General features: G+C 65.8%; 50 protein-coding genes, 4 tRNA genes, 1 pseudogene and 1 riboswitch (1 of these 56 only partly in view). Of the genes and pseudogenes, 18 read left to right on the forward strand and 37 right to left on the reverse strand.

The genetic code is table 11. From position 1 onward, the window contains the following. Positions 1-111: 111 nt before the first annotated feature. Both dnaQ and D7S89_RS06165 read left to right on the forward strand, forming a co-directional pair. Positions 112-867 (forward strand): DNA polymerase III subunit epsilon, encoded by a 756-nt coding sequence (gene dnaQ, locus D7S89_RS06160; protein WP_121276659.1) that lies wholly within the window; start codon positions 112-114, stop codon positions 865-867. A 48-nt stretch (positions 868-915) separates the two neighbouring features. After that, positions 916-990, forward strand: a tRNA-Val gene (locus tag D7S89_RS06165). Positions 991-1202: 212 nt separating this feature from the next. Here the strand turns inward: D7S89_RS06165 and D7S89_RS06170 are convergent. From D7S89_RS06170 to D7S89_RS06185, 4 genes and pseudogenes are all read right to left on the reverse strand, one after another. Next, positions 1203-1319, reverse strand: a pseudogene (locus D7S89_RS06170) (type II toxin-antitoxin system RelE/ParE family toxin); the annotation flags it as partial. 128 nt (positions 1320-1447) lie between these two features. Beyond that, positions 1448-2404, reverse strand: coding sequence for a hypothetical protein (locus D7S89_RS06175; RefSeq protein WP_147426600.1), 957 nt, complete (start codon positions 2402-2404; stop codon positions 1448-1450). A 204-nt stretch (positions 2405-2608) separates the two neighbouring features. Beyond that, positions 2609-2899: an addiction module antidote protein gene (locus D7S89_RS06180; protein WP_121276663.1), complete on the reverse strand. Its 291-nt coding sequence runs from the start codon at positions 2897-2899 to the stop codon at positions 2609-2611. Position 2900: 1 nt separating this feature from the next. Then, on the reverse strand, positions 2901-3200 hold the full coding sequence (locus D7S89_RS06185; protein ID WP_121276665.1) for a type II toxin-antitoxin system RelE/ParE family toxin: 300 nt from the start codon (positions 3198-3200) through the stop codon (positions 2901-2903). Between the two features lie 466 nt (positions 3201-3666). Between D7S89_RS06185 and D7S89_RS06190 the strand changes: the two genes are divergently transcribed. Continuing rightward, a complete protein-coding gene (locus tag D7S89_RS06190) occupies positions 3667-4518 on the forward strand; it encodes a PadR family transcriptional regulator (protein WP_121276666.1) in 852 nt (283 codons plus the stop codon). Positions 4519-4631: 113 nt separating this feature from the next. Next, a complete protein-coding gene (locus tag D7S89_RS06195; protein ID WP_121276668.1) occupies positions 4632-5945 on the forward strand; it encodes an MFS transporter in 1314 nt (437 codons plus the stop codon). Positions 5946-6020: 75 nt separating this feature from the next. On the opposite strand, the gene uvrA is transcribed toward D7S89_RS06195, so the two are convergent. The 5 genes from uvrA to D7S89_RS06220 form a co-directional block, all read right to left on the reverse strand. Continuing rightward, positions 6021-11903 carry an excinuclease ABC subunit UvrA gene (gene uvrA, locus D7S89_RS06200; protein WP_121276670.1) on the reverse strand — a complete coding sequence of 1961 codons (5883 nt, stop codon included), beginning with the start codon at positions 11901-11903 and terminating at the stop codon, positions 6021-6023. 238 nt (positions 11904-12141) lie between these two features. Next, on the reverse strand, positions 12142-12753 hold the full coding sequence (locus D7S89_RS06205; protein ID WP_425470742.1) for a uracil-DNA glycosylase family protein: 612 nt from the start codon (positions 12751-12753) through the stop codon (positions 12142-12144). Positions 12754-12819: 66 nt separating this feature from the next. Continuing rightward, on the reverse strand, positions 12820-13188 hold the full coding sequence (locus D7S89_RS06210; RefSeq protein ID WP_121276673.1) for a DUF488 domain-containing protein: 369 nt from the start codon (positions 13186-13188) through the stop codon (positions 12820-12822). Between the two features lie 57 nt (positions 13189-13245). Further along, positions 13246-14106 carry a hypothetical protein gene (locus tag D7S89_RS06215; protein ID WP_121276675.1) on the reverse strand — a complete coding sequence of 287 codons (861 nt, stop codon included), beginning with the start codon at positions 14104-14106 and terminating at the stop codon, positions 13246-13248. 206 nt (positions 14107-14312) lie between these two features. Beyond that, complete coding sequence (locus D7S89_RS06220; protein WP_121276677.1) at positions 14313-15377, reverse strand: glycosyltransferase family 4 protein; 1065 nt, start codon at positions 15375-15377, stop codon at positions 14313-14315. A gap of 722 nt (positions 15378-16099) precedes the next feature. Here D7S89_RS06220 and D7S89_RS06225 point away from each other — a divergent pair. Then, positions 16100-17971, forward strand: coding sequence for an ABC transporter ATP-binding protein (locus D7S89_RS06225; protein ID WP_245982725.1), 1872 nt, complete (start codon positions 16100-16102; stop codon positions 17969-17971). A 134-nt stretch (positions 17972-18105) separates the two neighbouring features. Here D7S89_RS06225 and otsA read toward each other — a convergent pair whose 3' ends face one another. Further along, positions 18106-19551: an alpha,alpha-trehalose-phosphate synthase (UDP-forming) gene (otsA, locus tag D7S89_RS06230; protein ID WP_121276680.1), complete on the reverse strand. Its 1446-nt coding sequence runs from the start codon at positions 19549-19551 to the stop codon at positions 18106-18108. 82 nt (positions 19552-19633) lie between these two features. After that, positions 19634-20383, reverse strand: coding sequence for a trehalose-phosphatase (gene otsB / locus D7S89_RS06235; protein ID WP_121277323.1), 750 nt, complete (start codon positions 20381-20383; stop codon positions 19634-19636). 320 nt (positions 20384-20703) lie between these two features. Between otsB and D7S89_RS06240 the strand changes: the two genes are divergently transcribed. Genes D7S89_RS06240 through D7S89_RS06250 form a run of 3 tightly spaced genes read left to right on the forward strand, consistent with a single transcriptional unit; the run spans position 20704 to position 22814 of the window. Next, positions 20704-21396 carry an SCO family protein gene (locus tag D7S89_RS06240; protein ID WP_121276682.1) on the forward strand — a complete coding sequence of 231 codons (693 nt, stop codon included), beginning with the start codon at positions 20704-20706 and terminating at the stop codon, positions 21394-21396. A gap of 55 nt (positions 21397-21451) precedes the next feature. Beyond that, positions 21452-21934, forward strand: a complete 483-nt coding sequence (locus D7S89_RS06245) for a copper chaperone PCu(A)C (protein ID WP_121276684.1) — start codon at positions 21452-21454, stop codon at positions 21932-21934. A gap of 13 nt (positions 21935-21947) precedes the next feature. Continuing rightward, positions 21948-22814: a cytochrome c oxidase assembly protein gene (locus D7S89_RS06250; protein WP_121276686.1), complete on the forward strand. Its 867-nt coding sequence runs from the start codon at positions 21948-21950 to the stop codon at positions 22812-22814. A 50-nt stretch (positions 22815-22864) separates the two neighbouring features. Here D7S89_RS06250 and D7S89_RS06255 read toward each other — a convergent pair whose 3' ends face one another. From D7S89_RS06255 to D7S89_RS06275, 5 genes are all read right to left on the reverse strand, one after another. Further along, complete coding sequence (locus D7S89_RS06255) at positions 22865-23365, reverse strand: GNAT family N-acetyltransferase (protein WP_121276687.1); 501 nt, start codon at positions 23363-23365, stop codon at positions 22865-22867. Between the two features lie 401 nt (positions 23366-23766). Beyond that, positions 23767-23840 (reverse strand) — tRNA-Cys (locus D7S89_RS06260). Positions 23841-23965: 125 nt separating this feature from the next. Beyond that, positions 23966-24041: transfer RNA gene (locus D7S89_RS06265), tRNA-Gly, on the reverse strand. Between the two features lie 62 nt (positions 24042-24103). Beyond that, positions 24104-24179 (reverse strand) — tRNA-Gly (locus D7S89_RS06270). A 138-nt stretch (positions 24180-24317) separates the two neighbouring features. Continuing rightward, on the reverse strand, positions 24318-25577 hold the full coding sequence (locus D7S89_RS06275) for a gamma-glutamyl-gamma-aminobutyrate hydrolase family protein (protein WP_121276689.1): 1260 nt from the start codon (positions 25575-25577) through the stop codon (positions 24318-24320). Between the two features lie 271 nt (positions 25578-25848). Between D7S89_RS06275 and D7S89_RS06280 the strand changes: the two genes are divergently transcribed. The 7 genes from D7S89_RS06280 (at position 25849) to guaD (ending at position 35783) form a co-directional block, all read left to right on the forward strand. Then, positions 25849-27228, forward strand: a complete 1380-nt coding sequence (locus tag D7S89_RS06280; protein WP_121276690.1) for an amidase — start codon at positions 25849-25851, stop codon at positions 27226-27228. Positions 27229-27322: 94 nt separating this feature from the next. After that, positions 27323-27841 (forward strand): disulfide bond formation protein B, encoded by a 519-nt coding sequence (locus D7S89_RS06285; RefSeq protein WP_121276692.1) that lies wholly within the window; start codon positions 27323-27325, stop codon positions 27839-27841. A gap of 386 nt (positions 27842-28227) precedes the next feature. Next, the gene (gene xdhA, locus D7S89_RS06290) at positions 28228-29796 is read left to right on the forward strand and encodes a xanthine dehydrogenase small subunit (RefSeq protein WP_121276694.1); all 1569 of its coding nucleotides are present in this window, start codon (positions 28228-28230) and stop codon (positions 29794-29796) included. Then, entirely contained in the window at positions 29793-32225 is a 2433-nt protein-coding gene (xdhB, locus tag D7S89_RS06295; RefSeq protein WP_121276695.1) for a xanthine dehydrogenase molybdopterin binding subunit, read from the forward strand. Before xdhA ends, xdhB begins: the two co-directional genes overlap by 4 nt. Before the next feature lie 38 nt (positions 32226-32263). After that, positions 32264-33376, forward strand: a complete 1113-nt coding sequence (gene xdhC / locus D7S89_RS06300) for a xanthine dehydrogenase accessory protein XdhC (protein WP_121276697.1) — start codon at positions 32264-32266, stop codon at positions 33374-33376. Continuing rightward, entirely contained in the window at positions 33357-34382 is a 1026-nt protein-coding gene (locus D7S89_RS06305) for an adenosine deaminase (RefSeq protein ID WP_121276699.1), read from the forward strand. Before xdhC ends, D7S89_RS06305 begins: the two co-directional genes overlap by 20 nt. A gap of 84 nt (positions 34383-34466) precedes the next feature. After that, a complete protein-coding gene (gene guaD / locus D7S89_RS06310) occupies positions 34467-35783 on the forward strand; it encodes a guanine deaminase (protein WP_121276701.1) in 1317 nt (438 codons plus the stop codon). Positions 35784-35908: 125 nt separating this feature from the next. Here the strand turns inward: guaD and D7S89_RS06315 are convergent, their stop codons facing one another. Next, positions 35909-37156 carry an NAD(P)/FAD-dependent oxidoreductase gene (locus D7S89_RS06315; RefSeq protein ID WP_121276703.1) on the reverse strand — a complete coding sequence of 416 codons (1248 nt, stop codon included), beginning with the start codon at positions 37154-37156 and terminating at the stop codon, positions 35909-35911. Between the two features lie 156 nt (positions 37157-37312). Between D7S89_RS06315 and D7S89_RS06320 the strand changes: the two genes are divergently transcribed. Continuing rightward, a complete protein-coding gene (locus D7S89_RS06320; RefSeq protein WP_425470743.1) occupies positions 37313-38047 on the forward strand; it encodes a class I SAM-dependent methyltransferase in 735 nt (244 codons plus the stop codon). On the opposite strand, the gene D7S89_RS06325 is transcribed toward D7S89_RS06320, so the two are convergent. The 19 genes from D7S89_RS06325 to D7S89_RS06415 all read right to left on the reverse strand — a co-directional run bounded on the left by D7S89_RS06325 (position 38044) and on the right by D7S89_RS06415 (position 55757). Continuing rightward, positions 38044-38562 (reverse strand): DUF2846 domain-containing protein, encoded by a 519-nt coding sequence (locus D7S89_RS06325; RefSeq protein ID WP_121276705.1) that lies wholly within the window; start codon positions 38560-38562, stop codon positions 38044-38046. The genes D7S89_RS06320 and D7S89_RS06325 overlap by 4 nt on opposite strands. Positions 38563-38652: 90 nt before the next feature. Continuing rightward, the gene (locus D7S89_RS06330) at positions 38653-39102 is read right to left on the reverse strand and encodes an excinuclease ABC subunit A (protein ID WP_121276707.1); all 450 of its coding nucleotides are present in this window, start codon (positions 39100-39102) and stop codon (positions 38653-38655) included. 72 nt (positions 39103-39174) lie between these two features. Beyond that, positions 39175-39606 carry a heavy metal-binding domain-containing protein gene (locus tag D7S89_RS06335; RefSeq protein ID WP_121276709.1) on the reverse strand — a complete coding sequence of 144 codons (432 nt, stop codon included), beginning with the start codon at positions 39604-39606 and terminating at the stop codon, positions 39175-39177. 64 nt (positions 39607-39670) lie between these two features. Beyond that, positions 39671-40918 (reverse strand): beta-ketoacyl-[acyl-carrier-protein] synthase family protein, encoded by a 1248-nt coding sequence (locus D7S89_RS06340; RefSeq protein ID WP_121276711.1) that lies wholly within the window; start codon positions 40916-40918, stop codon positions 39671-39673. Next, a complete protein-coding gene (locus D7S89_RS06345; RefSeq protein WP_121276713.1) occupies positions 40915-42141 on the reverse strand; it encodes a beta-ketoacyl-ACP synthase in 1227 nt (408 codons plus the stop codon). The genes D7S89_RS06340 and D7S89_RS06345 overlap by 4 nt, the downstream gene beginning before the upstream one ends. Beyond that, complete coding sequence (locus D7S89_RS06350; protein WP_121276715.1) at positions 42141-42869, reverse strand: 3-ketoacyl-ACP reductase FabG2; 729 nt, start codon at positions 42867-42869, stop codon at positions 42141-42143. The genes D7S89_RS06345 and D7S89_RS06350 overlap by 1 nt, the downstream gene beginning before the upstream one ends. Further along, positions 42866-43363 (reverse strand): hotdog family protein, encoded by a 498-nt coding sequence (locus D7S89_RS06355; protein WP_121277325.1) that lies wholly within the window; start codon positions 43361-43363, stop codon positions 42866-42868. The genes D7S89_RS06350 and D7S89_RS06355 overlap by 4 nt, the downstream gene beginning before the upstream one ends. A gap of 38 nt (positions 43364-43401) precedes the next feature. After that, positions 43402-44586, reverse strand: coding sequence for a beta-ketoacyl-[acyl-carrier-protein] synthase family protein (locus tag D7S89_RS06360; protein WP_121276717.1), 1185 nt, complete (start codon positions 44584-44586; stop codon positions 43402-43404). Beyond that, positions 44583-46985 carry an MMPL family transporter gene (locus D7S89_RS06365; RefSeq protein WP_121276719.1) on the reverse strand — a complete coding sequence of 801 codons (2403 nt, stop codon included), beginning with the start codon at positions 46983-46985 and terminating at the stop codon, positions 44583-44585. Before D7S89_RS06365 ends, D7S89_RS06360 begins: the two co-directional genes overlap by 4 nt. Beyond that, positions 46985-47671, reverse strand: coding sequence for an outer membrane lipoprotein carrier protein LolA (locus tag D7S89_RS06370; protein ID WP_121276721.1), 687 nt, complete (start codon positions 47669-47671; stop codon positions 46985-46987). The genes D7S89_RS06365 and D7S89_RS06370 overlap by 1 nt, the downstream gene beginning before the upstream one ends. Then, positions 47659-48090 (reverse strand): acyl-CoA thioesterase, encoded by a 432-nt coding sequence (locus D7S89_RS06375; protein WP_121276723.1) that lies wholly within the window; start codon positions 48088-48090, stop codon positions 47659-47661. The genes D7S89_RS06370 and D7S89_RS06375 overlap by 13 nt, the downstream gene beginning before the upstream one ends. A gap of 2 nt (positions 48091-48092) precedes the next feature. Further along, entirely contained in the window at positions 48093-49676 is a 1584-nt protein-coding gene (locus D7S89_RS06380; RefSeq protein WP_121276725.1) for an HAL/PAL/TAL family ammonia-lyase, read from the reverse strand. Next, positions 49663-51387: a glycosyltransferase family 2 protein gene (locus tag D7S89_RS06385; RefSeq protein WP_121276727.1), complete on the reverse strand. Its 1725-nt coding sequence runs from the start codon at positions 51385-51387 to the stop codon at positions 49663-49665. Before D7S89_RS06385 ends, D7S89_RS06380 begins: the two co-directional genes overlap by 14 nt. Next, positions 51384-53072: an ApeI family dehydratase gene (locus tag D7S89_RS06390; protein ID WP_121276729.1), complete on the reverse strand. Its 1689-nt coding sequence runs from the start codon at positions 53070-53072 to the stop codon at positions 51384-51386. The genes D7S89_RS06385 and D7S89_RS06390 overlap by 4 nt, the downstream gene beginning before the upstream one ends. Continuing rightward, entirely contained in the window at positions 53069-53719 is a 651-nt protein-coding gene (locus D7S89_RS06395) for a COG4648 family protein (protein WP_121276731.1), read from the reverse strand. Before D7S89_RS06395 ends, D7S89_RS06390 begins: the two co-directional genes overlap by 4 nt. A gap of 4 nt (positions 53720-53723) precedes the next feature. Continuing rightward, the gene (locus tag D7S89_RS06400) at positions 53724-53969 is read right to left on the reverse strand and encodes an acyl carrier protein (protein WP_121276732.1); all 246 of its coding nucleotides are present in this window, start codon (positions 53967-53969) and stop codon (positions 53724-53726) included. Between the two features lie 3 nt (positions 53970-53972). Continuing rightward, positions 53973-54272, reverse strand: a complete 300-nt coding sequence (locus tag D7S89_RS06405) for a phosphopantetheine-binding protein (RefSeq protein ID WP_121276734.1) — start codon at positions 54270-54272, stop codon at positions 53973-53975. Then, on the reverse strand, positions 54247-55053 hold the full coding sequence (locus tag D7S89_RS06410; RefSeq protein WP_121276736.1) for a lysophospholipid acyltransferase family protein: 807 nt from the start codon (positions 55051-55053) through the stop codon (positions 54247-54249). The genes D7S89_RS06405 and D7S89_RS06410 overlap by 26 nt, the downstream gene beginning before the upstream one ends. After that, positions 55050-55757 (reverse strand): beta-ketoacyl synthase chain length factor, encoded by a 708-nt coding sequence (locus D7S89_RS06415; RefSeq protein ID WP_121276738.1) that lies wholly within the window; start codon positions 55755-55757, stop codon positions 55050-55052. Before D7S89_RS06415 ends, D7S89_RS06410 begins: the two co-directional genes overlap by 4 nt. Before the next feature lie 3 nt (positions 55758-55760). On the opposite strand from D7S89_RS06415, the gene D7S89_RS28260 reads away from it, so the two are divergent. Both D7S89_RS28260 and D7S89_RS06420 read left to right on the forward strand, forming a co-directional pair. Then, a complete protein-coding gene (locus D7S89_RS28260) occupies positions 55761-55988 on the forward strand; it encodes a DUF5374 domain-containing protein (protein WP_220702123.1) in 228 nt (75 codons plus the stop codon). A gap of 203 nt (positions 55989-56191) precedes the next feature. Continuing rightward, positions 56192-56330: riboswitch (yybP-ykoY riboswitch) on the forward strand. A gap of 81 nt (positions 56331-56411) precedes the next feature. After that, complete coding sequence (locus tag D7S89_RS06420) at positions 56412-56984, forward strand: TMEM165/GDT1 family protein (RefSeq protein ID WP_121276740.1); 573 nt, start codon at positions 56412-56414, stop codon at positions 56982-56984. 74 nt (positions 56985-57058) lie between these two features. Here the strand turns inward: D7S89_RS06420 and D7S89_RS06425 are convergent, their stop codons facing one another. Next, positions 57059-57069, reverse strand: the 3' portion of a protein-coding gene (locus tag D7S89_RS06425; protein ID WP_121276742.1) for a DUF4136 domain-containing protein. Its footprint extends 685 nt past the window's final position; only the last 11 of its 696 coding nucleotides appear in the window; the start codon falls outside the window, past its right edge — the gene reads right to left on this strand; it ends in the stop codon at positions 57059-57061.

Genomic DNA, 57069 nt, shown 5'->3' on the forward strand with positions numbered 1-57069 from the left:
TGCGCTGCGCTTGGCGTGCTTGGGGAGCGCGGCCTCCTTTAGGTGCCTGGCGCCCCTCCTGTCGTTCATAACATTGCTACTGTTTCTCCGTCCGTCGCGAGATATTCGAATATGCGTCAAATCGTCATCGATACCGAAACCACCGGCCTTAACGCGCGCACAGGCGATCGCATCCTCGAAGTCGGCGCAGTCGAGCTCGTCAATCGGCGGCTGACCGGCAACAACCTGCACATCTACATCAACCCCGAACGCGATAGCGACCCGGGCGCACTGGCGGTGCACGGCCTCACGACCGAGTTCCTCAGCGACAAGCCCAAGTTCGCGGAGATCGCCGACCAGTTGCGCGACTATGTGCGGGACGCGGAGCTCATCATCCACAACTCGGCGTTCGACATCGGCTTCTTCGAGGCGGAATTCGCGCTGCTCGGTTTGCCAAAGTTCATGGGCCACGTGAGCGGCGTCATCGACACCCTCTCGCAGGCCAAGCAGATGTTCCCGGGCAAGCGCAACTCGCTCGACGCGCTGTGCGACCGCTTCGGCATCAACAACTCGCACCGTAAGCTGCACGGCGCCCTGCTCGACTCGGAGCTGCTGGCCGAGGTGTATCTGGCGATGACGCGCGGTCAGGAGAGTCTCGTCATCGACATGCTCGGCGACACGCAAGCCAAAGCCGATGCGGCTGCGCCTGGGGCCGCGCTGGTGATCGACGGGCTCGAGCTGCCTGTGCTGGCGGCCGATGATGAGGAGCTTGCCGCGCATCAGGCGGTGCTCGATCAGCTCGACAAATCGGTCAAGGGGACGTGTGTTTGGCGGACTCAGCCGGTCGCTGAGACGGGTGCCGATGCGGCAGCTGCACAAGTCGTGTAAAAAGTACTTTACGACCTCGGAAAAGCCTGACATAATTCGAAGCTCTTCGGGTGGTTAGCTCAGCGGTAGAGCACTGCCTTCACACGGCAGGGGTCACTGGTTCGATCCCAGTACTACCCACCAGAATTCGTGGGTTGTAGAACCCGAAGAACAAAGGCCCTCTGGCGTAAGCCGAGGGCCTTTTTCTTTGCCGCCAAATCTCCGTGAATTTGCTTTTGGCGGAGCTTTGGCGGAACCGCAAATAAGCGGCAGGTCGTTGCTAGGCGGCGACCAATTCGCGCGGTGTGACTTCCCTCTCAATTTCCTTGCCATGCGCAGCAGATGAGGTTTTAAGGTCAAATGCCTGTTGCAGGTTGGAAACAAACTCGCCACTGGTCGTTTATGCGGATGCTGTGCTGACCTACGCGATCGCCTCGTAGCGCTTCAAGCCTGTTCCCACCAGGTCGATTTAACGCCAGGCTCCAGTCGCTGTTCCTTTTTTTCGCAGCGTCCTTGGCGATCTCGGAATATCACCCCTCACCCTTTCCCCGTGCAATGTTGCATTCGAAAATACTAACGGCGACAGCATCAGGCGGCACGATTACCGCCTATATTCTGGCTGCAACCAAATATCTTCAAGGCGTCGCTTCATTCGATTAAAGAGTGCGAGAAAACGCCCCCTATTATCGGGGATCTGCGCGATCGCAAAAAACTCCATAAAATAGTCGCCGAGATACGTCCGCTTGTTCCTGCGAATGGCCATTCGTTTTAGATAACCAATACTTTGCCGTTTTCCCGCGGCCAACGCTTCGCGGTAAATCTTCCTGATTCGCTTCTTGAGGGCTTTATGGGTGCAGTGCACTCGGACGTAATCTATGACCACGCGCTCGAACCATGACTCTGCCGTTTCTGCGAACCAGCGTCCGTTGACAAGCCGCCGCCTTTGTAGTCGGCGCACGCTGATGCCGGCATCCCAAGTTTGGAAAAGATCGGCGTAGAACTGTTTGAATCCTGTTTCGATCTCGTCAGGATACACGGGACCGGTGGGGGCCAACATGGCATAGCACGGGCTCGTACTGTATGCAGCAATCGCGCCAAGAAAGTAGGCCCCGAAGCACGCAGCAAACGACGCAAAGAGATTGTATTCGCACGCGATGTTCAACTGCCTCAGCAGTTCGGCGGCATCACGCCATGCGAGTTCGCTACCGTTTTCGAACTGGAGTCCGTCGTTTTCATCGCCATGACATTCGACGTGCAGCAATGGTATTTCGCCAGATTTGCATTCATCGACTAGCCTCAGGATGATCTCGCGAAAGTGGACCACGCTTTCGCACAATACAAACTCAATAGGTACGGGTTGATCTCGCTGGCTGTTGAGGCCCGCCAGGTAATCTCTCAGGATTGCACCGGTTTGGCGTTCATCAGGCTCGAGAGACTGGATGATGACAATCTTGGTAAAAGTGAACGGCGCATGCATAGGGCACGGAATCAGTAATTGATCCCCTATTTTACGTTCAAGCCCGCAGGAGAGGGGCATAGCTGGTATGCCGGAGTTCATTGGGCCAAATCTGCATCAAGTCGGGCGACCTTTACGTCGCGTTGTTCGGAAGAACTGAGCGGGCAAATAGCACAGCCTCCGGTCGACCAAAATCGGTGCGATCGCGTAGTCCCATGGCGATCGCGAGTCGTGCAGCACCACGCAGACGCTAGAGGCCACCAAGCTCGCATTGCTTCACATACAGGGTCTCGTGCTCGCCCCCATTCACGCGTGTGCAACCTTGGTCGTCAGTTCGAGGCCCAACGCTTTCATCACCGCCAGTATCGTCTTCAACGTCGGATTGCCTTGCTCGCTGAAGGAACGATAGAGCTGCTCGCGCGAGAGCCCCGTTTGCCCTGCGATCTGCGCCATGCCCTTAGCACGTGCCACTACACCAAGCGCATGCGCAATATAAGCCGCATCGTTCGTCTCGAACGCCTCAGCCATGAACACCGCAATCGCCTCGTCACTGCCTAAATCCTCGGCAGGATCATAGGTCGTCAACTTTTCGACCATTTCACTCTCCCAACTCATTCGCCAGACGCTTGGCCAACTCGATGTCCCTCGCTTGCCCGCTCTTCGTACCGCCGCACAGCAGTATGACGATCGTATCGCCCCGTTTCTGGAAGTAAATGCGGTAGCCCGGGCCATAGTGGATGCGCAACTCGCTGATCCCTTGCCCTACTGGCTCCACATCCCCCGCGTACCCAAAGGCCAGACGGTCCAGCCGCGACGCGATCAGCGCGCGAGCTCGCCCATCCTTGAGCCGCGCGCGCCATTTTCGGAAGGTTTCCGTTTGCTTGAGCTCGATCGTCATGGAATGAAATGCATTGTATTTTATAAACTACTCGATAAACAAGGGACTTCATCACACCCTCTGTCATCACGCCTGGTCGCCCCCCCCCCTTGCGCAGCCGGTTCGGCTGCGTCTGCTTGACCGACTTGGCCCACTCGCGCCGCTCCAGCCCCACCGGGGTACGTCGCTGTATGAATCCCCTTGAGCGCCCTGATAGCCGTCTGCGCACCCCAGCCGAAATCAACACTGCGGACGGGTTTGATGGCTGGTTTCTCGCGCTCAAATTTATCTTACCAATTGAAATATTTTGTATTGAACTTGAAAGAAATTGAGTTGCCGCAATGCGACCGCGAAATCGGACCAACCTGATTGCCCTCCGGGTCGGGATTCGCTCTCGGGTGCGACACCCCACTAAACAATCTGTTTGACAGACTATCTTAAGATATATATCTTAAGATACACATTCACCCACACGAGGAGTCTCACGATGCGTCACCGCCATCATCACGACTTTCACCAGTACTCAGATTTCGAACACGACCTTCACGCTCACCGTGGCTGGGGCCGCGACCACGAGCACCGCCACGACCACGGCCACGATCACAGCCATCACCCCGACGAACCGCACAGCCGTGGCGGTCGAAGCCGCCGCCAGCACCACGGCCACCCATTCGCCGACGCCTCATTCCTGCACGGCCTGTGGCACGCGATCGGCCGCCATCGTCACCGTCACGGTAACGGCGGCCCCTCCTGGGGCGGTCGCGGCGACCACGGCTTTGGCGACGACGAGCGCCTCACGCGTGGCCGCAAGTTCTCGGGCGAAGATTTGCAACTGATGCTGCTAGCGCTGATCGAAGAAGCGCCGCGCCACGGCTACGAGCTCATCAAGGCGCTCGAAACGCGTTCGAACGGCTTCTACGCGCCGAGCCCCGGCATGGTCTATCCCGCGCTGACCTATCTCGAAGAACTCGGCTACGTGACGGTCCAGCAAGAAGGCAATCGCAAGCGCTATGAAATCGCGCAGGCAGGCCGCGACTATCTGGCAGCCCATCGCGACCAAGTCGATCTGATTCTCGCGAAGCTCAGCTATATCGCGCACAAGATGGATTCAGTGCGCCGTGCCTATGCGGCTAGCGACGACGAAGGCGTTGGCCACGACATGAGCAACTGGCATCCGAAACTTGTCGAAGCACGTTATGCTCTCAAGCTAGCGCTGCTGCGCCGCGCCGACGCGGGAGAACAGGAGCAACGCCGCATCGCCGAGATCCTGCTGCGCGCAGCAGCAGAAATCGAAGGCAATTCAAGCGGCGCATCGCCTGCACCCACTGCTTCCGCTTGAAGCTTGAAGCCTGAGGCTCGACACCCGCACGCGCTCGCTCGCACACCGCCGGCTCGCGACCGGCACCGCATTGCTACGCCCCACAATCACAATAACAAGGACCTGAATAACTTATGTACGCATTGCCTCCTCGACGCGAGCGCCGTCTGATCTGGCTGCTCGCGCTGGTCCAGTTCACGCTCATCATCGACTTCATGGTGATGCTGCCGCTGGGTCCGCAGATCATGGGCGCATTCCACATCGCGCCCGCCGCTTTTGCGGCCGCCGTATCCGCTTATTCGTGGTGCTCCGGCCTCTCGGGACTCTTCGCGGCGACGATCATGGATCGCTTCGACCGACGCCGTCTGCTATTCGTGACCTACGCGCTATTTGCACTGTCGAACCTCGCCTGCGCGAGTGCGACAACCTACCCGCTGCTCATCGCGGCGCGCGCATTCGCGGGTATCACCGGCGGCCTGGTGGCCACGACCGTGATGGCGATCGTCGCCGATGTGATTCCGGCAGAACGTCGCGGCGCCGCAACCGGGGTCATCATGACCGCCTTCTCGCTGGCCTCGATCGCCGGCGTACCGGTCGGCATCCTGATCGGTGCGCATTTCGGCTGGACCTCGACGTTCTGGCTGCTCGTCGTGCTGTGCGTGACGGTCGCTTGCGCAGGCGCATCGGCCGTGCCACCGCTGCGCCAGCATCTGCGCATGCGCACCCCCGTGCCGGTTGCCGAGGCACTGCCCGCGCTCATCCGCATCCTGACGTATCGGCCGCACATGAAAGCGTTCACGCTGACGTTCATCATGATGTTCGCGCAGATGCTCGTGATCCCGTTCATCTCGCCAGTGCTCGTCGCGAACCACGGCGTCTCGCCCAAGCATCTGTCGTGGCTGTATATGGCGGGGGGCGCAGCGACGTTCTTCACGTCGCGCGCAGTCGGGCGGCTGTCCGACCGCATCGGCCACCGCGTCGTGTTCCGAACCTTCGGTGCCCTCGCGATCGTGCCCATGCTGATCATGACGCACCTGCCGCAGATCTCTTATCTGCTGATCCTGCCGTTCTTCGCAGCCTTCATGGTCATTTCCTCGAGCCGCATGGTGCCGATGCAGGCCATCATCACGCTCGTACCCGCGCCCGCCGAACGCGGCGCATTCCTCAGTGCGAACGGCGCCATGCAATCGCTGGCCGGGGGCTGTGGCACATGGCTCGGCGGCCTGATGCTGTCGACCGACTCGGCCGGGCACATCCTCGGTTACGGCATGAACGGCTGGGTATCGGTGTCGCTGGCTGCGCTGGCGCTGATCTGGATCGGCTTCGTCACGAGTTCACCCGCGCAGCAGCAGGCCGCATCGGCCACCCCGCAGCCGGTCTCGCCCGAAGGCGACGAAAACGAACGGCCGCCGCTACCGGCAGAAGCGGCGACGGAACTGGCTTCTTAACCCTGCAAACAACAACGGTGCGACATCAACAGATGCCGCACCGTTTGCGCTCCCCTTCACCAGCAGCCGCCCCCGTCACGCCCGGCGCAAGCCCTCATCGGACGCGAACGTCTGCCCTACCCGCGCAAGCACCGGTGCGAGCGCTTCGCCCGTGTGGCTCTCACGCACCGTCACCAGCGTTTCGGGATCGGCAGCCGCCACGACGGTCCCGCCCCCCGCCCCACCCTCGGGACCCAGGTCGACGATCCAGTCGGCTTCGGCGATCACGTCGAGATCGTGCTCGATCACGACGACGCTATGCCCCGCATCGACAAGCCGGTGCAGCACGCGGATCAACCGCGCGACGTCGGCCATGTGCAGCCCGACCGTCGGCTCGTCGAGCACATATAGCGTATGCGGTGCCTTCTGTCCGCGTCGCGTCACGTCGTCGCGCACCTTGGCCAGTTCGGTCACGAGCTTGATGCGCTGCGCCTCGCCACCTGAGAGCGTCGGCGATGGCTGACCGAGCGTCAGATAGCCCAAGCCCACATCCTTCATCAACTGCAACGGATGCGCGATGCTCTGCATCGCCGCAAAGAACTCGACGGCTTCGTCGATCTCCATCGTCAGCACGTCGCCGATGTTCTTGCCGCGCCACGTCACCGCCAGCGTCTCAGGATTGAAGCGCTGGCCGTGGCACACGTCGCACGGCACCTTCACGTCGGGCAGGAAGCTCATGCCGATCGTGCGCACGCCCTGGCCTTCGCAGGCCGGGCACCGCCCATCGCCCGTGTTGAACGAGAAGCGCGAAGCCGTGTAGCCGCGTGCGCGCGCTTCGAGCGTGTCGGCGAACAGCTTGCGGATCGTGTCCCACACACCGATGTAGGTCGCCGGACACGAGCGCGGCGTCTTGCCGATCGGCGTCTGATCAACTTCGAGCACGCGATCGATCGCCTCCCAACCGGAAATCGAATCGCAGCCGACCCAACGGTGCGTCACGTTCAGCGGCGTGCTCGCGCGCGTCTGGCTGCCCGTACGGCGGCTCGGCTGTGCGCGCTCGGTCTCCTGCGCAGTGCGGCGCGCGCGACGCGTCGCCGGCGACGACAACACCGAGCGCCCCACTGCATCGAGCAAGTTGGTCATCAGCACGTCGCGCGCGAGCGTCGACTTACCGGAGCCCGATACACCCGTGACCACGACGAGTCGCGCAAGCGGCACGCCGACCGTCACATCGCGCAAGTTGTGCTGCCGCGCGCCGTGCACGGTGAGCCAGCGCTCGGGCACGCCCGCGGCGCCGTCGGCCCGCACTTCGCGGCGCGGCTGGAGCGGATGCACGATCGGGCGTGCGAGAAACTGGCCCGTCAGCGAATCGCCACGCGCAGCCAGATCGCCGACGCCGCCCTCGGCCACCAGTTGCCCGCCGCGCTTGCCGGCGCCAGGTCCGATGTCGATGATGTGGTCGGCGCGCCGGATCGTGTCTTCGTCGTGCTCGACCACGACGAGCGTGTTGCCCTTGTCGCCGAGCTGCCGCAAAGCGTCGAGCAGGATGCGGTTGTCGCGCGGATGCAGGCCGATCGTCGGCTCGTCGAGCACGTAGCAAACGCCCTGCAGGTTGCTGCCGAGCTGCGCAGCGAGACGAATACGCTGCGCTTCGCCGCCCGACAAGCTCGGCGCGGCGCGATCGAGGCTCAGATAGCCGAGGCCCACTTCTTCGAGAAAGCGCAGGCGGCTCGCGATCTCGGCCACCACGTCGCGCGCGATCTGCGCGTCGCGTCCATCGAGTTCGAGCGCATCGATCCAGCGACGCGTATCGGAGACGGTCCACTGCCCCACGTCGACAATCGAGTGAGCGCCGAAGTAGACGGCACGCGCCGCTGCATTGAGCCGCGTGCCGCCGCAATCGGGGCACGGCGTCTCGCCGACGCCTTCGGGCTCGAGCTCCTCGGAAGGCAGCGTCTGTTCGCGGCCGCGGCCGTCGTCGGCAAAACCCGTATCGTCGAACGCGGCGCGCTGCTCGCGCGTGAGCGCGAGGCCGGTGCCGACGCAGCTCCCGCACCAACCGTGCTTGCTGTTGTACGAGAACATGCGCGGATCGAGCTCGGGATAGCTCGTGCCGCACACGGGGCAGGCACGCTTGACCGACAGCACCTGCAGCGTGCCGATGCCCGCGGTCGAGTGGCCGTTCGCGAGCGCGTCGGCGAGACCGTCGAGCGGCGCGATCAAATGCATGATGCCCTTGCCGAGCTCGAGCGTCGCATCGAGCGCGCGGCGCAGTTCGTCTTCGCGATCGGCCGAGATCACCAGATCGGCGACGGGCAACTCGATCGTGTGCTCGCGGAAGCGCTCGAGCTTGGGCCACGGCTCGACGGGCACGAACTCGCCGTCCACGCGCAGATGCGTATGGCCGCGCGCCTTGGCCCATTTGGCCAGATCGGTGTAGACGCCTTTGCGGTTGACGACGAGCGGCGCAAAAAACCCGACGTGCCGCCCCGCATGCTCGCGCAGCAGCTGCGCGGCGATCGACTCGACGCTTTGCGGGGTGACCGGCGCGTCGTCGTGCACGCAATGCTGCACACCGAGCTTCACGTACAGCAGCCGCAGGAAGTGCCACACCTCCGAGGTCGTGGCCACGGTACTCTTGCGTCCGCCGCGCGAAAGGCGCTGCTCGATCGCGACCGTCGGCGGAATGCCGTAGACCGCATCGACTTCGGGCCGCCCCGCCGGCTGCACGATGGAGCGCGCGTAAGCGTTCAGCGATTCGAGGTAGCGTCGCTGCCCCTCGTGGAACAGGATGTCGAAGGCGAGCGTGGATTTGCCCGAGCCCGACACGCCCGTGATGACATTGAACTTGCCGTGTGGAATATCGACGTGCAGCGCCTTCAGGTTGTGCTCACGCGCGTTGACGATGCGCACGACGTCCTCGCCCTCCACCACGCGGCGCGCACGCACGGCGGCCAGCGCCGATTGCAGCGGCCGGCCCGTGTCGGCGGCGGCGAACGCCTGCTCGGCACCCTGCCCGAGCGCGCGTTCGTACTGGATCAGCGCAACACCGGTGTGCGATTCGGCACAGGCCTTGACGTCGTCGGGCGTACCCGCGACGAGCACGAGACCGCCCCCATCGCCGCCTTCGGGACCGAGGTCGATCAGCCAGTCGGCTGCACGGATCACATCGAGATTGTGCTCGATGACGATCAGCGAATGCCCACGCGCAAGCAGCTTGCCGAACGCGCGCATGAGCTTGGCGATGTCGTCGAAGTGCAAGCCGGTGGTCGGCTCGTCGAACATGAAGAGCCGGCCGCCCGGCGTCTTCTCCGCGCCGACCTTCGCGCTCGTCTCGGCGAGAAAGCCGGCGAGCTTGAGCCGCTGCGCTTCGCCGCCCGACAACGTCGGCACGGGCTGACCCAGCTTCACGTATTCGAGGCCGACATCGACGATCGGCTGCAACACGCGCAGCACTTCGGCGTCGCCGGCAAACAGCGCGACGGCTTCGCTGACGGTGAGTTCGAGCACGTCGGCGATCGACAGCTGGCGTGCCGGTGTGCCGCGCTCGATCTGGACGTCGAGCACTTCGGCGCGATAGCGGCGGCCGTCGCAATCGGGGCAGCGCAGATAGACATCCGAGAGGAACTGCATCTCGATGTGCTCGAAGCCGGAGCCACCGCAGGTCGGGCAACGCCCGTCGCCCGAGTTGAAGCTGAACGTGCCGGCGGCGTAGCCGCGTTGCAGCGCGAGCGGCGCTTTGGCGAACAGCTTGCGGATCTCGTCGAACGCGCCGACGTAGCTGGCCGGGTTCGAGCGTGCGGTCTTGCCGATCGGCGACTGGTCGACGAAGACGGCGTCAAGGATCAGTTCGGCGCCTTGCAGGCCGCGGTGCACACCCGGTGCTTCAGTCGCTCGACCCAAATGCCGCGCGAGCGCCGGATACAACACGTCCTGCACGAGCGTCGATTTGCCCGAGCCCGAGACGCCCGTCACGCACACGAGGCGCGCGAGCGGAATCTCCACCGTCACGTCGCGCAGGTTGTGCTCGCTCGCCCCTTCGAGCACGAGACGCGGCGTAGCCGCATCGACTTCGCGACGCGCCCAGTGCGTCGCATCGGCGACGTGGCGGCGCCCGCCCAGATAGTCGCCCGTCAGCGTCGGCGCACGGCGGATGTCGGCCGGCGTGCCGTCGTAGACGATCGTGCCGCCACGCTCGCCGGGTCCGGGGCCCATGTCGACGAGTCGATCGGCCGCCAGCATGACCGACGGATCGTGCTCGACGACGACGAGCGTATTGCCCGCATCCCGCAGACGCTGCATGGCCTCGACGATCCGGTTCAGATCACGCGGATGCAACCCGATGCTGGGCTCGTCGAGCACGAACAGCGTTTTGGTCAGCGAGGTGCCGAGCGCCGTCGTCAAGTTGATGCGCTGCACCTCGCCGCCCGACAACGTGCGACTTTGACGATCGAGCGTGAGGTAGCCGAGCCCGACATCGCACAGATACTTGAGCCGCGTGCGCACTTCGGCAATCAGCAGCTTCAGCGCATCGTCGAGCAACGCGTTCGGCAGCGTGAGCTCGTCGAAGAAGCGGCGGATGCGCTCGATCGGCAACAGCATGACGTCGTGCACGGTGAGGCCCGGCAGCGCTTCGAGCTGCGCGCGCGCCCATTGCGTGCCGCGCGGCATGAAGCGCGCGTCGCGTGCGAGTACCGCGTCGGCGCCAGCCTGCGTGCCGAGGCGCCACAGCAGCGACTCCGTCTTCAGGCGCGCACCGCCGCAGGTTTCGCACGGCGTGTAGCTGCGATATTTCGACAGCAGCACGCGAATGTGCATCTTGTACGCCTTCGACTCGAGGTAGCCGAAGAAGCGGCGCACGCCGTACCACTCGCGCTGCCACTCGCCGTTCCAGTCCGGCGAACCGTCGATGACCCAGTCGCGCTCGGCCTGCGTCAGCTCGGACCACGGCGTGCCGGTGCGGATGCGCGCGCGCGCCGCATAACGCATCAGATCGTCCTGGCATTCCTTCCAGGCCGGCGTTTGCATCGGCTTGACGGCACCGCCCGCCAGCGTCTTGCGCGCGTCGGGGATCACGAGCCCGAGATCCACGCCGATCACGCGGCCGAAGCCGCGACACACATCACATGCGCCGTAGGCCGAGTTGAACGAGAACAAGCCGGGTTGCGGCTCGGCATAGCGGATGTCGCTGTCGGGGCAATGCAGGCCCGTCGAGAAGCGCCAGATCTGCGGAGCCGGTGCGGCTTGGCCATCGGCATCGCCCTCGGCCGATTCGGGCAGCACGTAGACATTCACGCGCCCCGCCCCGCGCTTGAGCGACGCTTCGATCGCCTCGACGACGCGCACCTTCTCGGTCTTGTGCAGCCGGAAACGATCGGCGACGACATCGAGCACCTTGCGCGTACCGCTCTTTGAGGTCACCTCCCGCTCGGCCTGCACACGCGTGTAACCGCTCGCGGACAGCCACTGGCCGACTTCTTCGGCGCTCGTGCTCTCGGGCAGCTCGACCGGGAACGTGACGACGAGCCGCGGATCGCGTTCGGCGGTGCGCTCGGCGAGTTCGACGTAAATCGTCTCGGGCGTATCGTGCCGCACGGGCTGCGCCGTCACCTTGTCGAACAGCTGCGCCGCGCGCGCATACAGCAGCTTCAGATGATCGTTGAGCTCCGTCATCGTGCCGACCGTCGAACGCGAGCTGCGCACGGGATTGGTCTGGTCGATGGCGATCGCCGGTGGCACGCCGTCGACGCGATCGACCTGCGGCCGATCCATGCGATCGAGAAATTGACGTGCGTACGCGCTGAATGTTTCGACGTAACGCCGCTGCCCCTCGGCATACAGCGTGTCGAACACGAGACTCGATTTGCCGGAGCCCGACGGCCCTGTGACGACGGTCATCTCGCCGGTACGCAACTCGAGATCGAGGTTTTTGAGATTGTGCTGACGGGCACCCCGGATGCGGATGACGCCGGAAGTCATGGAACGGTCCTTTCTACTCGCGAATCGATCGACACGCGCCACCCATTTCGAGATACGTGGCGCAAGCGTGCAATGATAGTCCGGCGCGCAAGACGGTGCCGCGTCGCGCGCCTGCTATCGTCGTTTGTTTCGTTTGCAGCGCCGCACGCGGCGGCGTACAGGCCATTGATCGGCAGGCCAGACTAATGGCGCATCGAGACGGATTGCGCCAACGAACGCAAGCGGAACGAAAACGCGACTAGCGTGCCTGCCCGAGCACGGCGGCGATGCGCCCCTGCAGGACGGGCACGAGTTCGCGCTCGAACCAGGGATGACGTTTGAACCAGCCCTGATTGCGTGGCGAAGGATGCGGCAGCGGCAGCCGATGCTCGCCATAGTCGCGCCATGCAGCGACGGTATCGGTCAGCGTCGCACGCCGCTCGTTAGCCAGAAAATGCTGCTGCGCGTAGGCGCCGACCAGCAGCAGCAGTTCGATGTTCGGCAGCTCGGCAAGCACGCGCTCGAGCCATAGCTCGGCGCATTCGCGTCGCGGGGGCAGATCGCCTGACGCACCGCGCCCCGGGTAGCAATACCCCATCGGCAACAGCGCGACGCGGTCGGCGTCGTAGAAGACGTCGGGACCGATGCCCATCCACGCGCGCAGGCGCTCGCCGCTGCGATCGTTCCATGGAATACCGGTCTCGTGCACGCGCACACCGGGCGCCTGGCCGACGACGAGCACGCGCGCACCACGCCCCGCCTGCAGAACTGGCCGAGGCCCAAGCGGCAGATGCGGCTCACACACGCGGCACGCGCGAATCTCGGCGAGCAGCACAGGCAAGCCGGAGGGTTGGGAAGTCGTCATTGGCAACGGTGGTACGACACGGCGTCAGGCGCCAAGACAAAGCGAAATCGAAGCGGCACAGCGCAGTTCAACTCAGCGATGCGCGAGCTTTTCCTGCAAATAATCGCGCAGCGCCACGGCCTGATTGTGCTCGCGATCGCGCGCGCCGTACACGAGCGTCAGCCGCCCGTGCCTCGCCGCCTCGGCGAGCGGTTGCCACGCCTCGACGTTGTCGTCGAGCTCGGCGCGGTAGCGTTCGATGAAAGCGTCCCAGCGCTCGGGATCGTGTCCGAACCAACGGCGCAGCTCCGTGCTCGGCGCGACCTCGCGCAGCCAGGCTTCGATCCGCAGCGATTCCTTCGTGACGCCGCGCGGCCACATGCGGTCGACGAGATAGCGCGCGCCGTCGTCATCCCCCGGTGGATCGTAGGCCCGGGCAATATCGATTCGAATGGGCTTCATGGCGCCTCCTTCCGGGCGCGGATGCTCGACCCGCGTCGCCGCGTTTGCTGATGCCGTTCACCCTTGCCGCAGGGTTGCATCGAGTGCCCGAGCCGCGGCGCGATCGCCCTCGGTCACGAGCGTCGCGCGAAATACGGTCTGTCGATTGTGTCCCGCCGCGGCCGGCGAATCCCACAGCAACTCGACATGCGAGCGGCGTGCCCTACCGCTTGCTCGCGCGGGCCGTGCCGTCGCGCTCGGCCCGACGCCTGCGGCACCCGGCGCTGCCGCGGCCGCTCCCTCGGGCAAGCCATGCATTTCTTGTAGCACAGGCTCGCGCACGAGCGGATCGGATGGCGGCCATATGACGGACAACTCGCGCGCATCGTACTGCCCGAGTTTGCGGCTTTCGGCCCAGACGACGACGGTGCGCGTGGCCGCATCGAGCGCGATGGCGTAGCGGCCGATCGCAAAGCGCCGTGCAGCCACGTTGGTGCGCCACAGCGCGCGCGGACGGCAGATCCATAGTACGGCGGCATACAGCGCCGGCACGACGACGAGCCAGCCATTGGTATCGGCGATCGCATGCACGGTGCGGCGCCCGCCGGCGGCCCAGATGAACAGGCCGATCGACCACAGCGCGAACAATAGTCCGAGGAAGGCAAAGAGACGCAATGCCTGGCGCAGCCACTGCGGCAGCGGATGGAACGGCCGCTCGGCGCGCGCCCGCGCACCGGGCAGCACGATCAGCAGAAACAGGAAGACGGCATTGACCGATGCCCACGGCGACGAGGTGATAGCCGCGAACGAGGCGCCATAGCCCATCTGCGACATCGAGTAGAGCCAGCGAGCGACGAGCACGAGACCGATGGCGCGCAGCGCGAAAATCGTTCCGGCGCCGGGCGCTGGACTCGCGGGCGTAGGGGTCGGTCTCGTCAAGACATCCTCCTCGGGTTGGGACGGGCGGCTGCGGCTTGCCGCGGCATGGCAATTATAGGGACTAGCCCCTATGCCCTGCCGTCCGGTCGCTACAAAAAAAAACGCCCCGCTTGCCTGGAAGGCAAACGGGGCGTGGTGATGCGATGCGAGTCGAACCGCGGCCCAGGCAGGCTTAGCGCCCGCCGGCACGCGGCAACCGGCGTCGATCAGCCTGCCGCGACTTCGCGCAGCACCGTGCGGCGCTGCTGGCGCAGCAGGTTTTCGTACGATGCGAGGTAGTTCTGCGCCATCACCTTCGACGTGAAGCGCTCTTCGAACGCCTTGCGCACCGTTTCGCGGGGCAGCGTGTGCAGGCGCTTGACCGCGGCGACGGCCGACAGTTCGTCTTCGACGATGAAGCCCGACACACCGTTTTCGATGACTTCGGGCACCGAGCCGCGCTTGAACGCGATGACCGGCGTGCCGCATGCCATCGACTCGATCATGACGAGACCGAACGGCTCCGGCCAGTCGATCGGGAACAGCAGCGCATGCGCGTTGCCGAGGAACTCGGCCTTCTCGGATTCGTTGATTTCACCGATGTATTCGACGTGCGGCAGCGACATCAGCGGCTTGATGTGCTCTTCATAGTAGGCACGGTCGGCCTTGTCGAGCTTCGCGGCGATCTTGATCGGCATGCCGGCCTTCTCGGCGATCCGGATGGCCGTATCGACACGCTTCTCGGGCGAAATGCGGCCGAGGAACGCGAGGTAGCTGGGCTTGGCGTCGACGCGCGGCGTGAGCAGGTTCTCCGGCAGACCGTGATAGACGGTCGAGAGCCAGCTAGCCTGCTGCAGCGGGATGCGCTGATTGTCCGAGATCGAGACGACCGGGACGTCGTTGAACGTGTTGAAGATCGGCTGCAGCTCGGGCAGGTCGAGACGGCCGTGCAGCGTCGTCAGGTGCGGCGTGGGCTGGCGCGAGAACAGCGAGAACGGGTAGTAGTCGATGTGGAAATGCAGCACGTCGAACTCGTCCGCACGGCGGCGCACTTCCTCGAGCAGCAACATATGCGGAGCCATCGTATCGCGGATCGACGGGTCCAGGCGCAGTGCCTGGGGCCAAACCGCTTCGAGCTTGGCAGACGTCTGCGAATCGCCGCTAGCAAAAAGCGTAACGTCGTGCCCGAGCTCGACCAGCGCTTCCGTCAAGTAAGACACGACGCGTTCCGTCCCGCCGTACAGCTTCGGGGGAACCGCTTCATGCAAAGGAGCGATTTGAGCGATCCGCATATGATGAACTCCTAATAAAAATTCAGGCAAAAATGTCTGCTTGTTTGTTGAAAGCGAATCGCCCGCTCGGGGCGGCAAGGCGGCGGCTCCATGCCGTCAAGCCCTTGCCGGACCGTTCCTTGGAAAACCTGCGGTGGTTCGCCTGGGTCGAGGACACCCTTTACTTTCACGGCGCTTACCGATCGGTGTCACATGCCGTACAACGCACGGAACCGACAATCGTTGACCGGAGCACACAGATTCCTAAGGGCAAACCCGGTGTGCGATTATCCAGCCGGCGCGATGTTGCGCCGCACGGCCTTTCAAAGAATTTACATTGTTACAACCAGGAAACACTCTGCAAACCCTTGTCTTTCGCGCCGCGCCTACAGTAAGCCGATAGCGTTCGTGCCGCGACAAGCGAAAAACGCCGCCGCAGCGCCATCGAAACGAGGCCGCCGTCCGCGCCCATTCCCCGGGGCATTCGGACGTAAACTCATGATTCTACCCGAAAAATACCGTCCGCTCCCATATGGCGAGTCGACCTGAAGCGTGCATGGCGCTTGCTTGTCTTCATCGTCGATGCACTGCCGCAAACGGCCGTTGGCGTCATCCAACGTCAAGCTTCACGCTCCGATTGACGTCATGGATGTTTAGATCTGCGTCACGGATGTTTACAATGGCGGCGTGCCGAGCCATCTCGAATTTGGCTCGCGGTGCGCCCCCCGCAGACTATGCTTTTCATGACATCACCCGTTTCCCGTGCACGGCACGAACAACAATTGGAACATCTGACCGTCGCAGAGCGTAACGCCCGCAACGCGAAGCTCTCGAGCTACGCCGAGCGTCCCCTTGCCTTCCTGCTCAGCTATATCCGCCGCCATCCGGTCGAGCACGCGATCGTGCTCGTCAGCGTGTTCGCGGCCGTGGGCTGCGCCCTCGCCTCGCAGTACGCGATCAAGCATCTGATCGATGTGCTGGGCGCGGGCCGCCATCATCCCGGGCCACTGTGGACGGCCTTCGCCATCCTCGTGGGCCTGATCGCCGCCGACAACCTGCTGTGGCGCGTAGGCGGCTGGGTCGCCGCGCATGCGTTCGTCAACGTGACGGGCGACTTGCGGCGCGACCTGTTCCAGTATCTGACCGGCCACTCGCCGACCTACTACGCCGAGCGTCAGCCCGGCACGCTCGCGAGCCGCATCACCGCCACCTCGAACGCGGTGTACACGTCCGAGAACACGATGGCCTGGAACGTACTGCCGCCGTGCATCGCCGTGCTCGGCGCCATCGTGATGATCGTTACCGTGAACCCGGTGATGGCCGCGGCGCTGATGTCGTGCTCGGGCATTCTCGCCGTCGTGCTGTTCAAGCTCGCCGGCCGCGGCTCGTCGCGCCATCACAGCTTCGCGGCCAAGGCCGCCGCCGTTGACGGCGAGCTCGTCGACATCATCAGCAACATGGGGCTCGTGCGCGCGTTCGGCATGACCTTTCGCGAGCAGCAGCGCTTCGGCTCCACGGTCAAGGCCGAGATGGATGCACGCCGCCAGAGCCTGCTGTATCTGGAGCGCCTGCGCCTGCTGCACGCCGTGATCACGGCGCTGCTGTCCGCGGGCCTGCTCGGCTGGGCATTGTGGCTGTGGGATCAGGGCCGCGCGACCTCCGGCGACATCGTGCTCGTGAGCTCGCTCGGCTTCACGATCCTGCACGGTACGCGCGACCTGGCCGTGGCCCTCGTCGATGTCACGCAGCACATCGCGCGGCTCGCCGAGGCCGTCAAGACGCTGCTCGAGCCGCACGGCATGCCCGACCGCGAAACGGCCGTCAGTCTCACGACGAACGGTGGGCAAGTCGCCTTCGAAGGCATCACGTTCGCCTATCCGCGTCGCCGGCCGATTCTCGATCATTTCGACCTGCGTATCGAAGCAGGTCAGCGCGTGGGGCTCGTGGGCAAGTCGGGCGCCGGCAAGTCGACCGTGCTCGCGCTGCTGCAGCGCTTTTACGACACGCAAGGCGGCTCGATCAAGATCGACGGCCAGGACATCGCCTCGATCACGCAGGACAGCCTGCGCCACGCTATCGCGCTCGTGCCGCAGGACATCGCGCTGTTTCACCGCACCGTCTACGAGAACATCGCCTACGGCCGGCCCGAGGCCTCCCGCGAGGAAGTGCTGGCAGCCGCGCGCGAAGCCCGTTGCACGGACTTCATCGAAGCGATGCCCGACGGCTTCGACACGGTCGTCGGCGATCGCGGCGTGAAGCTCTCGGGCGGTCAGCGTCAGCGCATCGCCATCGCCCGCGCGATTCTGAAGAATGCGCCGATCCTGCTGCTCGACGAAGCAACGTCGGCACTCGACAGCGCATCGGAAGAAGCGATCCAGCAGGCGCTCGACCGGCTCATGGTCGGCCGCACCGTGATCGCGATCGCGCACCGGCTCTCGACGCTGCAGAATTTCGACCGGATCATCGTGATGAGCGCAGGCAAGGTCATCGACGACGGCACGCCCCAAGCCCTGCGCGACCGTCCCGGCATCTACCGCGACCTGCTCGCCAAGCAGCACGGCAAAGGCACGCTGCTGCATCCGGGCGGCCGCAAGATCGACGAGCACGTCGCCTGATCGAGACCTGAACGGGTGGGCGGTTCGCCAGGCGCCGCCCTTCCCATTCTGTTGTTCTGTCCTTTTGTCCCGTTATGCGAAGCAGTCCGAAGCAGGCATGACGCCGCTTCGCGCTTCGCCTCTCCCCCCTGGCATTACGCCTCGACGCGCTTCGCTGCGGCCTTGGCTCGCGGCGCACGACGCTTGGCCGTGCCTTCTCCATCTTTCAGATCTCGCAGGAAGTTGTCGCGCCATACCGAGACGTTGTTCTCGCGCAGCTGCGCGATCATGTCGCGATAGCGCGCGCGGCGCTCGGCCAGCGGCATCGCGAGTCCCTGCGCGAGTGCATCGGCCATCCCGTCGATGTCGATCGGATTGACGATCAAGGCCCCCGTGAGCTCCTGCGCCGCGCCGGCGAAACGCGACAGCACGAGCACGCCGGGATCGTCGGGATCCTGCGCCGACACATACTCCTTCGCGACGAGGTTCATGCCGTCGCGCAACGGCGTCACGTAGCCGACGTGCGACTGCCGGAACAGCGCAGCCAGCACTTGGCGTTCATATTGCCGGTGGATATAGCGGATCGGCGTCCAGTCGAGTTCGGCAAAGCGCCCGTTGATACGGCCCGACTCGCTTTCGAGCCGCAGGCGAATGTCCTGATAGGCATGCATGTCGGCGCGCGTGGGCGGCGCGATCTGCACGAACGACACATGATTGCGATACGCGGGCACCTGATCGAGCAGCCGCTCGAAGGCGCGAAAGCGCTCGACGAGGCCCTTCGAATAATCGAGTCGATCGACGCTCATGATGAGCTTGCGCTCGTGCAGCGTCGCCTTCATCGTGCGCGCGGGCTTGCCGCGCGTGCCGGCCTTCGCGAGCTGGGCGATTTCGTCGGGGTACACGCCGATCGGGTACGCTTGCGCGCGCAAGGTCCGGCCGAAGGCGTGCACGAGCGTCGGCGCCTTGTCCGCGCCAGCCTCGACCTGTCCGCCTGCCTCGTGCACGACATATTCGCAAAACGCGCGCAGATCGGGCACGGTCTGAAAGCCGAGCAGATCGAACGAGCACAGCGCCTCGACGAGCGCGCGATGCGGCGGCACCGACAACAGCACCTGCGGGGCCGGAAACGGAATGTGCAGGAAAAAGCCGAGGCGGTTCTTCACGCCGGCCGCACGTAGCGCCTGCGCGAACGGAATCAGATGATAGTCGTGGACCCAGATCACATCGTCCTCGCGCAGCAGCGGCACGAGTTGCTGGGCCAGCCACGCGTTGACGCGGCAGTAGCCTTCGAAGTCGTGGCGGTCGTACTGGATCAGATCGGCGCGATAGTGAAACGCGGGCCATAGCGTCGCATTCGAAAATCCACGGTAGTACTGGTCGTAATCGCGACGCACGAGGCCGATCGTCGCGAACGTGACCGGGCCGCGCTCGACGACGTCGATATGGGGCGGAGTCGACGACAGCACCTCGCCGCTCCAGCCGAACCACATGCCGCCCGTTTCCTTCAGCGCGTCGTAGACGCCGACCGCGAGGCCGCCAGCGGCCGGGCCGCCCTCCGAGATCGGCGCGACGCGGTTCGAGACGATGATGAGGCGACTCATGACGATGCCTTCCGCCGGGCCGTCCCAAGGAAGGCATCCGCCCCCTCGGGGGGCAGTGAACGAAAGTGAGCGTGGAAGCTGTTCATGATTCGCGCGCCGCAGCGATGATCGAAGCCAGCCACGCAAGGAAGTCGCCGACCGACTCGACCCGCACGTTGGCCATCGTGTCACCGGCTCCGACCTTGATCGACAGCCCGCCGCGTTCGTTGACGACGGCAAAACCCTTCTCGTCGGTCAGATCGTCGCCGGCGAACACCGGCGTGCGGCCCGCGAACGGCGGCTCGTCGAGGAACGCGCGCAGCGCACGCCCCTTGTCGACGTTCTTGGGCTTGATTTCGTAGACCATCTTGCCGGGCTGCAACACATAGCCATCGGCATGTTCGGCGACGAGCCGCTCGGTGGCCGCGCGCGCGGCCGGCTCGGCGAGCGGCGCATTGCGATAGTGCAGCGCGAGCGCGGCGCCCTTGATCTCGAGCAGCGTGCCCGGGTGCGCGGTGACGAAATCGGCCAGCACCTGCTCGATCTGCAGCAGGCGGGCGTCGTTGAAGCCGACTCGCACCGTATCGCCGCTCGCATCGCGCCGTTCGGCGCCGTGCAGGCCGGCGACCGGCAGATCGGGCATGCCGAGGAAGCTGTCGATGTTGTCGATGCCGCGCCCCGACACGACGGCTACAGCGCCGCGCGTGAGCCGCCGCAGCTCGGCCAGCGAATCGACGACAGCGGGCGGAACGACGATGCCGTCGGGCGTCGGCGCGAGTTCGACGAGCGTGCCGTCGAAGTCGAAGAAAAACGCAGTCTCGCTCGGAGACAGAAATGCCGGTAACAATTGCATCAGCGTGATCGCGTTGCGGTGCCCGCCGCGGCGAGGCGGCGACGAACACCGGAAAAGTTTGCGCATATTACCGCGCATTGCGGGCCTTTTCGAGCGAGACAGTCTCGAAACACGCATTGCAGCCGCCTGCACACTCGCTCGAAGCAGCATCGATGATCTCACCTTCCCACTGTGACATTTTGCCTCGATGTGCGCCGCCCAGGCCCGCCGCGCCGCGAAATCCGGGTGTTTTGCGCTATAGTCGCAGCCGCCCGGGCAACGGTCGTCGCCATCCCGCATCGACGCGGCACGGGCGCTTTGCCGTCACTCTCGAACGACACATGCCGCTGCGTATTCACACGGCCCGCCGTGCCCTGTCACGGGCTGCCGCTTCTTCCCGCCTCGCCACCCCGTTTGCACGCGCACGAGGCGCTGCTCGATGCGTGGCCGCACTGGCCTGCGCCGTGCTGGTCAGCACGAACCTTGCCGCCTGCTCGCGCGACGAGGCGCCGTGGCAGCTCACTAACGTGACGGGTCACCTGCCCGATCTCGCGTTTTCGCTGACGGGCGAGGACGGCAAGCCGATCGATGCCTCGGCGTTCAAGGGACAAACGACGCTCGTCTATTTCGGCTATACGCATTGCCCGGACGTATGTCCCGAGACGATGGCGCGCCTGATGCAGGTGCTGGCCGGGCTTGGCACCGAAGAAGCCAAGCATGTGCGGATTCTCTTTGTCAGCGTCGATCCCGCCCGCGATACGCCCGCTGCCATGCACGCGTACGTCGATGCGTTCGACGCCGAACACGCGCGCGGGCTCACGGGCACCGACCGGCAAGTCGAATCGCTTGCCAAGCGCTACCGTGTCGCCTACCAGATGGAAAAGCGTGACCCGAGCGGCAACTACGAAGTCACGCACAGCTCGGCCGTCTACGTGTTCGACCGCGACGGCCGCGCGCGCTTGCTGGCGACGAGCAGCGATTCAGCCGATGCGATCGCTCACGATTTGCGCCGCCTCATCGACGCAACGTCCTGACGCGCTCGAACGATGTCCCAACGTTCCAACTAACGTCACTCCCCCAACCACCGCCATGTCGATGAAACGTCAAACGATCGCCACGCGTGCCGCCACCTTGACGGCCGTCCTCTTCTCCGTCGGTCTGCTGTTCTCCACACCGGCAGCCTACGCAGGCAGCACAACGCCCGCCGTGACCGCCAGCAACGCATGGGTCCGCTGGCTGCCCAACGGCCTGCCTGCGGCCGGCTACGTCACGTTGAAGAACAACGGCGACAAGAACGTCGACCTCACCGAGGCAACGAGCCCCGACTACGACATGGTGATGCTGCATCAAACGGTGTCGAACGGCTCCACGCAGCAAATGGTGATGGTCGATAAAGTCACGGTGCCGGCCCACGGCACGCGCGCCATCGCGCCGGGCGGATATCACTTCATGCTCGAGCAGGCCAAGCACGCGATCAAGGTCGGCGACACCGTGCACATGACCCTCGACTTCTCCGACGGCAGCAAGCTCGACGTGCCGTTCACGGTGAAGTCGCCGGCTCAGGTGCAATGAACGGGCGCGCGCGATGAATCCGCTCGTCTGGCTCGATCCGTGGGAGTTTTCACCGACCGTCGTGATCGCCGTCCTCGGTGCGGCCGTGCTGTTCGCGCGCGGCGTACGCCACGCACGCGTCTCGCTCAAACGGCAGGCCGCGTTCTGGTTCGGGCTCACCGCGCTGTACGTCGCGCTGCATACGCGTCTCGACTATTACTTCGAGCATGAGTTCTTCATGCATCGATTGCAGCATCTGGTGCTGCACCACCTCGGGCCGTTCTTCATCGCGTGGTCGTACCCGGGGGCGGCGTTGCGCGCGGGCGTCCCGTTCCGCTGGCGCCAGCGCTTCATGAAGCCGGCCTTGCAGACAGCCCCCGTGCGTCTCGCGCTCGACATCGTATTCCACCCTGTCGTCGCCGTGCTGCTGTTCGTCGGGCTCATCTACTTCTGGCTGCTTTCGCCGATTCACTTCAAGGCGATGCTCGACTGGCGGCTCTATCGTGCGATGAATTGGAGCATGGCCATCGACGGTCTGCTGTTCTGGTGGCTCGTGCTCGATCCGCGCCCAGCGCCGCCCGCGCGTCTGGCACCGGGGCGACGCATCATGATGGTCGTGGCCGCCATCCCGCCGCAGATCGTGCTCGGCGCACTGATCTTCTTCACGCCGCGCGAGCTGTACCCGATCTATTCGATCTGCGGACGTGCGTTCACTTGGCTGAGCCCGATACGCGATCAGCAGATCGGCGGGCTGCTGCTGTGGATCCCAGGTTCGATGATGAGTGTGTTCGGCGCGCTGATTGCGCTGCGTCACTGGATGCGGCTCTCGTCGCGCGAGCGGCTGCGCGAGGAGCGGGCCGCGGTGGGCTACACGGCACCTCGCCCACTGCCCGCGCATTGAATTCGCATTGAATTCGAACGAAGGCCCGGCCATGCCGGGCCTTGTCGTTTTCAGACCGACGACGTGAACACCGAACGCATCCAGATGTGGGGAATGCCGTCGTCGTCATGCACGTCGGACGTCGGCTCGAAACCGAATGCGCCGTAGAACCGTTGCAGGTGGGCCTGCGCGTGCAGGCTGATGGGCACGCCGGGCCACTGCCTGGCGACGTGCGCCAGCGTTTGCTCGAGCATCGCATTGCCGAGGCCGATGCCGCGAAAGCCAGCCGTCGTCAGCACGCGACCGATGCGCACGTCGGGCTCAGCGGCGTCGGGCAACAGCACGCGCAGATAGCCGGCCAGTTTGGCCTTCTCTGCGCTGCCTGCGTAAGCCAGCAGATGCCATGCTCCTTGGTCGAGGCCGTCGATGTCGGCATAGATGCACTTCTGCTCGACGACGAACACGGCATTGCGCGCCGCGAGCATGTCGTAGCATTCAGCGGTGCTCAGTTGCTCGAACGGCTTCCAGCGCCATTCGATATCGCGCAGCGAATCGGTGTTGAAGTCGGACATGGGTATCGACGCGCATCGGCGAAATGAAGATCGCTCGATTATCTCCCGTCCCCGTAGCGGAGGCCATTGCAGCATTCGCGCTCGCATGCCGCCGCGCCGCCTATGACACCCGCCCCTTGTCGTCTCCCCTCTGGACGCTCGGCATCGAAAACTCGATGCTTGGTCGCAAGACGCGAACCGAGTACGACGGCCCTGTTCCGCGTCCCGTGTGACTCGTTTGCACAGCCGCTCATCGCCCCGCGCTGTCGCCCCTTGACCGGTGAGCGGTTCTTTTTTGGTTCGCTTGTGGATTCACTGCCCCGGGGCTTTCGCTCGATCGTTGTGCATGCAACGAGCCGAATGCGCGAATCAAACGCAGAAAAAGAAAAAGCCCTGACTAGTCAGGGCTTTACTTCGAAGTTTGGAGGCGCGGGCCGGAGTCGAACCGGCCTACACGGCTTTGCAGGCCGCTGCATAACCGCTTTGCTACCGCGCCGTAAGCGGATTGACCGGATCGTCGTCGTTGGCCACGTTGCGACGATTCGCGGACTTTGTTTGAACCGGCCCGACTCGGCCGACAAACAAAAAGGGAAGCACTTCTTAGCTTCCCTCTACTCTAACTGGAGCGGGAGACGAGTCTCGAACTCGCGACCTCAACCTTGGCAAGGTTGCGCTCTACCAACTGAGCTACTCCCGCTTTGACCTGCATGCACGGTGCCTTACAGCATCGACTTCCACTACAACGCACCGTTTCGAAACTGGAGCGGGAGACGAGTCTCGAACTCGCGACCTCAACCTTGGCAAGGTTGCGCTCTACCAACTGAGCTACTCCCGCAGTTTGCTTCCCCGATTCGCTTGCTGCTGCGTGCATCGGAGAAGCGAGATTATGTATAAACCGTAGAAACGTGTCAACACCTTTTGCATCAAATTCTGCGCCACACGCAGAATCGGTTATGCGGCCCGCCCTTGAGGTTCAGAACCGCGTCTCGCGAGCCGCACGCAGAAACGTATCGAGCAGCGGCGTGCAATCGAGCAGTTCGGCTCCGCCCGCGCGGTGAAACTCGGGGTGCCACTGGACGCCCATGACGAACGGCGCACGCCGGTAGCGTAACGCTTCGACGATCCCGTCGCCCGAGGACACCGCTTCGATATTGAGGTCGCGGCCCAGCGTTTTCACGGCCTGGTGGTGAATCGAGTTCACGATCGCCTCGCGCCGGCCCGGAAACATGCTCGCGAGCGTCGAGCCATCGGGAAAGTGGACCGCATGACGATGCTGGTCGTAATGCTCGCTCACATGAACATCGGCCGTCGGCACTTCGGTCGCGATGTCTTGATAGAGCGAGCCGCCGAACGCCACGTTGATCAGTTGGCAGCCGCGGCAGATGCCCAGCACGGGCTTGCCCGATTCGATGAACTCATGCAACAGCTCGAGCTCGTACATGTCGCGTACGCGATCGCCAGGCCACTCGGGGCTGCCGTCGGCAACAGCGTAAGTCTGCGGCGAGACGTCCGCGCCACCTTGCAGCAACAGGCCGTCCAGATGCTTCGCGTAATCGCGCAAACGAATGTTGCTCGGATGCAGCATGCCCTGATGGCCGACGGTCGGAATCATGAAGACCATCACGTCGCGCGACATGACCCAGTTCGCCACCGACTCCTCGAGATACTGCAACGTCTTGCCGCGCAGGCCCCGCGCACCAGGCTCGGGATGAAAAATGCGCGCCGACACGCCGATGCGCAACGTACGCTGCGTGATGCGCTGACCCGCCCGGTCGAACAGCCGTCGCGCGCGCGCCGCGATCGTGCGGCCGAACACGCTCCACGGCGAATCGCCTTGCTTCAGGTAGGCTGGCAGCGGTTTCGCCACGGCGCTCGCGGGTGGCGGGCGCGGCACGTCGAAGTCGGGCGGCGCCCCGAAGCCCGGCGGCGGCGCGCCACGGGAGGCGGCCTGCTGGGACTGCTGGGCCTCCGGATGGGCAGAGGCCCTTTGCTCGGCTGCCTCGTGATGCTCGGCCGTCCGTGTTGCATCCGATGGCGACGGTGCCCCGGTCGACACGGCCGACGTGCTCTCGAGCGCATCGGTCGCCGCGCGCGCGGCGGCCTGCGCCTCGGGCGAGGGTTCGGCAGCCCCCGACTGCCTCGCTGCGTGCGCGGGCGTATCGGTTTCGACGGAAGAAATGGAGGAAGAATGGGCGCCGGAGCCCCCGGCGTTGGTTGGCGTGTTTTCGCTCATGACGATTGGCAAGCGCGGCTCGCACGCGAAACGATGAAAGAGTGTTCATTATCCGCCAGCGCGTCGAACGGCCGCAATTGCCGATGGGCCGCACCGTTGCGCGTGCCGCCGACGTGCCAGCTACAATGCCTACGGCTGCTTGCCGGGACCATGTCGAGGCCGCTCGCCTCGCGGCGAATAGCCCGCCCGAGGTCAGCCCCCGAGGTCAGCCCACTACCCCGCCCGCCCCTGGCCGCCCTGTTCCGCTGGATTTGCCACACGAATCGACACCATGCCGACCGCATTCGCTCCGTTTCCGCCGCTCTCCCGCCTCGCCGCCGATCTCGCATCCGGCCGGACCACGAGCCGCGCGCTCGTCGATACCGCGCTCGAGCGCATCGCCGATCCCGCGGGCCAGGGCTCGACCGTCTTCATGCAAGTCGATGCCGACCGAGCGCGCGCCGCTGCCGAAGCGCACGACCACCTGCGCGCGGCTGGCACGGTGCTGTCGCCGCTGGCGGGCATTCCGGTGTCGATCAAAGATCTGTTCGACATCGCGGGACAGACAACGCGCGCGGGCTCGACCGCGCTCGCCGACGCACCGCCCGCGCAAGCCGATGCGCCCGCCGTCGCGCGCTTGCGCCGTGCCGGCGCGATCATCGTGGGCCGCACCAACATGACGGAATTCGCGTTCTCGGGGCTCGGCCTCAACCCGCATTACGGCACGCCGCTTTCGCCGTACCGGCGCGGCGAACCGGGGGAGGCGCGCATCGCGGGCGGCTCGTCCTCGGGTGCGGCGGCGTCCGTTGCCGACGGCATGGCTGCCGTCGCACTGGGCAGCGATACAGGCGGCTCGATCCGCATTCCGGCCGCGCTGTGCGGCCTGACGGGCTTCAAGCCCACCGCGAACCGCATCCCGCGCGAAGGCGCCGTGCCGCTCTCGAGGACGCTCGACTCGTTCGGCCCGATCGGCGTCTCGGTGGCCTGCTGTGCGCTCGTCGATCGGATTCTCGCCGGACTCGAACCGCGCGTCCCGGCCGCGCGCCCGCTCGAAGGCGTACGGCTCGGCGTGCTCACCCATTACGTGACCGACGACGTCGAACCGAGCGTCGCACAAGCCGTCGATGCCGCGCTCAAGCACCTCGAGGCAGCCGGCGCGATCCTGATCGACGTCCGCTTTGCGCCGCTCGAGCGCTGGGCGCAAATCAATCGCTTCACGCTGGCCGCCATCGAAGCGTACGCGTGGCACCGGCCGCTGCTGGCCGCGCACCGCGACCGCTACGACCCGCGCGTGCTCGTGCGCATCATGAAGGGCGAGGCCGCGCGCGCCGTCGATTACCTCGATTTGCTCGCCGAGCGCGCCGCCCTGTTCGAGGCCGCCGAAACGGCGCTATGGCGACCGTTCGACGCGATCGTCGCGCCGACCGTGCCGATCGTGCCGCCGCGCGTGGCCGATTGCGATCGTGACGACGCGCAATTCGCGCGCATCAACGCGCTCATGCTGCGCAACCCCAGTGTGTTCAATATGCTCGACGCCTGCGCGGTGTCGCTGCCATGCCATGCTCGCGACACGGCCCCAGTCGGCCTGACGTTGGCCGCGGGGCCTCATCGCGACGATGCGCTGCTCGCCACGGCGCTGGCCGTCGAACGCGTCCTCAACACGATTCGGTGAAAGCCGAGCCAACCCAAGACCAAGAAATACCGCTCTGCGAACTTCATACGAAGCACACTAGAATGCAACCGTTCTCCATCCGGACCCTGCCCTCATGATCGAATCCCTGCTGCTACGCCGCGAGCGCCGCTTGCTCATCCTGCTCGGTCTCGTCTGCCTCGGCCTCATCGCCGGCGCGCTTTACCTCCAGTTCGTCAAACACGAAGATCCGTGCCCGCTGTGCATCATCCAGCGCTATTTCTTTCTGTTGATCGCACTCTTCGCGTTCGCCGGTGCTACGCGCAAGGGCTGGGGCGCCGTTACGACGTTCGAGGCGCTGATCGCGATCGTGGCGGCCGCTGGCATCGGTACAGCCGCGAAGCATCTGTTCATTCAACTGAACCCTGGCTTCAGCTGCGGCTTCGACGCGTTGCAGCCGGTCGTCGACAGCCTGCCGCCCGCCCACTGGCTGCCCAGCGTGTTCAAGGTCGCCGGCCTGTGCGAAACGGTCTATCCGCCGATTCTCGGCGTCCTGCTGCCGGGCTGGGCGCTGATCGCGTTCGTCTTGATGTTCGTCCCTGTTGCTGCACGGCTGTGGCGTCGCCGTGGCCGCCGGCATCTGAACGCGGCGTAAGGTTTCGCTCGCCGGGCGCCCGAGCCCGGCGCAGGCTGGCGGTGAGCCGAACGCGTCCCGCCGCCTTTTTGTTCCGCCCCCTCGCCTCGCGGCGGCCTCGTGTAAACCCCTACCCGATTCGTCCGACCGCTCACCCGCATGAGCCGGTGCCCCGCCGCGCCCCGGCCCATGCGGCTTGCGGCGTTCGCCCCTGCCGCAACTTCGCCGCGCCCTACGCGCCGTACCAACGTCATGACCCCACGCTGATAACCCCCATCACCGCTCGGCGATCTTTTCGGGAGATGACGGTGCTATCTTGTGTCATGGATGGCGATCCACGTGCGCGAGGCCGGCCCAGGCCCGCCAGCGTAACGCGCGCCTGATCCGCTCCTGCCCTGGATTCGGCCATGACGACGCATCCCATCCGCTTCTACTACCGCGGCGAGATCCGTGAAGTACACGGCGCTCCCATCACGCGCACAGTGCTCCAGCATCTGCGCGAGGACCTCGCCTGCACCGGCACCAAGGAAGGCTGCGGCGAAGGTGACTGCGGTGCGTGCACGGTCGTCGTGGGCTCGCTCGACGCGAACGATGCGCTGTCCCTGCGGGCCGTCAATGCCTGCATTCAGTTTCTGCCGACGCTCGATGGCCGCGCTTTGTTCACGGTCGAGGACTTGCGCGCTGCCGACGGTACGCTGCATCCGGTACAACGCGCGCTCGTCGATTGCCATGCGTCGCAGTGCGGGTTTTGCACACCCGGATTCGCGATGTCGATGTGGGCGCTGTACGAGAACCGGCCTTTGGACGCCGCACTGCCGACACGCGACGAGATCGCGACCGCGCTGTCGGGCAATCTATGTCGCTGCACCGGCTACCGCCCGATCGTCGATGCGGCCGTGAACATGTTCGTCACGTCCGACGGTGCGCCACGTCCGATGCTGGCACGCGTGCCGGTCATTGCAGCGCTCAAGACCCTCGCTCGCACGAACACGCTCGACTATGCCGGACCCGATGCGCGCGGCGCCGCCTACGGTACTCGCCGCTTCTGGGCACCGCGCACCGTCGACGCATTGGCCGCGCTGCGCGCTGCACATCCCGAGGCACGCATCGTCGCGGGCAGCACCGATGTCGGCCTCTGGGTCACCAAGCAGTTGCGCGATCCCGGCGATCTCCTCTACACCGGCAACGTCGCCGAGCTCACGCGCATCGAGCGCGATGCCGATTGGCTCGCGATCGGCGCGGCCGCCACGCTGGAGGACGCCTATGCCGCGCTCGTCGCCGACTATCCGGTACTGGCCGAATTCGCGCGGCGTTTCGCCTCGCTGCCGATACGCCAGGCCGGCACGCTCGGCGGCAATGTCGCGAACGGTTCGCCGATCGGTGATTCGATGCCCGTGCTGATCGCGCTCGGCGCGCAAGTGGTGCTGCGTCGCGCGCAAGCGACGCGCGTGCTGCCGCTCGATGCGTTCTACCTCGGCTATCAGAAGGCGGCGCTCGAAGCCGGCGAATTCGTCGTCGCGCTACGCGTACCGCGCCCGGTACCGAATCGTCTGTTCCGCGCCTACAAGGTTTCCAAACGCTTCGATCAGGACATCTCGGCCGTCTGCGGCGCCTTTTCGCTCGAGCTCGCGAACGGGCACATCGCCTCGGCCCGCGTGGCATTTGGCGGCATGGCCGCCACGCCCAAGCGCGCGTTGCACGCCGAAGCCTCGCTAACCGGCTCGCTGTGGGATCAAGCCTGCGTCTCGCGCGCGATGGACGCGCTCGCGCACGACTATGCGCCATTGACCGACCTGCGCGCGACGAGCCGCTACCGCACGCGCATCGCACGTAATCTGCTGCTGCGCTTCTACCTCGAAACGCGCGAGCAAGCGCCTCTTTCGGGCGGCGAAGTCGATGCGTTCGCGTTCGACGTCCAGACGCTGGCGGCGCCATTGCCTGGGCAGACGAGCGCGAGCGAGAAGGAGTCGCGATGAATCCGTCCACTGAAACGGCACCGGCGAGCCACGAGCAAGAAGCGGCGATCGGTGCGCCGCTGCCGCACGAATCGGCCGAGCTGCACGTGTCTGGCGAGGCTTGCTACACCGACGATCTGCCCGAGCTCGCGGGCACGCTGCATGCGGCATTGGGATTGTCGCGCCATGCGCACGCGCGCATCGTGTCGCTCGATCTGCGCGCGGTGCGTGAAGCGCCAGGCGTCGTTGCCGTGTTGACGGCTGCCGACATTCCCGGCGAAAACAACTGCGGCCCCGTCGTGCACGACGATCCGATCCTCGCCATCGATACCGTGCAGTATCTGGGGCAGCCGATCTTCGCCGTCGTCGCGCGCACCCATGAGCTCGCACGCCGCGCGGCGGCACTCGCCAAGAGCGACGACGTCGTGCGCTACGCCGAACTCGAAGCCGTGCTGACGGCCGCAGCCGCACGAGACCGCAAATCGTACGTGCTGCCACCGCTGCATCTCGAGCGCGGCGCGCCGGCCCGCAACATCGCGGCTGCACCGTATCGGCTCGCCGGCGAATTCGAAGTCGGCGGTCAGGAGCAGTTTTACCTCGAAAGCCAGGTCGCCTATGCGGTTCCGAAGGAAGGCGGCAGCATGCTCGTCTACAGCTCGACGCAGCATCCGAGCGAGATGCAGCAGGTCGTCGCGCATATGCTCGACTGGCCCGCGAACCACGTCACATGCGAATGCCGCCGAATGGGGGGTGGCTTCGGCGGCAAGGAATCGCAGTCGGCGGTGTTCGCGTGCCTAGCCGCGCTCGCCGCGCACAAGCTGCAACGGCCCGTGAAGCTGCGCCCCGATCGCGACGACGACTTCATGATCACCGGCAAGCGGCACGACGCGGTCTATCGCTACGAAGCAGGCTTCGATGATGAGGGCCGCATCCTCGGTGCACGCATCGAGATCGCGTTGCGGGCCGGCTACTCGGCCGACCTGTCCGGCGCCGTTGCCACGCGCGCGCTATGTCACGTCGACAATGCCTATTTCCTGCCCGACGTCGAGATCATCGCGTTGAGTTGCAAGACCAACACGCAATCGAACACGGCCTTCCGCGGCTTCGGCGGGCCGCAAGGCGCGCTCGTCACCGAGGTCATGATGGATGGCATCGCACGCACGCTCGGGCGCGATCCCCTCGATGTGCGCATGGCCAACTACTACGGCATCGGTGAACGCGATGTCACGCCCTACGGCCAGCGCGTCGAGGACAACATCCTCGCGCCGCTGACGGCGCAGTTGCTGGCGTCGAGCGACTACCACGCACGCCGCCGCGCGCTCGCGCAATTCAACGCGACGAGCCCGGTGCTCAAGCGCGGCCTCGCCTTCACGCCCGTCAAGTTCGGGATCTCGTTCAACGTGCCGTTCCTCAATCAGGCTGGGGCGCTCGTGCACGTGTACCGGGACGGCTCGGTGCTCGTCAATCACGGCGGCACCGAGATGGGCCAGGGCTTGAATACGAAGGTCGCGCAAGTGGTCGCGAACGAGTTCGGCTTGCCGCTCACCCAGGTGCGCGTCACCGCGACCGATACGTCGAAGGTGGCGAATACCTCGGCCACGGCCGCCTCGACGGGCAGCGATCTCAACGGCAAAGCCGCGCAAGCGGCCGCGCGCAAGATTCGCGACAGGCTTGCCGAGCTTGTCGCGCGCACGCTCGGCGGCAATGCAGGCGACGTGCGCTTCGAGCACTGCACCGTCTCCACCGTCGACGGGGCGATGCCGTTCACGCAGCTCGTCAACGCGGCCTACCTCGCTCGTGTGCAGCTGTGGTCCGACGGCTTTTACGCGACGCCGAAAGTGCATTGGAATGCGCAGACGCTGCGAGGACATCCGTTCTACTACTTCGCTTATGGCGCGGCTGTCTCGGAGGTCGTCGTCGATACGCTGACGGGCGAATACAAGCTCGTGCGCGCAGACCTGCTGCACGACGTGGGCCAATCGATCAACCCGGCCATCGACCTCGGCCAGATCGAAGGTGGCTTCATTCAAGGCATGGGCTGGCTCACGACCGAAGAGCTGTGGTGGGACCGTGATGGTCGACTGATGACGCACGCGCCGTCGACCTATAAGATCCCCGCTGTCAGCGACACGCCCGCATGCTTCAACGTGCAGATCTATCGCAACGAGAACGTCGAACCCACGGTCTATCTCTCGAAGGCAGTCGGCGAACCGCCGCTGCTGCTGTCGTTCTCGGTGTTCCTCGCGATCGCCGACGCCATCGCGGCCGCCGTACCAGACGCACCCGCGCCACCCGCGCTGCGCGCGCCGGCCACGCCCGAAGCAGTGCTCGATGCGCTCGACGCGCTGGCCGGTGGAGCTTACGATCCCATTGCAACGAATGCTGCCCTATCTACCGATTCGACAACGAACGGTGTGCGCGAGCATGTGTCCGTTTCCGGCACTGATTGACTCCGCTTGACCCCTGCTCGAAACGCAAAAGGAACGCAATGCAACCGTGGCTCTCCGATCTGCAACAGCTGCTCGCGCACGGCGACGCACTCGTACTCGTGACCGTCGCGCGCGTCGAAGGCTCGGCGCCGCGCGAGCCGGGCACGAAGATGATCGTCACGCGTGATGGCGCCCGCCATACGATCGGCGGCGGCCATCTCGAATGGCGCGCCATCGAGATCGCGCGCGAGGTGCTGCGCGACGGCATGCGGGTGCCGCATCTGCGCCGGCTCGAGCGGCTGGCGCTGGGGCCGAGCCTCGGGCAGTGCTGCGGCGGCGCCGTGGTGCTCGCATTCGAGCGGCTCGACGTAGGCGATTTACCGTGGGTCTCGACGCTCGCCAAGCGCTCGCTCGCCGGCATGGCGACGATCCGTAGCGTATCATTCGGCCCTTCGCCGCAGGCCGTGCAGCTTGCCGACGCCGAGGCAGGCGAAGCCGGCCCCGCCTGCCTGCTGTGGGACGGCACGGGCTTCGACGAAAGCAGCGCGCAGCTGACCGAGCGCATCGCGCCACGCGAGTTCCCGGTCGTGCTGTTCGGCGCCGGCCACGTAGGTGCCGCGCTCGTGCGCGTGCTGGCGACGCTGCCGTGTCACGTGCACTGGGTCGACGAACGCGATGCGCAGTTTCCCGCGTCTCTCGCGCCGGGCAAGCTCGCGAACGTGACGATCGACGCCAACGATGCGCCCGACCAGGCTGTCGACCAAGCCGCCCCCGGCACCTACTTCATCGTGATGACGCACAACCACGCGCGCGATCTCGAGCTGGCCGAACGCATCCTGCGCCGCGGCGACTTCGCGTTCTTCGGCATGATCGGCTCGCGCACGAAGCGACGTCAGTTCGAGCACCGGCTCGCCGCGCGTGGCATCGACGAAGCCCGCATCGCGCGCATGATGTGTCCGATCGGCGTCGACGGCATCGAGGACAAATCGCCCGAAGTCATTGCCATCGCAACCGCCGCGCAGGTGCTGCAAGCCGTCGAACGCGAGCGCGCGAAGGCTGAACCCGCCACACCCGCGCCGTTCGCCACGCCCCGCTCCACCGATATCACCCCCGAACGACTGAACCATCGAACGACCGACCCAACGACCGACCATGACACCGACATTCTTTGACAAAATCGCCGGCGCACCGAAGGCCGAGTTGCACATTCATATCGAAGGCTCGCTCGAGCCCGAGCTCATCTTCAAGCTGGCGCAGCGCAACGGCGTGCGCCTGCCCTATGAATCGATCGAGGCACTGCGCGCCGCCTACGCGTTTACCGATCTGCAGTCGTTTCTCGACATCTATTACGCGGGCGCGAGCGTGCTGCTGCACGAGCAGGACTTCTACGACATGACGATGGCCTACGTCGAGCGTGCGCTCGCCGATAACGTCGTGCATACCGAGATCTTCTTCGACCCGCAAACGCACACCGAACGCGGCGTGGCGATCGAAACCGTCGTGGCCGGCATCGAACGCGCGCTCGCCGACGGCGAGAAGCGCGGGTTGTCGAGCAAGCTGATCCTGTGCTTTCTACGACACCTGTCCGAAGAAAGTGCGCTGGCCACCTTCGAGGCCGCGCTGCCGCTGTTCGATCAGTATGCGCATCGTCTCGTCGGCGTCGGTCTCGACTCCTCGGAACAAGGCAATCCGCCGTCGAAATTCGCGCGCGTGTTCGCCAAGGCGCGTGAGCGCGGCCTGAAGCTCGTCGCGCACGCCGGCGAGGAAGGTCCGCCCGCCTACGTCGAGCAAGCGCTGGACCTGCTCAAGGTCGATCGCATCGACCACGGCGTGCGCAGCATCGAAAGCCCCACGCTCGTCAAACGGCTCGCGGACACACGCATCGCGTTGACCGTCTGCCCGCTCTCGAACCTGAAGCTGTGCGTGTTCGACGACTTGAAGCAGCACACGCTGAAGTCGCTGCTCGCGCAAGGCGTGGCCGTGACCATCAACTCCGACGATCCGGCCTATTTCGGCGGCTACGTCAACACCAATTACCTCGCCACGGTCGAAGCTCTCGGGCTCGCCGACGCCGAGGTCTACACGATCATCCGCAACGGTTTCGAAGCTTCGTTCGTCACGCCCGCGGCGCGCGACGCGCTGCTCGCGAAACTCGATGCGTACTGGCGCAGCCACTAGTCGGCGGAGCCACTCGTCGGCACGGCGACCAGCGCACGTACGCGCGGGCACCCCTTTGTCAGCTTTTGAGGAAATGTATCGACCATGAGTCAAACCGACCAGCGTATCGCCTATCGCGCGAAGCTCCTGACCTTCAAGGGCGACCCGGCCCTCGACGCCGATGCTGCGGTGTTCGATGACGACGGACTGCTCGTCGTCGAACACGGGCGCGTGGTGGCCGCGGGCGCGTATGCGGCGCTCAAGCACCATGTCACGTCCGAGACCGAAGTGCGTGAACTGCGCGACAAGCTGATCGTGCCCGGCTTCATCGATACGCACGTGCACTACCCGCAGACCGACATGATCGCGTCACCGGCCACGGGGCTGCTGCCGTGGCTCGAGACGTACACGTTCCCCACCGAGCGCCGCTTCGCCGATACCGCCTATGCGCAGGACACGGCCAACTTCTTCGTCGACCAGCTGCTCGCCTGCGGCACGACGACGGCGCTCGTCTACTGCACCGTGCATAAACAGTCGGCCGATGCGCTGTTTTCGGCCAGCGAAGCGCGCAATCTGCGCATGATCGCAGGCAAGGTGCTGATGGATCGTCACTGCCCCGAGTTCCTGCGCGACACGGCCCAGTCGGGCTACGACGACAGCGCCGAGCTGATCGCGCGCTGGCACGGCCGCGGCCGTCAGCTGTATGCGTTGACGCCGCGCTTCGCGCCGACCTCGACGCACGAACAGCTCGAAGCGTGCAGCGCGCTCGCCAAGGCGCATCCCGATGTATTCATCCAGAGTCACGTCGCCGAGAACGTCGACGAGGTCAAGTGGGTCGCCGAGCTGTTCCCAGGCCATCGCAGCTACCTCGATGTGTACGAGCACTACGGCCTGCTGCGTCGGCGCGCCGTGTATGGCCACTGCATCTATCTCGACGACGAGGACCGCGCGCGCATGGCGGACACGGGTGCCGTCGCATCACATTGTCCGACCTCGAACCTGTTCCTCGGCAGCGGTCTGTTCGACTTCGAAAAGGCCGGCCGCGCAGGCATGCCCGTCGCGCTCGGCACCGACGTCGGTGGCGGCACGTCGTTTTCGATGCTGCAGACGATGAACGAGGCGCACAAGGTCGCACGCATGACCGGCCATACGCTGAGCGCCACGCGCATGTTCTGGCTGGCGACGGCCGGCGCCGCGCAGGCACTCGATCTCGCCGATACGGTCGGCACGCTCGCGCCGGGGAGCGAGGCCGACTTCGTCGTGCTCGATGACCAAGCGACGCCGCTGCTCGCACGCCGCACGGCACGCGCCGAATCGCTCGAAGAGTGGCTGTTCGCGCTGGCCCTGCTCGGCGACGATCGCGCCGTCCACGCGACGTATGCCGCTGGCCAGTGCGTGCATCGGCGCGACGCGGGCCGCTGAGCTTCGAACCTCTGCTCGCTTGCGCAAAAGCGAACGGCGCCTGGAAACACCAGGCGCCGTTCGTCGCTTCAGCCGACATCGACCCGCCCACTTCAGATTTCTACATGGCCGGGCACTCGCCGACTTCAATCCATCGTGCAAACTTCGTGCAGCGTATTGAGGCGTCGCTCGGGATCGGCCACGTACGGATTCGTCTCGTCCCACGCATAGCCGGCCAGCACCGCACAGATCATGCGGCGAATCGAAGGCGTCTGCTGCTCGTAGAAGATGATGTCTTGCAGTTCGCCCGTGTACCAGCGCTCGACGAACGCGCGGAACGTATCGATGCCCTTGCGCAGCGGCACGTCGTAGTCGGCCATCCAGTCGACGCGCTCGCCGTCGAACTGACGCAGCAGCGCGTGCGCAGCCATATGCGCCGAGCGCAGCGCGATCGTCACACCCGACGAGAACACGGGGTCGAGGAACTCGCCCGCGTTGCCGAGCAGCGCGTAGCCGGGGCCGTGCAAGCGTTCGACGTTCGCTGCGTAGCCGCCGATTTGGCGTACCGGCATCAAGAACGGTGCATCGCCGAACCGCTTGGCGACGGTCGGTTCGCCGCGCATGAGCTCACGCAGGGTCGCCTCGCGGGCGGCTTCGGGCACATCGAGGAACGATGCGTCGGCCACGCAGCCGACCGACGTGCGGCCGTTCGCGAGCGGAATCATCCAGTACCAGACGTCGCGCCGCTCGGGGTGGATCGCCACGCAGATCTTGTTGCGGTCCATGCTGCCGGCCGGCAGCGCGTCAAGCACGTGCGAGAACAGCGCGGCGCGCGTGGGCATGCCCGTCGGCCGCTCGAGATCGAGCAGGCGCGGCAGCACACGGCCGAAACCGCTTGCATCGAGCACGAACCGTGCATGCACGCGGTAGCGGTTGCCCGCTTCGTCGCTTACATCGAGCTTGGGCGCGTCACCGGTCTCGATCGCCTGCACGGTATGGCCGAAGCGTACCTGCGCGCCCTGCTCGGCCGCGCGGCGAATCAGCACCTCGTCGAACACCGCGCGTTCGACCTGATAAGTCGTGCCCCAACCCTCGGAATGTTTATCGCGGAAATCGAACGTCGACGTCTTGTCGCCCGACACGAAGGCAGCGCCGTTCTTGTACTGGAAGCCGGCTTCGACCACGGCTTGCAGCATGCCGGCCTCTTCGAGGTAAGCCATGCTTTGCGGCAACAGGCTCTCGCCGATCGAAAAGCGCGGGAAATGCTGGCGCTCGAGCACGAGCACCGAGCGGCCGGCGCGCGTAAGCAGCGCCGAGGCGATTGCACCGGCCGGCCCTGCGCCGATGATGGCTACGTCGACTTGCACGTCGTCTTGCGGTAATGCGTTGTTCATCTATGCCTCTGTTCGTCTAGTTCGTCTTTCTCGACGTGTTGCTGCGTCCTTTCGTCACGGCATCTACTTCCATCCCCGACTGCCGAGCACGATGCGACGAGTTGCCATTACAATCGCCGGCGCTACAAGAACAATTCGCCTGCGGGGGAATACCACGTGTCAATCAAGTCACTTGCTGCCGTACGCGCGTCCGTCCCGTTCGTACCCGAAACGGCGTTCGGCGTCTGGTTTCTGCGCACCTACACCTGGGAACATCATGTGTTGCGGGTCGCCATCGACGATCTCAAACGGCTCATCGATGGGCCGCTGCCCGATGCGCCCGTCATCGTCGACGTCGGCTGCGGCCAGGGCATTTCGTTCAAGCTGCTCGCCCAAGCATTCGCCCCGCAGCGCATCGTCGGCATCGACTACCACGAGCCGTCGCTCGCGCTCGCACGCGACGCCGCGCAACAGGTGGGCACCGAAATCGAGCTGCTGCATGGCGACTGCGCCGCGCTGCCGTTGCCCGATGCATGCGCCGACATCGTGTTCTGCCATCAAACGTTCCATCATCTGGTGGAGCAAGAGCGTGCGCTCGCCGAGTTTCATCGTGTGTTGAAGCCGGGCGGCCTGCTGCTGTTCGCCGAATCGACCGACGCCTACATCAAGTCGTGGGTCATCCGTCTGCTGTTCCGTCATCCGATGCATGTGCAAAAGAGCGCCGATGGTTATCTCGCCATGCTGCGCGAAGGCGGCTTCGCGTTTGGCCGGGAAAACATTTCGTTGCCCTATCTTTGGTGGAGTCGTGCGAAGGATTTCGGTCTGCTCGAACGGTTGGGTGTGTACACGCCCAAGCCCGGCAAGCGCCGCGAAACGCTCGTCAATGTCGCGGCGCGCAAGGCAGGCGGTTAATCCGCCGCGTCAGCATCCGAATCGTCTGCTGCCTCGGAGGCCGGCTCGCCGGACGCCGGTCGGACGGTGTCCGCGGCATTCCCGTTACCGTCGTAATGAAGCCGCTTCAATTGTCGCCTTGCCGTCCTACGATCGACCAGTTTCGGCACCATTCGGCCACTGGCAGACCCCTTGCTCAGTTGCTCACTCACGTACGCGACTTCCCCCGACTCCACCGTCAGGGACAGCGTCTTTTCGACCTCCGTGCGGATCGAAACGGTGTGCTGTCCGGCGGGAACGTCTACGTAGAAAAAGCCTCTGGGCTTCGCAGATCCAACTTTCTTTCCGTCGAGCATGATGGCAGGCTGAGTCACCTCGCCAGGCAATTCGTTGGATCTGCGGTAAAAGTAGATGCGCCCCTCGTCGGCGACCAATTTCGGCGCCGAGCGACTCACTTTCTTGTACGACTCGCCATGGGCGCAAGCCCCGAGGGCCAAGATGGCGATAATGGCCGCGATTTTTTGGATTCTGGTCATATTTGTTTTTGTCTTTGGGAGGGGTTTGCCCCCCTCCCAAAAGCTTTTTCCAAACCAGCCTGAAGGCCGGCTTTGGACAATTGCTCATGGTTACTTCGTCGTCTTCAAAGTAACGACGTCACCCTTGAGCGTGACGCCTGCCATCAGAGCGCCGGCGCCGCAGGTGTACTCGGTCGCGCTCGCCTTCTCTTTGTCGTAGTAGTTGCTCTTGATGTTGATGACGGCGTTGCCGCCTTCCTTACGCGCGCGCTTTTGCAACTCGAGCACCGCCGACAGGAACACGTGTTGACATGCGGCTTCGTCGCTCTTGCCGAATGCGTTGGTCTTCTTGTTCGCCTGGAATTCGCCGAACTTCTTCACGACGGCCGCGTGCGGCTGGCCTGCGAAGTACAGCCCGATGTCGTCGCCGACCTTCGCTTCGCCGGTCGAACTCTTCAAGGCATCGTCGATCGAGTAGTCATCGATACTGTTGCGCGCAAACGCGTGGGTGGCAGCAAGCGAAGCAGTCAGCACAGCGGCGATCAGCAGATGGCGTTTCATGTTGTTGTTCCTGGTTGTTGTCGGTCAGTGGAGAAAGAGCAGCCCAGGCCGGCATCGAGCCGGCCCTCGGCCTTACTTCGCGTCGAACTTGACGAGTTCGCCTTGAATCTTCAACGCCGCGGCACTCATGCTCGTACCGCAGGCGAATTCGGTCGCCGTCGTGCTGTGGGTCTCATGGAAGCGCGTTTGGATGCCGATGACAGCCGTAGCGCCCTGGTCGTGTGCGTACTCGCGCAGCTCACGCAACGCTTGCGTCATCGCCGTGTTGCAAGACTCGGCCTCGCCGTCGATCTTGCGAGCCACGCGGATCGACTTCGTCACGTTGCCGAGGTCGCTGACGACGGCCGGATGCGCGGCATCGGCGAAGTAGAGCTGGACGGCGTTGTCGCTCTGGGCGGCGTCGAGCACCGGCTGCAGCGGATAGGTCTGCGCATGCGAACGCGCCAGGGCAACCTGTGCAATGCCGGCGAGCAGCGAAACGGCCAGTACGTGCTTGAGTTTCATCAGTTGGACTCCTTGTTTTTATCGTGCGGGTCCCGTTCGGCAGGATTGAACGGACCGCACTCCTTCACGCGCCCTCGAGCGCACCAAACATCAGGCTCGCGCAACTGCCGCCGAACCCGAATGAAATCGACATCGCCGTCCGCAACGGCGTCTCGCGCGTCACGCGCACGAGCGGCAGATCGCCCACGCATGCGTCGAGCGTATCGATGCCCACGCTGCCGGCCATGAAGCCGTCGCGCATCATCAAAAGCGTGTAGATGGCCTCGTGCACCCCCGAGGCCGCCAGCGGATGCCCCGTCAGAGCCTTCACCGACGAGAACGCCGGCACTTGCGCACCGAACACACGCTCGAGCGCGCGCAGCTCTTCGGCGTCGCCGAGCGGCGTCGACGGCGCGTGCGTGTTGACGTAGTCGGGCAAGACAGCCGCTTCGTCGAGCGCCGTCTGCATCGCACGCGCAATACCAGCCGCACCGGGCGCGACCATCGTCACGACGTCGGTCGCCTGCCCGAAACCCGTCAGCTCCGCATAGATGCGCGCGCCGCGCGCACGCGCGTGCGTGAGCGACTCGAGCACGAGTACGCCGGCCCCGGAGGCGATCACGAAGCCGTCGCGCGCCGCATCGTACGGACGCGACGCACGCTGCGGCGTGTCGTTGAAGCCGCGCGAGAGCGCCCCCATCGCATCGAACATCAGCGTGTAGTTGTCATACAGCTCTTCGCTGCCGCCCGTGAGCACGACATCTTGCAGCCCCGCGCGAATCAGCTGCATAGCCTGGCCGATCGCCAGCGCCGATGTCGTGCAGGCCGACGAAGGCGAATAGGTCACGCCCTCGAGCCCGAACAGATGGGCGAGGTTGGCCGACACGGTGCTGCTCATCGCCTTGGGCACCGTGTACGGCGGGGCTTTCTCGACACCGCGCTGCTCGACCAGCGTCACGGCCGCATCGTAGGACGACAGCGCGCCGCTGCCCGAGCCGATCACGGCACCGGCGCGCGGCGTGCGCAGCGCATCGGCATCAAGACCCGCATCGTCGACGGCGAGGCGCGCGGCATGGCATGCGAAGCGTGCGGTATCGCCCATGAAGCGCTCGTACTTGCGCGCGAACGCCGGTTCGTCCACCACCGATGCCGCGCCCGCGACATGGCTGCCGAAGCCGCGTTCACGCCACGCATCGACATGCACGATCCCCGAGCGGCCCGCGCGCAACGCGTCGGCCACGCCATCGAGCCTGTTGCCGAGGCACGAGACGATCCCCATGCCGGTGACGACGACGCGCTCGCGATGGCGATCGCGCGATTGGAGTCCGCTCATCGCACGCGCTTGAAGATCAGCGACGTGTTGATGCCGCCGAACGCAAAGTTGTTGCTCATCACATACTCGGCGTCGATCGTGCGGCCCTCGTGCATGATGTAATCGAGCGGCGCGCAGGCGGGATCGACATCGAGCAGGTTCAGCGTCGGCGCGTACCAGTTGCGCTTCATCATCTCGATCGTCCACCACGCTTCGAGCCCGCCACACGCGCCCAGCGTATGGCCGACGTAACTCTTGAGCGAGCTGATCGGCATCGCATTGCCGAAGATTTGCGCGGTCGCGGCGCTCTCGGCCACGTCGCCGCGATCGGTCGACGTGCCGTGCGCGTTCACGTACGCGATCGCCTCGGGCGCGAGCTCGGCATCGTCGAGCGCGAACCGCATCGCGCGCGCCATCGTCTCCGCCGTCGGCTGCGTCATGTGCGCACCGTCGGAGTTGCAGCCGAAGCCGACGATCTCCGCGTGGATCGTCGCGCCGCGTGCGCGGGCGTGCTCGTACTCCTCGAGCACGAGCGTCGCGGCGCCTTCGCCGACGACGAGGCCGTCACGTTTGGCATCGAACGGCCGTGGCGTCAGGTGCGGCTCGTCGTTGCGCGTGCTCGTCGCATACAGCGTGTCGAACACGGCCACGGCCGGCCCCGACAGCTCCTCGGCCCCCCCCGCGAGCATCAACGTCTGCTTGCCGGTCGCGATGTTCTCGTACGCATAGCCGATCGCCTGGCTACCCGATGCGCAGGCGCACGACGTCGGCACGATGCGGCCTTTCAGATCCCAGAACAGGCTCACGTTGACGGCCGTCGTGTGCGGCATCATCTGCACGTAGCTGTTCGAAGTCACGTCCTGCATCGAGCCCGTCTCGAGCATCGTGCCGAACGCGCGAATCGGCTGGACGGAGCCCGACGACGAGCCATAGGCGACGCCCATGCGGCCGTCGGCAATGGAAGCGTCGCCGAGCAGGCCCGCGTCTTCGAGCGCCATCTCGCTTGCGCGCACCGCGTACATCGACACGAGCCCCATCGAGCGCGTCTTCTTGCGCGGATATCCGCCTGGCAGCTCGAACCCGGGCAACGGGCAAGCGAGCCGTGTGTGCAGTGACGAAAAGTAATCCCACTCGGGCATGCGCCGCACCGCGTTGCGTCCGCTGCGCAGCGCCGCTTCGATTTCGTCCCACTGCGTGCCCAGCGCGGTCACGCCGCCCATCCCCGTTACGACGACGCGCTTCATCAGATCATCCCGCCATTCACGCCGATGACCTGCCGCGTGATGTACGACGCGGCATCCGACATCAGAAAGCTCACCGTCGCCGAAACTTCCTCGGGACGGCCGACCCGGCCCATCGGCACGGTCTGCAAGGCATGATCGAGGTGCTGCATCTCGCTCAACATCTCCGTTTCGATGAGGCCCGGCGCCACGCAGTTGACCGTGATGCGCCGCGTGGCGAGCTCGACGGCCAGCGCCTTCGTCGCGCCGATGAGCCCCGCCTTCGCGGCGCTGTAGTTGACCTGGCCGCGATTGCCCATCACGCCCGACACCGAAGCGATCGTGACGATGCGCCCGCCCTGCTTGGCCCGCACCATCGGCATCGTGAGCGGATGCACGACGTTGTAGAAACCATCGAGACCGGTCTCGACGACGGTGTCCCAGTCCTCTTCGGTCAGCGCGGGGAACGCACCGTCACGCGTCACGCCCGCGCACAGCACGATGCCGTAATACGCACCGTTGCGCTCGACATCGGCCTCGAGCTGCGCGCGGCACGCGCCGCGCTCGCGCACGTCGAACTGCAGCACGCCGGCCGTGCCACCCTGGGCGACGATATCGGCCGCCACCGCTTCTGCTTCCGCTCTACCGCTTCTGCAATGCACCGAGACGGCGAAACCGTCGGCAGCCAGTCGATACGCGATCGTGCGGCCAATGCCGCGGCTCGCGCCGGTAACAAGAACGCGACGACTCATGATTGAGTGAAGCTCCCTTCGATGAATGTCTGAAAATCGGTCGGTTGAAACACCTTGATGACCGCCTGCGCAAGACGCTCGCCGTCGCGCGCGCGATCGATCGTGCACTCGTAGGCACCGTGGCCCTCCTCGCTGCGCAGCAATTCGGCCGCGCCGATGCTCAGACGCTCGCCGCGTGCGAATGCGCTCGCGTGCGCCTCGTAGCGGCTCGAACCGAGCAGCACGCCGGGGCGCGCGCGCCCACCGGCACGCATCGCGTTCAGGCCGACGTGCGCCGCAATCGCCTGCGCCATCAGCTCGATGCCGATCCACGCGGGCATCGCGCCAGTCGCGTCGGCATACCAGGCGTCGCTGTCGACAGTGGCGAGCGCCGTCACCGAGGTGTCCGTGCACGCGATGATCTCGTCGACGAGCAGCATGGTGCCGCGATGCGGCAGCACGTCCTCGATCGGCGGAAAGTCGTGAAAGGCCTGCTCGCCGCCTGCTTGCGTCATGGTGGATGTGATCGTGGTCATGGTTGCCGTTCGAAAGGTCAGCGTCCGAGCACGAGGCTCACGTTGCTGCCGCCGAACGCGAACGAGTTGCTCATTACGTAACGGCCTGCTGCCAGATAGCGCGCGTCTTCGATCAGATCGAGCCGCGGCAGCTCGGGATCGGCCTCACCGTCCCAAAGATGGCGCGGCAGCGGCACGTCGTCGCGCGCGAGCGTGAGCCACGCGAAGCCAAGCTCGGTCGCGCCCGCCGCACCGAGCGTATGGCCCGTCAGCGGCTTCGTGCCGCTCGTGGGCACGCCATGCGGAAACACGCGTGCCATCAGGCGGGCCTCCATCTCATCGTTCTTGCGCGTAGCCGTTGCGTGCAGATTGACGTAGCCGATCGACTCGGGCGCGATGCCGGCGTCACGCAGCGCCGCGCGCAGTGCGAGCTCACCACCGGCACCGCTCGGGTCGGGCGCCGAAATGTGATGCGCATCGCTCGATTCGCCGGCACCCACGAGCGCGACAGGCCCTTCGTCGCGGCTCATCAGGAACACGGCCGCCGCCTCGCCGACGTTGATGCCGGCGCGATTGGCGCTCATCGGGTTCGTGCGCACGACGCTCGTCGATTCGAGCGCGGCGAAGCCCCGCACGGTCAGCTCGCACAGCGAGTCGACGCCGCCCACGACCACTGCGTCGCAGAAGCCTTGATGGATGAGCCGCCGCGCACTCGCGAACGCCTTGCCGCTCGAGGTGCAGGCCGTCGAGATCGTGAAGGCCGGCCCCGCCAGACCCAGGGCGGCCGCGGCGAATGGGGCTGCCGAGCCGATCTCCATCTGCACGTAGTCGAACGGAGCATTGCCCGCGTTCGCCACTTCGCTCGCTTGCGGCAGGAAATGCGCTTCGCCGGCGCCGACACCCGACGTGCTCGTACCGAGCACGACGCCCACGCGGCCAGCGCCATAGCGCGCGCACGCCGCCTGCACGGCCGGCTCGATCTGCGCGAGCGCGGCCAGCAACAGCCGGTTGTTGCGGCAGTCGTAGCGTGCCAGATGCGCAGGCGGCGCCAGCTCGAGCGCCGCCGTCACGCGGCCGACGAACGCGCCCTGCGCGCCGCCCAACGACGCGTGCCCCATGCCGGGCGCGATACCGCTGGCCAGGCCACGCACGATCTCGTCGAGCCCGCTGCCGAGCGCATTGACCATGCCAAGCGCATGCAGATAAACACGGGGCGAACTCATCGACTTCTCCTGACGGCCGGCATGCCGATCGGCGCGAGCAGCACCGACACCGCGATGCCGAGCGCGAGCGTGGCGCCGAAATTCTTGAGCACGGGCATCGTGCTCATGCCGAGCAGCCCGAACGACAGCAGCGTGGTGCAGGCCGACAGTACGACGCCTGTCCATACCGCACCGACATCGGCGTGGTCGCGCACACTGCCCTCGCGCAAGAACACCGCATAGTTGGCGCCCACGCCGAGCACGAGCATCAGCGCAAGCCAATGGAACAGCGTGAGCGGCATGCCTGCATAGCCGAACGCCGCGAGCGCGACGCCGCACGCGAGCAGTACCGGCAGCGTCACGGCGAAGCCGGCAGCCGGACCGTAGCGCACCATCAGCAAGACCATCACGAGCGCGAGGGCCACCGCGAGCCACCAGCCGCTGTCGACGCGGTACGCCCCGAACAGGCGCGACACACTGGCGGCCTTGTCGACGAACACGACGCCCGGCATCGTCTGCGCGAGCTGGGCCAGCGCCGGCAGCTGCGCGGGCGTGGCGCCGAGCGGCAGCACGATCGCCGCATAGCCGGGCGTGCCCGCACGCGTGGCACCGAGCCACAGATGGCGGTACGGCCGCGACCATGGCGTCGCGAGCCATGCATCGAGCGTAACGGGCGCCGTGCCGGCTTGCGCGAACGCCTCGGCGTAGTGCGCACTCACGTCGTCGCGAAAGCCTGCTTGAGCAAGCGTGGCGCGCAACGTGTCGGGCGTGCCGAACACGCGCTGCGCGAGCAAGGCGCGATCGGCGGCCTGCTTGCGCGCCGACGGCACGAATTGCGACACCGCCTGCCAGCCCGTCAGTTGCGCCCCTTCGAGCGGCGCGTCGAGCCGTGCACCGAGCGCCTCACTGCGCTCCAGCACCTGTTCGACCGTCGCCCCCTTGACGACGAAAAAGCGCGCGTTGTCTTCGATGCCGATCGTCTCGCGCACCTGGCGCTCTTGCGCGGCGAGGCCCGGGTCGCGCTGCACGAGCAGGTGAATATCGTCGTCGCTGCTCAAGCGCAGCCAGCCCGGCACGGCCGCGGCCACGACGAGCGCAGTCACCAGCCACGCGCGCCGCCCGCCGATCGCGGCATGCCAGCGTTCGAGCAACGCGCGAGCGCCGGCGAACAAGTGTTGCGGCGCGCGGCGCGGTGCACGCACGAGCAGCGCCGGCAGCAATGACATGACCGACGCGAACGCCGTGGCGATGCCCGCCATCGCGAAGCAAGCGATCTGTTTGAGCGCCGGGAACGGCACCCACGCGAGAATCGCATAGCCGAGCAGGCTCGTCGCAAGCGCCACGGCGAGCGCAGGCCGCACCTCGCGCGCACCGCGCCTGGCATCCCAGTCGCGTCCCGCGCTTAGATAGAGCACGAAATACTGAATCGAATAATCGACGGCTTCGCCGATCAGGCTCGCGCCGAACACGAGCGTGAGCAGATGCAGCTCGCCGAACACGAGCATCGTCACGGCCAGTGCGCAGACGATGCCGACCGCCGTCGACGCGAAACCGAGCAGCACGAGCCGCGGCGCGCGAAACACCCACAGCATCAGCAACGCGATGCCGCACACGGAGACGATGCCGATCCAGTGGACGTCGCGCTCGGACGCACGACGTGCGGCATCGGCATAGAACACGGCACCCGCACGCGCCACGCGCACGTCGGGCATGGCCTGTTGCAGATGGTTCAGCGCAGGGTCGGTGGCCTTGCGCACGGCCGCTTGCGTGGCCGACTCGTAGGCCGAGCCCGGCAGCGCCGCCGTCACGAGCACGCTCGTGGAGGCACCCTGATGCGCGACCAGCATGCCGTCCTCGAGCCCGAGATTCGATGCGGCGAGCGGCAAGCCCGCGAACCAACGCCCGAGCCAGCCGAACGGATCGTCGGCAAGCGGCGCCGCGAGACCCGCCTGCACCGGATTGAACAGGCGCTCGGCCACCATGCCCGGCAGCGCCGCCGCCCCACCCTCGGTCAGCGCCGTGCGATCGGCATCGCTGAGCAAGCCGAAGCGATACGGCAGGTAAAAACGCGGAATCTGCGTCGCATCGAACGGCGGCAGCTGCGCGAGGACGTTGCGGAACGCACCGCTGGCCGCAAGCGTCTGCGCAAGCTGCTTGGCGCCGGCTTTCGCGCGCGCGGCGTCATGGCTCGTGACGAGAAAGACGGTGCGCTCGCCCATCGCTTGCGCGAGCGTGTCGATGGCCTCTTCGGCCACCGGGTCCGCCTCGGTCTTGGGGAGCAGCGCAAGCAGATTGGTCTGCAGCGGCGAGCTCTCCGTAAAGCGCCACACGCAATACAGCGCGGCAACGAGTGCTAGCGCGAGCCATGCGAGGCGCACGCCCCACACGCCCGTGCGTGCCGACGATCGCACCGCTTCCATCAGGGTGTCCCCCACAGCGCGCGCTCGTTCGGCGCCGGCGCATCGAACGCGGCGCTATCGGTAAAGTCGATGCGCGTCGTGTCGCCGTTCGCGGCCGTGATGACGAGCGTGCGCAGGAACGTGTCGCCATCCAGATGCAGGCTCTTGATCGCCTGCGCGAGCTGCGGCTGGTTCGGCGCGAGCTCGAGACGCCATGCGCGCAGCGTGCCGCTCGCGGTCACGTCGAATTGCGAGTACAGCGCCGACAGATCGCCGCCGAGCATCGCGCGCATCATGCGCGACACCTGTGCGATGCCACCCGCTCGCGGCGACGCGCGTGAGACGCGCTTACCGTTCGCGTCGATTTCGCTGACGCCCACATCGCCGATGACGTAGGTCGTGCGATACGGCGTGTCGATACGCCAGAGCACGCCGCGCTCGCGCCAGAACACCAGCGAGCCCGTGCTCACGAGCGGCGCCTTCAACGCGGCGAGTGTCTGCGTCTGCCGGAACTGCGCGCGCACGCCTGGCTTGCCGGCCAGAAGCGCGGTGATTTGTGCCACGAGGCGCGCGTCGTCGGCGGTGTTGGCGGCCGGCGCCGATGCGGCAGTCGCTGCCTGCGCAGCCACACTAAGGCCGCCGAACGCACCCAGCATGCCGAGTGCGAGGGTCAGCGCCAGCGCGCGAGTCCGAATCAGGGCAGCCATACGCGCTCCACGTTCTCATGCAAGACAGGCGGCGAGACGAACTGCAACTCGCGCGTCGCCGCGCAGACGGCGACCTGAATCGTGTAGCCCTTGGTCAAACGTTGGCTTGATGCAGCGTCGACGATCGCATAGCCGATCTTCAAGCGGTTCTGGTATTCGAGCAGCTCGGTGCGCACCTCGAGCGTCTGCCCGTATGTGGCAGGCCGAACGTATTTCAGATGCGCCTCGACGATCGGCCACAGATAGCCCGAAGCCTGCATCTGCGGATAGTCGTAGTCGAACACGCGCAGCAGCGCCGAGCGGCCGATCTCGAAGTACTTCAGATAGTGGCCGTGCCAGCACACGTTCATCGCGTCGACATCGTGAAACGGCACCTCGACGCGTACGCTCGCGCTCAGCGGTTGACGAGCCCGATCCATGCTCAATGGCCCTCGCCGTGCGTGCCGAGCAGCGTACCGCTCGCGATGCGGGCCGTCAGCGCGCGCAGCTCGGCTTCGAGCGGGCGGTCGTTGCCGACGAAAGCCGAGACGGTCGACACTTCGTCGACGAATGCCGCGAGCGGCGCCGTCAGCGTCGTTTGCGGGTTCATCGCCAGACGTAGACGTGCGGCCTGTACGGCCGCCAGCGTGTGCGCCGCGGCGACTTGCTCCGTCAGCTCGAGCACACGCAGGCAATCGCGCGCCGCGATCGTCCCCATGCTGACCTTGTCCTGGTTGTGCGCCTCGGTCGAACGCGAGAACACGCTGGCCGGCATGGTCAGCTTCAACGCCTCGGCCGTGAACGCCGACGCCGAGATCTGCACGGCCTTGAAGCCATGGCTGATCGGCGCGCGCTCGGGCGTGGCACCCGACAGATTGCGCGGCAAGCCGTTGTTGAACTTGTCGTCGACGATCAGCGCGAGCTGCCGATCCATCAGATCGGCCAGATTGGCCACCGCCGTCTTCAGCGAGTCCATCGCGAACGCGATGTGCCCGCCGTAGAAGTTGCCGCCATGCAGCACGCGCTCGCCATCGGGATCGATCAGCGGATTGTCGTTCGCGCTGTTCAGCTCGTTCTCGACGTCGCGCCGCACCCACGAGAGCGCGTCGCACGCCACGCCGATCACGTGCGGCGCGCAGCGGATCGAGTAGCGGTCCTGCAGACGCTGCTCGGGCGCATCGTGGCGGCCTGCGAGGTCGGCACGAATCCACGCCGCTGCTTCGGCCTGCCCGGCGTGCGGCTTGGCTTCGAAGATCAGCGCGTCGAAATGCGCGGCGCGGCCGTCGAGCGCCACCGTGCACAGCGCCGTGAGGCGTGCCGCCAGACGCGTCAGTTGTTCGGCGCGCGCAAAGGCCAGACACGCGAGCCCCGTCATGACGGCCGTGCCGTTCATCAGCGCGAGCCCTTCCTTCGGTGCGAGCACGAGCGGCGCGCGGCCGAGCTGCGCCCACACGTCGGCGGCCTGCTGCAGTTGGCCGTCATAAGCGACCTCGCGTTCGCCGACGAGCGCCGCAGCCACGTACGAGAGCGGCGTCAGATCGCCGCTCGCGCCGACCGAGCCTTCGGCCGGAATGCGCGGCAGGATACGCAGATTGACGAGGTCGGCAAGCCGCTCGAGCAGCACGCCGCGCACGCCCGAATAACCGAACGCGAGCGAATTGAGCCGCGCGACGATGACGGCCAGCGTCTCGGCGTGCTCGAGATAACGGCCCATGCCGCAACCGTGATAGCGCGTCAATTGCAGCGGCAGCGCCTCGACAAGTTCGGGCGGCACGCCGACGACGCAGGCGTCGCCATAGCCGGTATTGACGCCGTACACCGTCGCGCCGGCCGCCAGATGCTTGCGCAGAAACTCGGCGCCGCGCTCGATGCGCTCGCGCCATGCGGCGTCACCGGTCAGCGCCACGGTTGCCCGACCTTGCGCGATCGCCACGACCTCTTCGATCGTCAAGCGCCGCCCGCCGATCACCACCGGCGCGGTCTGCGCACTCGCCATCTTCGGCTCGCTCAAATCATGTTCGGCCATTCGCCGCTCCGCTGGGCCGTGCCCAGAAATCGAAAAAGTTGAACCATTGAAACGGCGCCTTGCGGCAGTAGTGTTCGAGCCGTTCGCTGTAGCGTCGCGCGTAGGCGGCCAGATGCTCGGCGCGCGCGCGGCGCGGCAACTCGATGCGTTGCGCGAACGGTTCGAAATACAGCGTGTGGCGCCCGTTCTGCTTGATGCAGAAGAACGTGTAGACCGGACAGCCCAGCGCATACGCAAGCACATACGGGCCTTGCGCGAACAGCGCGGGCACGCCGAGGAACGGCGCCTCGACCGTGCGGCCCGCCTCGTGTGCGGGCACGCGATCGCCGACGATCACGAGCAGTTCGCCCGCGTCGATGCGCTCTTGCATCATCATGGCCGTCTGCGGCCCGAAATCGGTGACTTCGATCAGGCGCGAGCGGAAATCGCGATGCGCGCCGGCCAGCACGCTGTTGAAGCGCCGTGCGTGTTCCGTATAGACGACGGCCGTCACTTTGGCCTGGCCCCCGCGCACGGCAAGCGCGCGTGTCATTTCGAGGTTGCCCAGGTGCGCGCCGATCACGAGCGCGCCGCGGCGGCTCGCCACGAGCGCATCGAACGGCGCGGGATCGTCGAAGGCGACCTTGCCGTGCGTCACGCGTCCCGACCACGCGGCGAGCTTGTCGAGCCCCGCCTGCGCGAACGCGAGCATATGCCGGTAGGCACTGCCCCAACCGGGCGCCGGCGTGCCGCCCTCGGGCGACGCCTCTTGCAGATGCGCGAAGTAGCGGCGCGACTCGTTGCGCGCCGCGCGCCCCGTCAGCAGGAAGTACGCGACGATCGGATGCAGCAACAGGCCGGTGACGCGCATGCCGAACAGACGGCAGCTCAGCGCGAGCAACTGCATGCCGGTACGGCTGCCCCGTTCGGCGATGCGCCACCAGCGTCCCGCTTTCGCGTGCGCGCCGGTCTCCGGCGCCGCGCCGCGCCGCGGCAACACCTTGTAGCCGAGCAGCAGCGGCAAGCGCAGCAGCATGCCGGCGACAAGGCGCGTGTGGCTCTTGCTGATGCGCACGTTGTCGCGCACGACGTCGAAATGCGACAGGCCGCCTTGCGCGTAGGTCACGTGCGTGGGGATCGTGTGAAAGCGCAAGCGCCGCCACGCGAGCCGCACGAGGATCTCGATGTCGAAGTCCATGCGCGTGGGCAAGGCGACATCGTCGATGAGCTTGCAGGCGGCCTCGAGCGGATAGAGCCGGAAGCCGCACATGGCATCGGGGATCTGGAACGACAGCGTTTCGATCCACACCCACACGTGCGTCAGATAGCGACCGTACAGACGCGCCTTCGGCACGCTCTCGTCGTAGACGGGACGCCCGAGCACGACCGCATCGGGCATCGCCTGCGCAGCGTCGAGAAAGCGCGGCACGTCGGCGGCATCGTGCTGGCCGTCCGCATCGATCTGCAACGCGTGCGTGTAGCCCGCTGCAAACGCGGCACGCAGCCCCGCCATCACGGCGGCACCTTTGCCGCCGTTCACGGGCAGGCGCTGCAGCACGACCTGCGCACCATGCGAGCGTGCCAGCTCGGCCAGCACCGCCTGCGTCGCCGCATCGCTGCCGTCATCGACGACGAACATCGGCAACCCGTACGGCGCGAGCCGGGCAAGCGTCGCGCCGATCTCGTCCTTGTGGTTGTAGATCGGAATGACGATGGCGGCCCGCACGCTCATGCGCACTCCCGATAGACGAGAAGGCCCGAGGCGCTTTCGCGCGTCCCGAGCCGATAGACAAAACGCACGCGCGCTCGCGCGCTGTCAGGCGTCAGCGTCAACTGGAGCACCGCGCCGGGCGGCACAGGTGCCATGAATTTGAGCCGGTCGATCGAGCGAATCTCGCGTACGCCATCGACATGCTCGGCCGAGAAGCGCACGGCCCAGTCGATCTGCACGACGCCAGGCAGAATCGGCAACTGGGGGAAATGGCCCTCGAAATGCACGAGCGTCGGCGGCACGCGCAACTCGTAGTGATGCGCGCCGTCGTACGCGCACTGCGCGAGCACTTCGACGCCTTCGGCGCGTGGCTCGAACGCCAGCGCGACTGCCGCGGCCGGCAGCTTGCCGCGCGCATCGAACGGCAATTGCGAGCAAAAGCGCCAGCGCCGCGGCAACACGACCGCATCGACGTAATCGGCCAGATGCGCGCGCAGCACACCGGTGAATGCAACACGACCCTGTTCGCCAAGCGCCCGGCCACCGGCCTCGGTCAACGCGACGAGCACACCAAGCCGCTCGCGCGACGTGCCCGGCAATACGACCGCGGCCGCTTGCGCGACGTACGGATGACGCGCAAGCTGCGCCTCGATCTCGGGCAACGAGACGCGTTTTCCGTCGAGCTTCACGACGCGGTCGAGCCGCCCTTGCAGACGAAAGCGCCCATCGGCATCGAACGCGATCGCATCGTCGGTACGATGCCAGTCGTCATGGCCGAGATGCGGCGAGCGCAGCATCAGCGCCCCGTCGTCATCGCGCTTCACTTCGATGCCCGGCATCGGCTGCCAGGCCGGCGACGCATGCTGCTGACGCCACGCGATGCCGCCGGTCTCCGTGCTGCCATAGATCTCGGCAGGCGCGGCACCAAACGCGCGCCCATAGGCAAGCGCGGCATCTTCTGACAACGGCCCGCCCGAGGAAAAGAACCAACGCGGTGCCGGTGCCAGCGTGTCGAAACCCGGCAACGCGGGCCAGCGTGCGAGATGCGCGGGGCTCGAGACGACGGCCGCCGCGCCGCACGCGGCCAGTCGAGCCTGCAGTTGATGCGGCTCGCCACACGTGGCGCGATCGAACGCGCGCCCGGCCGCGAGCGGCCAGAACACGCGAAACAGCAAGCCGTAGATATGGTGATGCGGCACGCTCGCGAGCATCGTTGCATCGCCGAGCGAAGCGCCCCACTGCCGCTCGAGCGTCCGCACTTCGGCATCGAACTGCGCCAGCGTCTTGTCGACGGCCTTGGGCACGCCGCTGCTGCCCGACGTGAACAGCGTCAGACGCGCATGGGCGTCGATGCGCAGCGGCCGGGTCGCGTCGTCGTCAGCAGTAGCCGAAAACAGCGCAAGCATGTCCGCATCGGTCAGCAACGCGTCGTAGGCATCGCCGAGCGCAGCCAGATAGGCCGGCGTGGCGGTGGCCGGGATGACGATGTCCTTGCCGCTCGCAAGCAGCGCGTAGAGCGCGCACGTGAAGTCGAACGGATCATCGACGCACAAGGCGATGCGCGTGCCCGCTTGCGCGCGCAGCGTCTTCACGCCGGCGGCCACGCGTGCCTTGAACGCGGCGAAATCGATGCACCCAGCGCCGTCGGCGCACACGGGCGTTGCTGCGGCACGCTGGGCGTGCAACAGCTCATGCAAAGCGATCATGCAGCCTCCTGCCGCTCACGGGTGTCGGCACGCAGCACGAAAACGTGGCGCCAGACGACTTCGCCGATGATCAGCACGCCGATGAGCCCATAGGCGAATACACCGTTATAGAGCGCCCATTGCGCGCGCGAGCCGGCCAGCGCCAGGGCGGCCGCGACGAGTCCGTTCAGCGCGAAGAACGCGCACCACACCTGCGTAACACGACGGGTGTGGCGCACAGCCCGCGGCGACAGCTCGGGTTTGCGCAGCCGCGCAAACTTTTCGATCATCGACGGCCCGCCATTGAAAAGCGTGGCCGCGAAGGCGGCGAACATGCCCGCATTCACGAACACGGGATAAAGGCGCAGCAACAGCTCGCTGCCGGTCAGCGCAATCGCGGCCGAGGCGCTGCTCAGCACCAGCGCGACCGTCCACTCGAGCGCGCTCAAGCGCGCGAGCAACGCGGCTACGCTGCCCGCGCCGACCCAGCGTTGCAACCACAGCAGCGCCAGCAGCGCGAGGCCGATATAGCGCGGCTCGCCGATACGCCAAGCCGCCAGAATCACGACCGGATAGGCGAGCTTGAGCAGCACCTGGGCAAGCGCGCGCGCAGGGCGGCCGAGCGCGCCGCGGCTCTTGCCCGGCGCGCGACTCGGGGCTGCCTGCATCGAGTCAGGCGGCAAGCAGCGACTGGACCGCGGCAACCACGTCGCCGACCGTGCGCACCGTCTTGAACTCTTCAGGCTTGATGCGCCGGCCCGTCATCTCCTGCAGCTTGATTGCCAGATCGACGGCATCGATGCTGTCCAGATCGAGCTCTTCGAAAAGATGCGCTTCAAGCGTCACGCGCTCGGGCTCGATACCGAAGTTCTCATTGAAGATGGCGCGGATGCGCTCGAGGATCTCTGCGTCCGTCACGATTTATTCCCCTTGTTTTGCAGTGGCGTTGTCGGCATGTGCGAGGCTGCGCTGGCTTTGCACCAGCGCGGCGAGCGTGTTGATCGAGCGAAAGTGCTCGCGCGTACGTTCGTCGTTGGCCGCGATCGTGAGCTGATAGTGCTTGCGCAGCACGATGCCGATCTCGAGCGCGTCGATCGAGTCGAGGCCGACGCCGTCCGTCGCGAACAGCGGCGCGTCGTCGTCGATGTCGGCCGGGCTCATGTCTTCAAGATCGAGCGCCTCGATCAACAGCTGCTTAATTTCGAGTTTTAAAGAATCCATAGACAAACAAATGCTCGGTGATGTGTGCTTGTACTGCGTGAGTAACGGTGCGCGCGGCCAGCGCGGGCGAGGCGTCGTCGCCGGCCAGCGCGTCGAGTGCGAGCGGCTCGAGCACGGCGATGCGCATCGTGAACGGGCGCGTCGGCACGTGATACCAGCGCATCTGTTTCGTAAAGGCCGGCGGGTCGCAATCGATCAGCACGGGCCGGATTGGAATGCCGGCCTTCAGGGCCATGTGCGCGAAGCCGCGCGAAAACGGATGCAGGCGATCGCCGCCCGGGCTGCGCGTGCCTTCGGGAAAGACGATCATCGTGTAGCCCTTCTCGAGCTGCCGCGCGCCGGCCTCGATGAGTTCGGCCGGATCGGCATTGCTCACGTATTCGGCCGCGCGCACGATGCCCCAAAAGCACGGGTTGCCCCAATGCGCGTTCTTGACGACGCAGCAGGCGCGGGGCGTCAGCGACAGCAGCACCATCACGTCGAGGTAGGTCGGGTGATTGGCGACGACGACGGCCGGCCCGCGCGCGCGCAAGGCGGCAACGCCCGACACGTCGAGCTTCATGACGCCGATCACTTGCAGCATGGCGACGAGCGCGCGGAAGAACCAGTGGATGACGGTGGAGACCGCGGCTTGCCGCGACGCGCGATGCGGCCACAGCCAGGCGAACGGAAAGACGAGGACCGAGAACAGCACGCCGCAGGTGCCGAAGCCCACGAACGCGGCGCCCGTCGCGATGAGCCGCCAGCCGTGGTCGAAACGCTCGAGGAACGTGCGGCTCATATCGCCCCGCCCTCGCGCCAGTGCCATTGCCAGTGACGTCCGAGGGCCCGCCATGCTGCCGGCGCGCGCGCCTCGAGGCAGTGCACCACTGCCTCGCTCTGAGTGGGGAAGCCGCGCGCGATCGACGCAGCGTCATCGGTCGACTCGGCCTCGCCGCGCGCGATGCATTCGAGATGCCCCGGCGCGTCGCCATCGAGCAGCAGCGCGAGCGCACCGTTGCCGACTTCGTGATCGACATGACCGTAGCGCGGATCGGCCGGCTCGTCGGCATAGACGACCAGCACCGGCGTTGCCGGATCGGCGTGCCATTGCGCGTGAGCTTCGAGCAAGGCGTAGCCGAGCGTTTCGGCACCCGCGGCGATGGCCGTGGCCGGCGAGCGGTCGCCGCGCACGATGCCGTAAATGCCTGTCATGGCATTGAGGACCGACAAGCTGAATGCGGTCGGAGAGACGGGTTGGTCGCTCGCGAGAGCGTCGAGGATGGAAGCGGTGCGGCGCAATTCGCCGTGCCGGGAAGCGAATATCACGCGTACGGCGTCGTATTGGGCCGCGCAGTCATAAGCGACCTTCAACGCCATTTTAGAGAGAGCACTCAAACGCCGGCGCACGATCGGCTCGACGAACGGCAGCTCGGGCGTCTTCGCCTCGGCAGCCGGCCAGAAGGACCAGCGGGCGACCGGGATGGTCAAACGCAGATCGAGCATATCGTGTTCGCTTTCCGAATCGAAACCGCCTTTTGCAGGCGCAAAGATGCGAACGACGACAGCCCTCTACGGCACTCTCGCGTACCACACCCCCGGTTGGTCCAATATTTGGTTGTTGGTTTGTGCTGTCCGGGCACAACGGCATGCGAGAACCGAATACGGCAAAACTTGCTGCTGTTTCGAGTCGAATGCGATACGAGTAGAGTAGCCCGGACTCGCCGGCCGCAATAATACATGAAGATCCCGAGCTAAAAACAGAACAAATCGACAGTTGCGATCACGTTCGTCTCATCCCCACGACGCGGTAATCGTCGACGAATCGGGAAAACTGTCCGCGGGCCGTCACTATTACAAATACCTTATGCGACCGATCAGCCGTTCGCGCTCCCGCCGCCCCGCCCCACTCGCGCGGCACCGGCTGACCGTGGTAGAATCCGCCCCTCATTGGGGAGTAGCCGCCCCGCCGCTCGCACCTCGCACGAGGCCCGCGATTGACCGGCGGGGGCGTCCGTCAACAGACTCGGCCTGCGCGGCCGTGGCGGATGCAGCCTCTGGCCTGGCGAGACCGATGATCCATGCGCGCGCCGCTTCAGGGCCCGGCTGCGCCATGGGTCGTCGCTCGCACTCATCTCGGCCCGAGGAAAATCGTCAAAAGTGGAACAAGCCTTTCTGATCTCGACCGGAGCGGTCGCGCTCGCCGAAATCGGCGACAAGACTCAACTGTTGTCGCTCGTGCTCGCCGCTCGCTATCGCAAGCCGGTGCCCATCATGCTCGGAGTACTCGCCGCCACGATCGCCAACCATGCGTTCGCCGGTGCGATCGGCACCTGGCTCGGCGCGCTGGTCACGCCTTCGGTGATGCGCTGGGCGCTCGCCGTATCGTTCATCGTCATGGGGATCTGGGTGCTCGTGCCGGACAAGCTCGACGCGAACGACGCCGGCATCGCGCGCAGCCGCCTCGGCGTGTTCGGCGCGACCGTGGTCACCTTCTTTCTCGCCGAGATGGGCGACAAGACGCAAATCGCCACCATCGCGCTTGCCGCGCGCTTTCACGACTTCTTCGGTGTGGTCGCCGGGACGACGCTCGGCATGATGATCGCGAACGTGCCGGCCATCCTGCTCGGCGAGCGCTTCGCCCACCGCCTGCCCACGGCCGCTGTGCACGCCGTTGCGGCTGTGCTGTTCGTCGTGCTCGGCGCACTCGCCTTTCTGCGTGTAGGCGGTTGAGCTCGACGGTCGGGCAACTCACTGATTGATGGTGGAGCCGGCGGCTCGAGGCCGGCTCCGTCTGCCTATCGTGGTTACTGCATCG

This window comes from Trinickia fusca, assembly GCF_003628145.1.
GTDB lineage: Bacteria > Pseudomonadota > Gammaproteobacteria > Burkholderiales > Burkholderiaceae > Trinickia > Trinickia fusca.

Excerpts from the sequence above, each read along its gene's own strand:
- dnaQ (WP_121276659.1), top strand. The coding sequence starts at position 112 with ATGCGTCAAATCGTCATCGATACCGAAACCACCGGCCTTAACGCGCGC.
- D7S89_RS06175 (WP_147426600.1), bottom strand. The coding sequence starts at position 2,404 with ATGAACTCCGGCATACCAGCTATGCCCCTCTCCTGCGGGCTTGAACGT.
- D7S89_RS06180 (WP_121276663.1), bottom strand. The coding sequence starts at position 2,899 with ATGGTCGAAAAGTTGACGACCTATGATCCTGCCGAGGATTTAGGCAGT.
- D7S89_RS06185 (WP_121276665.1), bottom strand. The coding sequence starts at position 3,200 with ATGACGATCGAGCTCAAGCAAACGGAAACCTTCCGAAAATGGCGCGCG.
- D7S89_RS06190 (WP_121276666.1), top strand. The coding sequence starts at position 3,667 with ATGCGTCACCGCCATCATCACGACTTTCACCAGTACTCAGATTTCGAA.
- D7S89_RS06195 (WP_121276668.1), top strand. The coding sequence starts at position 4,632 with ATGTACGCATTGCCTCCTCGACGCGAGCGCCGTCTGATCTGGCTGCTC.
- uvrA (WP_121276670.1), bottom strand. The coding sequence starts at position 11,903 with ATGACTTCCGGCGTCATCCGCATCCGGGGTGCCCGTCAGCACAATCTC.
- D7S89_RS06210 (WP_121276673.1), bottom strand. The coding sequence starts at position 13,188 with ATGAAGCCCATTCGAATCGATATTGCCCGGGCCTACGATCCACCGGGG.
- D7S89_RS06220 (WP_121276677.1), bottom strand. The coding sequence starts at position 15,377 with ATGCGGATCGCTCAAATCGCTCCTTTGCATGAAGCGGTTCCCCCGAAG.
- D7S89_RS06225 (WP_245982725.1), top strand. The coding sequence starts at position 16,100 with ATGACATCACCCGTTTCCCGTGCACGGCACGAACAACAATTGGAACAT.
- otsA (WP_121276680.1), bottom strand. The coding sequence starts at position 19,551 with ATGAGTCGCCTCATCATCGTCTCGAACCGCGTCGCGCCGATCTCGGAG.
- otsB (WP_121277323.1), bottom strand. The coding sequence starts at position 20,383 with ATGCAATTGTTACCGGCATTTCTGTCTCCGAGCGAGACTGCGTTTTTC.
- D7S89_RS06240 (WP_121276682.1), top strand. The coding sequence starts at position 20,704 with ATGCCGCTGCGTATTCACACGGCCCGCCGTGCCCTGTCACGGGCTGCC.
- D7S89_RS06245 (WP_121276684.1), top strand. The coding sequence starts at position 21,452 with ATGTCGATGAAACGTCAAACGATCGCCACGCGTGCCGCCACCTTGACG.
- D7S89_RS06250 (WP_121276686.1), top strand. The coding sequence starts at position 21,948 with ATGAATCCGCTCGTCTGGCTCGATCCGTGGGAGTTTTCACCGACCGTC.
- D7S89_RS06255 (WP_121276687.1), bottom strand. The coding sequence starts at position 23,365 with ATGTCCGACTTCAACACCGATTCGCTGCGCGATATCGAATGGCGCTGG.
- D7S89_RS06275 (WP_121276689.1), bottom strand. The coding sequence starts at position 25,577 with ATGAGCGAAAACACGCCAACCAACGCCGGGGGCTCCGGCGCCCATTCT.
- D7S89_RS06280 (WP_121276690.1), top strand. The coding sequence starts at position 25,849 with ATGCCGACCGCATTCGCTCCGTTTCCGCCGCTCTCCCGCCTCGCCGCC.
- D7S89_RS06285 (WP_121276692.1), top strand. The coding sequence starts at position 27,323 with ATGATCGAATCCCTGCTGCTACGCCGCGAGCGCCGCTTGCTCATCCTG.
- xdhA (WP_121276694.1), top strand. The coding sequence starts at position 28,228 with ATGACGACGCATCCCATCCGCTTCTACTACCGCGGCGAGATCCGTGAA.
- xdhB (WP_121276695.1), top strand. The coding sequence starts at position 29,793 with ATGAATCCGTCCACTGAAACGGCACCGGCGAGCCACGAGCAAGAAGCG.
- xdhC (WP_121276697.1), top strand. The coding sequence starts at position 32,264 with ATGCAACCGTGGCTCTCCGATCTGCAACAGCTGCTCGCGCACGGCGAC.
- D7S89_RS06305 (WP_121276699.1), top strand. The coding sequence starts at position 33,357 with ATGACACCGACATTCTTTGACAAAATCGCCGGCGCACCGAAGGCCGAG.
- guaD (WP_121276701.1), top strand. The coding sequence starts at position 34,467 with ATGAGTCAAACCGACCAGCGTATCGCCTATCGCGCGAAGCTCCTGACC.
- D7S89_RS06315 (WP_121276703.1), bottom strand. The coding sequence starts at position 37,156 with ATGAACAACGCATTACCGCAAGACGACGTGCAAGTCGACGTAGCCATC.
- D7S89_RS06325 (WP_121276705.1), bottom strand. The coding sequence starts at position 38,562 with ATGACCAGAATCCAAAAAATCGCGGCCATTATCGCCATCTTGGCCCTC.
- D7S89_RS06330 (WP_121276707.1), bottom strand. The coding sequence starts at position 39,102 with ATGAAACGCCATCTGCTGATCGCCGCTGTGCTGACTGCTTCGCTTGCT.
- D7S89_RS06335 (WP_121276709.1), bottom strand. The coding sequence starts at position 39,606 with ATGAAACTCAAGCACGTACTGGCCGTTTCGCTGCTCGCCGGCATTGCA.
- D7S89_RS06340 (WP_121276711.1), bottom strand. The coding sequence starts at position 40,918 with ATGAGCGGACTCCAATCGCGCGATCGCCATCGCGAGCGCGTCGTCGTC.
- D7S89_RS06345 (WP_121276713.1), bottom strand. The coding sequence starts at position 42,141 with ATGAAGCGCGTCGTCGTAACGGGGATGGGCGGCGTGACCGCGCTGGGC.
- D7S89_RS06350 (WP_121276715.1), bottom strand. The coding sequence starts at position 42,869 with ATGAGTCGTCGCGTTCTTGTTACCGGCGCGAGCCGCGGCATTGGCCGC.
- D7S89_RS06355 (WP_121277325.1), bottom strand. The coding sequence starts at position 43,363 with ATGACGCAAGCAGGCGGCGAGCAGGCCTTTCACGACTTTCCGCCGATC.
- D7S89_RS06360 (WP_121276717.1), bottom strand. The coding sequence starts at position 44,586 with ATGAGTTCGCCCCGTGTTTATCTGCATGCGCTTGGCATGGTCAATGCG.
- D7S89_RS06365 (WP_121276719.1), bottom strand. The coding sequence starts at position 46,985 with ATGGAAGCGGTGCGATCGTCGGCACGCACGGGCGTGTGGGGCGTGCGC.
- D7S89_RS06370 (WP_121276721.1), bottom strand. The coding sequence starts at position 47,671 with ATGGCTGCCCTGATTCGGACTCGCGCGCTGGCGCTGACCCTCGCACTC.
- D7S89_RS06375 (WP_121276723.1), bottom strand. The coding sequence starts at position 48,090 with ATGGATCGGGCTCGTCAACCGCTGAGCGCGAGCGTACGCGTCGAGGTG.
- D7S89_RS06380 (WP_121276725.1), bottom strand. The coding sequence starts at position 49,676 with ATGGCCGAACATGATTTGAGCGAGCCGAAGATGGCGAGTGCGCAGACC.
- D7S89_RS06385 (WP_121276727.1), bottom strand. The coding sequence starts at position 51,387 with ATGAGCGTGCGGGCCGCCATCGTCATTCCGATCTACAACCACAAGGAC.
- D7S89_RS06390 (WP_121276729.1), bottom strand. The coding sequence starts at position 53,072 with ATGATCGCTTTGCATGAGCTGTTGCACGCCCAGCGTGCCGCAGCAACG.
- D7S89_RS06395 (WP_121276731.1), bottom strand. The coding sequence starts at position 53,719 with ATGCAGGCAGCCCCGAGTCGCGCGCCGGGCAAGAGCCGCGGCGCGCTC.
- D7S89_RS06405 (WP_121276734.1), bottom strand. The coding sequence starts at position 54,272 with ATGGATTCTTTAAAACTCGAAATTAAGCAGCTGTTGATCGAGGCGCTC.
- D7S89_RS06410 (WP_121276736.1), bottom strand. The coding sequence starts at position 55,053 with ATGAGCCGCACGTTCCTCGAGCGTTTCGACCACGGCTGGCGGCTCATC.
- D7S89_RS06415 (WP_121276738.1), bottom strand. The coding sequence starts at position 55,757 with ATGCTCGATCTGCGTTTGACCATCCCGGTCGCCCGCTGGTCCTTCTGG.